General features: G+C 31.2%; 48 protein-coding genes, 1 tRNA gene and 2 pseudogenes (2 of these 51 running past the window's edge). 26 read left to right on the forward strand and 25 right to left on the reverse strand.

Annotation, left to right across the window (positions count from 1 at the left end):
• Positions 1-2511 carry the 5' portion of a glycosyltransferase gene (locus tag IPK06_11590; protein ID MBK7980613.1) on the reverse strand. 6117 nt of this gene lie to the left of the window's left edge, so only the first 2511 of its 8628 coding nucleotides appear in the window; its start codon is at positions 2509-2511; its stop codon lies beyond the left edge, outside the window.
• A 117-nt stretch (positions 2512-2628) separates the two neighbouring features.
• Entirely contained in the window at positions 2629-4485 is a 1857-nt protein-coding gene (locus IPK06_11595) for a hypothetical protein (GenBank protein MBK7980614.1), read from the reverse strand.
• A 281-nt stretch (positions 4486-4766) separates the two neighbouring features.
• Between IPK06_11595 and IPK06_11600 the strand changes: the two genes are divergently transcribed.
• The 3 genes from IPK06_11600 to IPK06_11610 all read left to right on the forward strand — a co-directional run bounded on the left by IPK06_11600 (position 4767) and on the right by IPK06_11610 (position 9902).
• Positions 4767-6665 carry a hypothetical protein gene (locus IPK06_11600; protein ID MBK7980615.1) on the forward strand — a complete coding sequence of 633 codons (1899 nt, stop codon included), beginning with the start codon at positions 4767-4769 and terminating at the stop codon, positions 6663-6665.
• 249 nt (positions 6666-6914) lie between these two features.
• A complete protein-coding gene (locus tag IPK06_11605; GenBank protein ID MBK7980616.1) occupies positions 6915-9080 on the forward strand; it encodes an RNA-binding transcriptional accessory protein in 2166 nt (721 codons plus the stop codon).
• A 63-nt stretch (positions 9081-9143) separates the two neighbouring features.
• Positions 9144-9902 (forward strand): geranylgeranylglyceryl/heptaprenylglyceryl phosphate synthase, encoded by a 759-nt coding sequence (locus IPK06_11610; GenBank protein MBK7980617.1) that lies wholly within the window; start codon positions 9144-9146, stop codon positions 9900-9902.
• Positions 9903-10060: 158 nt separating this feature from the next.
• Here IPK06_11610 and IPK06_11615 read toward each other — a convergent pair whose 3' ends face one another.
• Positions 10061-10948 carry a hypothetical protein gene (locus IPK06_11615; GenBank protein MBK7980618.1) on the reverse strand — a complete coding sequence of 296 codons (888 nt, stop codon included), beginning with the start codon at positions 10946-10948 and terminating at the stop codon, positions 10061-10063.
• Positions 10949-11109: 161 nt separating this feature from the next.
• Between IPK06_11615 and IPK06_11620 the strand changes: the two genes are divergently transcribed.
• Positions 11110-13371, forward strand: a complete 2262-nt coding sequence (locus IPK06_11620) for an aconitate hydratase (GenBank protein ID MBK7980619.1) — start codon at positions 11110-11112, stop codon at positions 13369-13371.
• Between the two features lie 57 nt (positions 13372-13428).
• Here the strand turns inward: IPK06_11620 and IPK06_11625 are convergent, their stop codons facing one another.
• Complete coding sequence (locus IPK06_11625) at positions 13429-13857, reverse strand: class IV adenylate cyclase (GenBank protein ID MBK7980620.1); 429 nt, start codon at positions 13855-13857, stop codon at positions 13429-13431.
• A 184-nt stretch (positions 13858-14041) separates the two neighbouring features.
• On the opposite strand from IPK06_11625, the gene IPK06_11630 reads away from it, so the two are divergent.
• Positions 14042-14686, forward strand: coding sequence for a hypothetical protein (locus IPK06_11630; protein MBK7980621.1), 645 nt, complete (start codon positions 14042-14044; stop codon positions 14684-14686).
• Between the two features lie 115 nt (positions 14687-14801).
• Positions 14802-15191, forward strand: a complete 390-nt coding sequence (locus IPK06_11635; GenBank protein ID MBK7980622.1) for an STAS domain-containing protein — start codon at positions 14802-14804, stop codon at positions 15189-15191.
• Here IPK06_11635 and IPK06_11640 read toward each other — a convergent pair.
• A complete protein-coding gene (locus tag IPK06_11640) occupies positions 15188-15964 on the reverse strand; it encodes a ParA family protein (GenBank protein ID MBK7980623.1) in 777 nt (258 codons plus the stop codon). The genes IPK06_11635 and IPK06_11640 overlap by 4 nt on opposite strands.
• 119 nt (positions 15965-16083) lie before the next feature.
• Between IPK06_11640 and IPK06_11645 the strand changes: the two genes are divergently transcribed.
• Together IPK06_11645 and rpsU are read left to right on the forward strand one after the other, a co-directional pair.
• Complete coding sequence (locus tag IPK06_11645; protein MBK7980624.1) at positions 16084-17538, forward strand: peptidase M14; 1455 nt, start codon at positions 16084-16086, stop codon at positions 17536-17538.
• A gap of 92 nt (positions 17539-17630) precedes the next feature.
• Positions 17631-17828, forward strand: coding sequence for a 30S ribosomal protein S21 (gene rpsU, locus IPK06_11650; GenBank protein ID MBK7980625.1), 198 nt, complete (start codon positions 17631-17633; stop codon positions 17826-17828).
• A 27-nt stretch (positions 17829-17855) separates the two neighbouring features.
• On the opposite strand, the gene IPK06_11655 is transcribed toward rpsU, so the two are convergent.
• The gene (locus tag IPK06_11655) at positions 17856-18677 is read right to left on the reverse strand and encodes a TIGR00730 family Rossman fold protein (GenBank protein ID MBK7980626.1); all 822 of its coding nucleotides are present in this window, start codon (positions 18675-18677) and stop codon (positions 17856-17858) included.
• Between the two features lie 139 nt (positions 18678-18816).
• Here IPK06_11655 and dacB point away from each other — a divergent pair, with 139 nt between their 5' ends.
• Positions 18817-20211, forward strand: coding sequence for a D-alanyl-D-alanine carboxypeptidase/D-alanyl-D-alanine-endopeptidase (dacB, locus tag IPK06_11660; GenBank protein ID MBK7980627.1), 1395 nt, complete (start codon positions 18817-18819; stop codon positions 20209-20211).
• A gap of 35 nt (positions 20212-20246) precedes the next feature.
• On the opposite strand, the gene secG is transcribed toward dacB, so the two are convergent.
• The 9 genes from secG to IPK06_11705 form a co-directional block, all read right to left on the reverse strand.
• Entirely contained in the window at positions 20247-20597 is a 351-nt protein-coding gene (gene secG / locus IPK06_11665; GenBank protein ID MBK7980628.1) for a preprotein translocase subunit SecG, read from the reverse strand.
• Positions 20598-20615: 18 nt separating this feature from the next.
• Positions 20616-20689, reverse strand: a tRNA-Met gene (locus IPK06_11670).
• Between the two features lie 61 nt (positions 20690-20750).
• Positions 20751-21758, reverse strand: coding sequence for an iron ABC transporter permease (locus tag IPK06_11675; protein MBK7980629.1), 1008 nt, complete (start codon positions 21756-21758; stop codon positions 20751-20753).
• Positions 21737-22723, reverse strand: a complete 987-nt coding sequence (gene obgE, locus IPK06_11680) for a GTPase ObgE (protein MBK7980630.1) — start codon at positions 22721-22723, stop codon at positions 21737-21739. The genes IPK06_11675 and obgE overlap by 22 nt, the downstream gene beginning before the upstream one ends.
• Before the next feature lie 7 nt (positions 22724-22730).
• The gene (locus IPK06_11685; GenBank protein ID MBK7980631.1) at positions 22731-24785 is read right to left on the reverse strand and encodes a hypothetical protein; all 2055 of its coding nucleotides are present in this window, start codon (positions 24783-24785) and stop codon (positions 22731-22733) included.
• Between the two features lie 191 nt (positions 24786-24976).
• Positions 24977-25402, reverse strand: coding sequence for an STAS domain-containing protein (locus IPK06_11690; protein MBK7980632.1), 426 nt, complete (start codon positions 25400-25402; stop codon positions 24977-24979).
• A gap of 19 nt (positions 25403-25421) precedes the next feature.
• Positions 25422-25850: a hypothetical protein gene (locus IPK06_11695; GenBank protein MBK7980633.1), complete on the reverse strand. Its 429-nt coding sequence runs from the start codon at positions 25848-25850 to the stop codon at positions 25422-25424.
• A gap of 153 nt (positions 25851-26003) precedes the next feature.
• The gene (locus tag IPK06_11700) at positions 26004-27428 is read right to left on the reverse strand and encodes an adenosylhomocysteinase (protein MBK7980634.1); all 1425 of its coding nucleotides are present in this window, start codon (positions 27426-27428) and stop codon (positions 26004-26006) included.
• Between the two features lie 2 nt (positions 27429-27430).
• Positions 27431-28573 (reverse strand): methionine adenosyltransferase, encoded by a 1143-nt coding sequence (locus IPK06_11705; GenBank protein MBK7980635.1) that lies wholly within the window; start codon positions 28571-28573, stop codon positions 27431-27433.
• A gap of 122 nt (positions 28574-28695) precedes the next feature.
• On the opposite strand from IPK06_11705, the gene IPK06_11710 reads away from it, so the two are divergent.
• The 5 genes from IPK06_11710 (at position 28696) to IPK06_11730 (ending at position 34826) form a co-directional block, all read left to right on the forward strand.
• A complete protein-coding gene (locus IPK06_11710) occupies positions 28696-29634 on the forward strand; it encodes a nitronate monooxygenase (protein MBK7980636.1) in 939 nt (312 codons plus the stop codon).
• A 12-nt stretch (positions 29635-29646) separates the two neighbouring features.
• Positions 29647-30120, forward strand: a complete 474-nt coding sequence (locus tag IPK06_11715) for a hypothetical protein (GenBank protein MBK7980637.1) — start codon at positions 29647-29649, stop codon at positions 30118-30120.
• Between the two features lie 64 nt (positions 30121-30184).
• Positions 30185-31318 (forward strand): 1-deoxy-D-xylulose-5-phosphate reductoisomerase, encoded by a 1134-nt coding sequence (locus IPK06_11720; GenBank protein MBK7980638.1) that lies wholly within the window; start codon positions 30185-30187, stop codon positions 31316-31318.
• 31 nt (positions 31319-31349) lie between these two features.
• Complete coding sequence (rseP, locus tag IPK06_11725) at positions 31350-32708, forward strand: RIP metalloprotease RseP (GenBank protein MBK7980639.1); 1359 nt, start codon at positions 31350-31352, stop codon at positions 32706-32708.
• A gap of 306 nt (positions 32709-33014) precedes the next feature.
• Positions 33015-34826, forward strand: coding sequence for a TonB-dependent receptor (locus tag IPK06_11730; GenBank protein MBK7980640.1), 1812 nt, complete (start codon positions 33015-33017; stop codon positions 34824-34826).
• Between the two features lie 118 nt (positions 34827-34944).
• On the opposite strand, the gene IPK06_11735 is transcribed toward IPK06_11730, so the two are convergent.
• The 5 genes and pseudogenes from IPK06_11735 to IPK06_11755 form a co-directional block, all read right to left on the reverse strand.
• Entirely contained in the window at positions 34945-35316 is a 372-nt protein-coding gene (locus tag IPK06_11735) for an energy transducer TonB (protein MBK7980641.1), read from the reverse strand.
• 11 nt (positions 35317-35327) lie between these two features.
• Positions 35328-36137, reverse strand: a complete 810-nt coding sequence (locus tag IPK06_11740; protein ID MBK7980642.1) for an energy transducer TonB — start codon at positions 36135-36137, stop codon at positions 35328-35330.
• 7 nt (positions 36138-36144) lie between these two features.
• On the reverse strand, positions 36145-36606 hold the full coding sequence (locus IPK06_11745; protein ID MBK7980643.1) for a hypothetical protein: 462 nt from the start codon (positions 36604-36606) through the stop codon (positions 36145-36147).
• Between the two features lie 102 nt (positions 36607-36708).
• Entirely contained in the window at positions 36709-37221 is a 513-nt protein-coding gene (locus IPK06_11750; protein ID MBK7980644.1) for an RNA polymerase sigma factor, read from the reverse strand.
• A 400-nt stretch (positions 37222-37621) separates the two neighbouring features.
• Positions 37622-38172, reverse strand: a pseudogene (locus IPK06_11755) (leucyl/phenylalanyl-tRNA--protein transferase).
• Between the two features lie 211 nt (positions 38173-38383).
• Between IPK06_11755 and IPK06_11760 the strand changes: the two are divergent.
• Positions 38384-39280, forward strand: a pseudogene (locus IPK06_11760) (DMT family transporter).
• Here IPK06_11760 and IPK06_11765 read toward each other — a convergent pair.
• Genes IPK06_11765 through IPK06_11775 form a run of 3 tightly spaced genes read right to left on the reverse strand, consistent with a single transcriptional unit; the run spans position 39267 to position 40669 of the window.
• Positions 39267-40196 carry an MBL fold metallo-hydrolase gene (locus IPK06_11765; GenBank protein ID MBK7980645.1) on the reverse strand — a complete coding sequence of 310 codons (930 nt, stop codon included), beginning with the start codon at positions 40194-40196 and terminating at the stop codon, positions 39267-39269. The pseudogene IPK06_11760 and the gene IPK06_11765 overlap by 14 nt on opposite strands.
• A gap of 15 nt (positions 40197-40211) precedes the next feature.
• Positions 40212-40457, reverse strand: a complete 246-nt coding sequence (locus tag IPK06_11770; GenBank protein MBK7980646.1) for a TPM domain-containing protein — start codon at positions 40455-40457, stop codon at positions 40212-40214.
• A complete protein-coding gene (locus tag IPK06_11775; protein MBK7980647.1) occupies positions 40388-40669 on the reverse strand; it encodes a hypothetical protein in 282 nt (93 codons plus the stop codon). Before IPK06_11775 ends, IPK06_11770 begins: the two co-directional genes overlap by 70 nt.
• A gap of 239 nt (positions 40670-40908) precedes the next feature.
• Between IPK06_11775 and IPK06_11780 the strand changes: the two genes are divergently transcribed.
• Positions 40909-42537 carry a 2,3-bisphosphoglycerate-independent phosphoglycerate mutase gene (locus IPK06_11780; GenBank protein ID MBK7980648.1) on the forward strand — a complete coding sequence of 543 codons (1629 nt, stop codon included), beginning with the start codon at positions 40909-40911 and terminating at the stop codon, positions 42535-42537.
• A 56-nt stretch (positions 42538-42593) separates the two neighbouring features.
• Here IPK06_11780 and IPK06_11785 read toward each other — a convergent pair whose 3' ends face one another.
• On the reverse strand, positions 42594-43313 hold the full coding sequence (locus IPK06_11785) for a DNA-binding protein (protein MBK7980649.1): 720 nt from the start codon (positions 43311-43313) through the stop codon (positions 42594-42596).
• 195 nt (positions 43314-43508) lie between these two features.
• Between IPK06_11785 and IPK06_11790 the strand changes: the two genes are divergently transcribed.
• Complete coding sequence (locus IPK06_11790) at positions 43509-43892, forward strand: hypothetical protein (protein ID MBK7980650.1); 384 nt, start codon at positions 43509-43511, stop codon at positions 43890-43892.
• A 219-nt stretch (positions 43893-44111) separates the two neighbouring features.
• On the opposite strand, the gene IPK06_11795 is transcribed toward IPK06_11790, so the two are convergent.
• Complete coding sequence (locus IPK06_11795; GenBank protein MBK7980651.1) at positions 44112-44885, reverse strand: SDR family oxidoreductase; 774 nt, start codon at positions 44883-44885, stop codon at positions 44112-44114.
• A gap of 144 nt (positions 44886-45029) precedes the next feature.
• On the opposite strand from IPK06_11795, the gene bglX reads away from it, so the two are divergent.
• The 9 genes from bglX to IPK06_11840 form a co-directional block, all read left to right on the forward strand.
• Positions 45030-47303 (forward strand): beta-glucosidase BglX, encoded by a 2274-nt coding sequence (bglX, locus tag IPK06_11800; GenBank protein ID MBK7980652.1) that lies wholly within the window; start codon positions 45030-45032, stop codon positions 47301-47303.
• Positions 47304-47747: 444 nt separating this feature from the next.
• Positions 47748-47936, forward strand: coding sequence for a hypothetical protein (locus IPK06_11805; protein MBK7980653.1), 189 nt, complete (start codon positions 47748-47750; stop codon positions 47934-47936).
• 550 nt (positions 47937-48486) lie between these two features.
• The gene (locus IPK06_11810) at positions 48487-49830 is read left to right on the forward strand and encodes a tail fiber domain-containing protein (GenBank protein MBK7980654.1); all 1344 of its coding nucleotides are present in this window, start codon (positions 48487-48489) and stop codon (positions 49828-49830) included.
• A gap of 340 nt (positions 49831-50170) precedes the next feature.
• On the forward strand, positions 50171-51775 hold the full coding sequence (locus tag IPK06_11815; GenBank protein ID MBK7980655.1) for a tail fiber domain-containing protein: 1605 nt from the start codon (positions 50171-50173) through the stop codon (positions 51773-51775).
• A gap of 291 nt (positions 51776-52066) precedes the next feature.
• Positions 52067-52966 (forward strand): hypothetical protein, encoded by a 900-nt coding sequence (locus tag IPK06_11820; GenBank protein ID MBK7980656.1) that lies wholly within the window; start codon positions 52067-52069, stop codon positions 52964-52966.
• Between the two features lie 304 nt (positions 52967-53270).
• A complete protein-coding gene (locus IPK06_11825; protein MBK7980657.1) occupies positions 53271-53708 on the forward strand; it encodes a hypothetical protein in 438 nt (145 codons plus the stop codon).
• Between the two features lie 655 nt (positions 53709-54363).
• Positions 54364-54831, forward strand: coding sequence for a T9SS type A sorting domain-containing protein (locus IPK06_11830; GenBank protein MBK7980658.1), 468 nt, complete (start codon positions 54364-54366; stop codon positions 54829-54831).
• 19 nt (positions 54832-54850) lie between these two features.
• A complete protein-coding gene (locus IPK06_11835) occupies positions 54851-55021 on the forward strand; it encodes a hypothetical protein (GenBank protein ID MBK7980659.1) in 171 nt (56 codons plus the stop codon).
• A 149-nt stretch (positions 55022-55170) separates the two neighbouring features.
• Positions 55171-57671, forward strand: partial view of a hypothetical protein gene (locus IPK06_11840; protein ID MBK7980660.1) — the 5' portion only. It continues 313 nt past the right edge of the window; only the first 2501 of its 2814 coding nucleotides appear in the window; the start codon lies at positions 55171-55173; its stop codon lies beyond the right edge, outside the window.

A 57671-nucleotide genomic window follows, 5' to 3' on the forward strand; every position in this document is an offset into this window, starting at 1 on the left:
AATTGTGTCATTATTAAGGAAAAGAATATTATCATATTTGGCTGATTTAATCCCAATATTATTTGCCTTCGCAAATCCTAAATTTGATGAATTTTGAACTATTTTTAATTCGTATTTAAGCGAATCTTTTACTTTATTTAATATTTCACTCGTGCCGTCAGTCGAATTATTATCAACAACAATTACTTCAAAAATATTTTGAGAATTTATTTCATTTAATGAATTTAAACATTGAAGTGTAAGCTCAATTTTGTTAAAAACGGGAATTATAATTGAAACTGAAGTGGAATTGTCAGAATTGAAATGTATTTGATCATGCATTTCGTTTTGTTGATTGTTTAAAATATCATTGATGAATTTCAAATTATCTAATGCAATTTCGTCATTGGGATTCTTTTCTAAAATTTGCGACAACAGATCAATCGCCTCTTCATATTTCTTTTGCATAAGCCAAGCAACAACCAAATTATTTGCGGCATCAATTGACTCGGAATCAATTTCGCTCAATATTTTGGTTAAAACTATTTCTGCATTTTCAAATTTTTCTTCAAGAATATAATTCTCCGATTCCGCCAATAGTTTTTCGAGATTATTTTCTTTATTGTTGTTATTATTTTTTCTTTCATTCATAACTTCATTATACCGTGTTGTTTCAATAACTGTGTTAAATATTGTTTCAGCAATATTTTTATTTAATCCATTAAGTTTTACTGCGTTATTATTTTTAATTGCATTGTTATAAATATTTATTAACTTATCGACATTAGTATGTCCAAAATTTTGTTTTGCAATTTCCAACAATTCTGCAATATCGTTCTTGTTATACTTTTCAATTTCTGAAATCAATTCTTGTGTGTTAAACATTTTATTATTTGTTCTTCCGGAAAAATTCTTAAGAATAAATGTCGCAATATTTTTAGAAGTAACTATCCCGTCACCGCCGTTTCGGTCAAATACTATCGGCACTCTCCCGCACATCATTGTTTCAACAATTCCTCTTCCCAACGAGAATACCAAATCAGATTGATTGATATAGTTTCCCATTTCCAAAGGTGAAACATCTTTAAATCTTCTTCCGATAAATTGAACTTCAATGTTTAACCATTTACATGCTTCTTTAATTGTTTGTTCAACTTCCAGGTTCATCTTATTTGTAATAACTAAAGCATTTTGCGGTTTAGTATTAATTTCGGATTTAGGATAAAATATTTCCGGGTCAATTATATTTCTTATTATCTCAACATTATCACTTGAAATTCCATTTGAAATTAAATTGTTTTTAACTTCTTCACTTACGGCAACAAATTTTGATATACCTAATTCGATAACAGGCGGCTGTTCTAAGAAAGGAATAACTCCATGAGAGAGAAATATGATGGGTAATTCGGGGAAGTGATATCTAATTTCAATTGCCATTATATTATGATGAACGTGAGCGACATCAAAATTAATGTTTTTTATTTCATCAATTTTTGTTGTTACCTTTACTCCGATGGACTCAAATAAAGTTAATATTTTATCGGCATATTTTGTATAAATTAAAACTTCATGACCTTTTTCAACTAATAGTTTTGCCAATGTGTATGTGTAAATTTCAGAACCGGTTAAATCCAAAAGCTGGTGGTTTGTTATCAATATTTTCAATTTGTTTTCCTTTATATAAAAACCCATTTCCTTTGAGCAGGCTTTGCACATTTTATATTTTGAATAATCTCCGTCAATGAATTGTGTTTCCAATTTTTTTATTTCGTTATAGACTTCAACTATGCTGGAATTATTTATATTAAGAAAATCTTTTTTTGACTCATGCATCCAGTCCATACAACACGCTATTGTACTGCCGTCAAATAAAATGTTAAAATTCTGAGAGGGCTGATTGCAGTAATTATCGGTTTTAAATCTGCTCCCTTTTTCTTCGTGAAAAAATTCCGGTAAAAGTCCGCCTCTTGAATTTGCCCAATAATCCAAATTGACTTTCACATCGGGGAAAATCTGTTTTAATGACGCTACGTCAAAACCTTCTATAACCGGACAATTAATTTCAATATCTATTATTCCTTTGGCTTTATCAATGAATTTTCTGCAATTTGTAATTGTAGTTTCATAATTCAAGCCTTTCATAGATGATTCGTATTCTTGTTTGTTTCCCGAGTTTATATTAAGGTGGATTTTTTGTGGTTTTGCTTCTATTAATTTGTTTACGTTCTCTTCCGTTAATAGTTGTCCGTTTGTGGAAAGAACAACATAAGCTTTTGTTTGTGAATTTATGTCTTTAATTTTTTCATAAAGTGTTTTATCAATTAATGGTTCGTGATGTAGATAAAAACCGACCTGACCCGAATAATTCATTTCAATGATATCGGAAAGAATTTTACGCCAAGTTGAATCATTCATTCTTCCATTTGTATGAATTGAGTTATATGTAAATTCGAAAGGACAATTAATACATTCTGAATTACAGTATGTGTGCAGTTGTATGAATATAGCTTCTGGATGCATGTTTTTAGTCATATTTTTAACAAGTTTATTAAGTTTATATAAACTTGCTAAAATCAAGCCAAACGAAATCTTTACTTTTTTGAATAATTTTGAGGTTTTTTTTGAATGAATTTAAATTTATGGCTATTATTAGCCAACGTTTTCAAGGGAGTTTAAAAGTTCATTTAAAGGTGTGATATATTGGTCAATTTCTTTTTTAGCAACGTTAAATTTGTATTTATAGTTTAATTCTCGTTCTTCTATAAAGCTATCGATTATCTTTTCTTGTGCACTTATACGCTCTCTAAATTTTTGCTCGTAAACTTTAGATTTCATTTGCGTATCAATTTCAAGGTTCTTTTTTTCACCGGATTGAGCGGATTTTAAATAATCTAATTGAGCAATAAGTTTTTTCTTATGCGTGCCCTTTTCCCAATAGGATGAAAACGCGGTAAAAACAGAAATTGCGATTCCAATAATGAAAGTTATTCCGCCCCATCTAAATCCGTTTACAATTAAAAGTGTTAAACCGCTTCTGCCGTCCTCGCCGGAACCAATAATAACTGACATGAAACCAACCACAATAAATATTAAAAACGATATTGCCGATGTAAATATCATTGAACTGTAAAATACTTTTATAGGATCAAACTTTGTTCCTTCATCAATATTTTTGATTTTTTCTTCAATGGCTTTCTGATGTTCCAAGGATGTTTCATCCAAAAGATTAAATGCTTCTTTTTCGGTAATTTTCACTTTTTTGAAAGCATCGTCTCTTTCATGTTTTATTAATTCCAATTGCCTTTTATTTTGTTCAATTTGCTTATCAAAAACAATAATATCATCTTTAATCTGATCGAAATAATGTGATTCGATTAAGTTTCTTATGTATTCAATTAAAGTGACTAATTTATCTCTGAATATTTGTTCAACTATTCTGATCAAACCGTTTCTTTTATTCTTATAATTAGCTAGAGCTTTTCTAAGAAATTCAATTTCTGAATATACTTCCTGATTAAAAAATTCTTTTATTCTCAAATTATCCAAGTTAATTAATTTGCCATAAGTAATATCCATGCTGTTTGAGTCGCTGGAAAATAATGACCTCAATAAAAAATCTATATCCGGAAGCATTTGGGCAAAACCCAACTCTGTAAATACGTTATAAAAGCAAGCGTTGTTATAGAAAAATGAAAACAATTTTAGGAAATTATAATTAATCGCGTATTGAAAACGCATTCTGTCAAACTCTAAAACGTTTTTAAGTCCGTCAAAAGCCGTATCAAAATCATCTAAGTATTTGCTGCACAACGCAATGTAGTAAAATGAATTTACTCCGTGAGAATTATAATCCAGAGCTTCATTAAACGTAATTCTTGCTTTTTTATAATTATATTCAAGCAAGTAAACAAAACCTTTGAAAACTTTTACGTAATAAAGTAAATTCTTCTTTAGAGAAGAATCCATATCGCAATTACTTACAATTGAAAATGCTTGATCATATAACTCAATTGCTCTATTGGGATTATAAGCGTTTTTATCAAATGTTAATATCACACCATAAATTATGAGATTGTAAAAACTTTGATACGAAATGTTTCTTTCAATTTGATTGCTAATACTGAACGCGTAATATTGTTTTTCTTTACTTGTCTTTAACGTTATCCATTGTGTATAATATTTTTTAATTTCCCTAAAATTCGCGACGTAATTAAACTTGCTGTTTTTGGTAGTTAAAATTTCTTCCATTTTTTTTATTAATGGAGATTCAGAAAGCCAGAAAAATGGAGCGGTATCCAATCTTAACAAATAATCTGAAATTTCATTCGGAAGGTTAATTGAATAAAATTTGGAAGTATTTTGAAAAAAATGATCAAAAGATATTTCATCATGCAAAAGATCCGAAAAATGTTCTCTTCCGTAATTTCGGAATTTTGCGATTTCAAGTTCTCTTGAAAGATTAACTTCATCTATATTTTCAAGTATATCCATTCGTTTAGCGAACATTCTTCATCCATGAAGTTATACAATTCCCTTATTAATTTAATTGTGAAAATCCTTTTCTCCGTATAATCGTATTTTGTGAGTATTTTTTTAATGTAAAATGATGATAAAAATTTGTAATTGTTGTTTTTTTACACAAAACATTATTAATTAGCAAATAACTATGTGGATTTTGATTATTGATAAGATTGGTATAAGTAAAAATTTACGTCAAAGATTTTCCAAAAAAAAATATATTTTCATAATGAGAATTCACAATATATTTATTATTAAAAGGAATTTGTATGGATTATAAAATTTCAATAAAAACCGGAAGCGTTAGTAATGCCGGAACCGACGCGGATGTAACAATTAAAATTTACGGAAGTTTATTTAATACACAAGATTTAACGCTGAACGAACATAAAAATAAAAATGTTTTTGAAAAAGATAATATCGATGCTTTTTTAATTGAATCTCAAAATATTGGCGAAATTGAAAAAATAGAAATTTGGCATAATAATAAGTGGCTTGGCGCCGATTGGTTTTTAGAATCTGTTACGATTGAAAATATTACGGATAATAAATCATATTTCTTTCAGGTTAAAAAATGGATTGAAGGAAATAAAAAATATGAATTTACTCCAATCGAAAATGTAAAATATGAAATAGAAATTGCTATTGGTACTTTGTCCGGTTCGGGAAGCAATTCAAATTTATATATTTCAATTATAGGTTCTAAAAGTCATACCTATTTCTTCAATGTAAAACCATATCTGCCAAATAAAGAATTTATAACTGGTCATTCCTATGTTTTTGAAACTCATAATGAAGATGTTGGACAAATTAATGAAATAAAACTAAAGTCCGATTCGGAAGGATTTAATTCAAATCTTTTTATAAACAGAATCAAAATTAAAAAAACGAGCGAAGATGAACCGCGAATTTTCCCCATTTTCCGCTGGCTTAAACCAAATAACGAATATTCTTTTTCTCCGAATAATGTGGAGTACTCATTTAAAATAAGCACCGGAAATGTATCGGCTGGCGGAACCGACGCTAATGTTTCCATGATATTATACGGAACAAACGGCAATTCCGATGAAATCAAATTAAATGATTACATAGCAAAAAATGCATTTGAAGCGGGACGATATGACTATTTTAAAATTTCATTAAGAGATTTAGGCGAGATAAATAAAATTAAAATTTGGCATGACGAACAATTTTTGGGAGACGGCTGGTATTTGAATAAAATTGAGATAAAAAATGAGAAATCCAGCTTGAAATTGGAATTTCCCTTTTACTCATGGTTAGATAAATCAGAAAATCCGCAAAGTATAAATGTTGAATTAACAACGTTACCGCTTATACCAAGACCATTTTACGCGATCGCGCATATGGTAAATACTCCGGCTTACGTAGAGGAAGCTTTGGATATGGGAAGCAACGCGATTGAGTTTGACATTACTCCTTCATTAGAAAAGGATGATAATTTTTCATTTACGGTTTTTCACGGATTTCGTCCCGATTTTGATCCCGACAAAGTAAATTTAATGGAGAGAAGTTTGGCAAAAACCGATCTGGCAATTTTCCTCAATAAACTAAGGGAATTTGAAAAACAATATCCAAAATTTTCACTTTGCATATTTGACTGTAAACTTGGCGGCGTTCCCAAAAGTAAATTAAATCAGTGCGGAATGCAGTTGGCTGAAGTTATTGAAAAAAGCTTTTGTAAAAACGATCCTAATAACAGAGTCAATTGCATTATGTCGGTTGGTAAGAAAAATTACACTGCTTTTTTTGATGGATTTTTTGAAACTCTTCCAAAAGAATTTAGACGGTATTTCGGCGCAGATCTAAGCGAAGAAAGTTTTCAAATAACTGAAAAAACATTTGAAAAAAGAAATGAAGGAAACTTTTGGTGGGGAAGCGGAATTGCTTCTCAAGCTCCTAAAGCTTTGAGAAATTATGTGCCTCAATTTTTAATTGCCGCTAAAAAAAGAACAATTCGGGGTATTATTAAAAAAATTTATTATTGGACTTTGGACGATCCTGATTCAATGGAAAAAATGCTGGTTACAAAATTAGACGGAATTATTGTTAATAATCCCCTGAAACTGCTTCGCGTATTGGAGAAGGAAGAGTTTAAGCATACGTATAAATTAGCCGAAAGAAACGATAATCCGTTTATTGTAATTTAGATATTCTCGAATTCAAATTATTTTGATACAACTGCTAATAATCAAAAAAATAGTTAACGAAAGAAAATATCAAATTGTAATACAGCTATAAAAAGTAGTAATTTATTTTTTGCGTTATTGATTTTACCCGGGCAATTTAATTATTCGTAAATATTTTTATTTATATCAAGGTTGAATTAAATTTTTATACTGCTAAATTTACCATCCTAATTTTCTAATTATTGAATAAAAATTTTCAAAAGGTATTTCATGAACATCCCACAAAATATTGCAAAAGTATTGAATATTAAACACAATCAAGTTGAAACCGTATTAAGTTTATTTTCCGAAGATGCGACTATTCCGTTTATCGCAAGATATCGTAAAGAAAAAACCGGCGGCTTAGATGAAGAACAATTACGCGAAATAGAAAATCTAAATAATTATTTAACTCTGCTTGAAGAAAGAAAATCGACTGTTATTAAAAGCATTGAAGAACAAGGAAAATTAACCGACGAATTAAAAGAGAAAATTTTGAACGCCGATAAATTGCAGGATGTTGAAGATCTTTATCTGCCATACAAACCAAAACGAAAAACAAGAGGAACTGTTGCAAAGGCAAAGGGATTGGAACCTTTGGCAAATTTTATTATTGATAATCCCAATTTTTCGGGTGATTTTAATAAAATTGCCGAACAATATCTAAATGATGAAAAAGAAGTGCTTACAATTGAAGATGCCGTTAACGGAGCGAAAGATATTATTGCCGAAATGATAAGCGAAAACGCCGAAGTAAGAAAATTGGTTAGAGAAAGTTTATTGAATTCCTCAAATGTCTGCTCAGCGAAAGTTAATAAAAAAGAAGAAAATACGAGCGGCAAAAAAACAGATGTATATGAAATTTATCATGAATTTAAGGCCGAAATTACAAGAATAAAGCCGTACCAGGTCTTGGCTTTAAATCGCGGTGAAAGTGAAGGATTCCTTAAAGTTTCATTTCAATTTGAAAAAGATGAGATTATTAAAAATATTTACCAATCTCACTTTAATTATAAAAAATCATTTTTTGAAGATTTATTAAACGAAACAACAACCGATTCTTTTAACAGATTGATACAGCCATCTATTGAAAGAGAAGTAAGGAATTATTTAACTGAAATTGCCGATGAGCATGCCGTAAAAATATTCGCATCAAATTTAAAACAGCTTTTGCTTCAGCCGCCGATAATGAATAAAATAATTATGGGAATTGATCCGGGATATGTTTCGGGTTCAAAAGTCGCGATAATTGATAAAACCGGAAAATACTTAGAAGGCGAAACCGTATATCCGCATCCTCCGCAAAATAAAAAAGATTCAGCGGTTCAAACAATTTTAAAATTCATAAAAAAATATAACGTAGAATTAATTGCAATAGGCAACGGAACTGCCAGCAGAGAAACAGAATTATTGGTTTCAACAATAATTAAAGATCATAAACTGAATTGTCATTACTTAATAGTTAATGAAGCCGGCGCGTCTGTATATTCGGCTTCACCAATCGCGAAGCAAGAATTTCCCGATTTGGAAGCGAGTCAAAGAGGAAATATTTCTATCGCTCGCAGAGTATTGGATCCGCTTGCCGAGCTTGTAAAAATTGATCCTAAATCTATTGGAGTTGGTTTATACCAGCACGATGTTGATCAAAAATTGTTAAATAAAAATTTGGATGATGTTGTAATAAGCTGCGTTAATTATGTTGGTGTTGATGTAAATACCGCCTCATCTTCTCTGTTAACTTACGTCTCCGGATTAAGTAAAAGGATAGCCAACAATATTGTAAAATACCGTGAAGAACACGGCAGATTTGAAAATCGAAATCAATTAAAAGAAGTAAGCGGAGTCGGTGATAAATTATTTGAGCAAGCCGCGGGATTTTTGAAAATAACTTCAGGAATAAATCCATTGGATTCGACATTTATTCATCCCGAATCATATGAAGCTACTGAGAAACTTTTAAAAATGTGCGAAATTTCTTCTACTCTAATAAATGAAAAAGGATTGCTTGTTAAACAATTTGTGGAAAAGCGCGGAGTAGAAAAAATCGCAAATCAGTTAAACGTTGGCGTGCCTACGCTCGAAGATATAATTCAGAATATTGTAAAACCGGGCAGAGATCCGCGCGAAGATATGCCTAAACCAATATTAAGAAGCGATGTTTTAAAAATTGAAGATTTGGAAATTGGAATGGCACTTAAAGGAACAGTAAGAAATGTTGTTGATTTTGGTGCTTTTGTGGATATTGGAGTTAAACAGGACGGATTGCTTCATATTTCCGAAATGGCAAATAAATTTGTTAAACATCCGATGGAAATTGTAAGTGTTGGTGATATTATAGATATAAAAATAAAATCTGTTGATGTACAGAAAAACCGAATTGCTTTAAGTATGAAATAATAAAGACATTTTGACCAAAGTTTATTATTTTATTTTAAATGTTTTTCCTATTTATTTGATAAAATGAAAATATATAATAAAGTTGAAAATATAATTCATCTAAAAGGTGCTGCATATTTTATCCTAATTGATCCGGATAAGCTTCCATTAGATAAAACAAAACCATTTGTTCAGCATTGTGAAAAAAGCGGGGTTGATGGTTTTTTGATTGGCGGAAGTTTAATGATTAACGGCAATTTGGATGAATCAATAATTGAAGTTAAAAAATATACAAATCTGCCCGTAATAATTTTTCCCGGAAGTGTAAATCAAGTTTCAAAATTTGCAGATGCAATTTTATTCTTATCTTTAATTAGTGGAAGAAATGCCGAACACTTAATTGGAAAGCACGTTCAAGCCGCGCCTTCAATAAAAAAACATAATATTGAAGCAATTTCAACGGGATATATTTTAATAGAATCCGGACAAACAACAACCGCAGAATACGTTAGTGGAAGCAAGCCAATCCCAAGAAACAAACCGGAAATTGCAACGGCAACCGCACTTGCCGGAGAATATTTAGGAATGAAATTAATTTATTTGGAAGGCGGTTCCGGCGCCGAAAAATCTGTCCCAAATGAAATGATAAAATTAGTTTCTTCGCAAGTTTCAATTCCGGTTATTGTCGGCGGCGGAATTAGAACTCCCGAAGAAGCGAGACAAAAAGTTGAAGCCGGAGCAAAAATTATTATTACCGGAAACTTTTTTGAAGATGAAAATAATTGGAAGCTGATTGGTGAATTTGCAAACGCAATACATAAAAATAATTCGATAGAAATTTAAACATGTTTTAAGAGATGCCATCTTTTTAGAAGATGGCATATTTTTTTGAATCAAATTTATTTAGTAAGAAAAAGTTTTATAACATTACTGTAACCGCTAGATTGAATTTTACAAAAATAAATAAAATTAGATATAAGATATAATTGTCAATCGCGTTTTTATTTACCCTTCCATACTATTGTTTTCTGTATTGATTGATCTAAATATAAACCAATTATTGTAGTCGAGGTTTTTGTCATAAATACCCCAGTATAGTGGAAATTATCATCATTTGGTATATCAATGCTTTGCCAATTACTGCCATTAAAGTGATATATCTCTCCAAAACTCCCTACAATAAGCATATTATTTTCATCCATTTCATAAAATCCTCTAAAATCCTTTTTATATTCAATCATATCCGTCCATTTACCAGTTTCTCTTTTCCAAAGTCCGAAACCCATCGTATAAAGATTATTATTTAATGACACAATCATTTTATTTGTACCAAATTTCTGAAACGTACTATTTTTATCGTATTTAAATGAATCAATAGTTCTCCAATTATTACCATCATTTTCAAAAAAATAATATGTGTATTTTAAACCATATTCCTCAGAAATATTTCCATATACATAAGTTTTACCATTCATACATCCGATTGAATAAAGACTATAATCCCCATCCTCTGGTATTTCAATTTTTACTGTATCAATTTCCCATTTATAATAAATATGGTTATAATGACCCACAATTCCATTACTTCCACAAATCCATACATCATACTTATCTTTTACATAAACTGAATATAAAAAAGATTTAATATTCGCTTCCAATCTGTATCTTTGCCATTTGATTCCGTCATACCTAATAATAAATGGATTATAAATTTTTTTTTCATAATTTTCTAATTGCCCTCCTACAACCCAAATATCTTTTTCTGATAAACCATGAACTGCATAATAAGAACCACCCTCTCCTAATAAATTAAATATATCCACTACTTTCCATTCTTTTCCGTCGAAATGCCACAAACCTCCTGGAGAACATGAAGAATGTCCACACATGTAAATATCATTTTCACTGGATTCACACTTTCGTGGGAATGACAAGAACTTATAATTTAATTTTTTAGAAGTTTCTATTAACTTATTTTACATTCTAAAGAAAAATATTTGGAAATTAGTTAACTTTGTAAAAATTATTAAAATAAGTTGGGAGAAAATAAATGACTGCAAACTTTGATATGATTCAAAAAGTTTACAATAATTTTGAAGCAAAAATTGATGCTGCAAGAAAAGTTTTGGGCAGACCAATGAGTTACGCAGAAAAAGTTTTATACGCTCATCTTTGGGAACCCGCAAATAAAGAATTTATTCGCGGAAAAGATTATGTTGATTTGGCTCCGGATAGAGTTGCGATGCAAGATGCAACGGCGCAAATGGCACTTTTGCAATTTATGCATTCTGGAAGAAAAAGCGTTGCGGTTCCATCAACTTCTCATTGCGATCATTTAATTCAAGCGCAAGTTGGAGCGGAAGCAGATTTAAACAGAGCTAAAAGTGAAAATGAGGAAGTTTACAATTTTATAGAAAGTATCTCAAAAAGATTTGGGGTTGGATTTTGGAAACCCGGCGCCGGAATTATTCATCAAGTAGTTTTGGAAAATTATGCTTTCCCGGGCGGAATGATGATTGGAACAGATTCTCACACTCCAAATGCCGGCGGATTGGGAATGATTGCAATCGGTGTTGGCGGCGCAGACGCGGTTGATGTTATGGCCGGAATGGCTTGGGAATTGAAATGGCCTAAGTTAATTGGAATTAAACTAACCGGAAAACTTTCGGGCTGGACTTCACCAAAAGATGTGATTTTAAAAGTTGCGGGAATTTTAACTGTAAAGGGTGGAACTGGCGCAATTGTAGAATATTTCGGCGAAGGAGCAAAATCAATTTCATGTACCGGAAAAGGAACAATATGCAATATGGGTGCGGAAATTGGAGCAACAACTTCTACATTTGCTTTCGATGAAAAAATGGCGGCATATTTAAAAGCTACAGGTCGTGAAGATGTTGCTGAATTAGCAACTCAGCATGCGCATTTGTTAAATGCTGATGATGGCGTTTATGAAAATCCGGAAAAATATTTTGATCAAATTATTGAAATTAATTTAAGCGAACTTGAACCTCATTTGAACGGACCTTATACTCCCGATAGAGCAATTCCAATTTCAAAAATGAAAGAAACCGCGAAAGAAAATGATTTTCCGGAAGAATTAAGCGTAGGATTAATAGGCAGCTGCACAAATTCAAGTTATGAAGATATTGACCGTGCGGCAAATATCGCAAAGCAAGCAATGTCAAAAGGATTGAAGGCAAAATCTCAATTCACAATTACTCCGGGATCTGAACAAGTTAGAGCAACTATTGAAAGAGACGGACAATTAAAAACTCTAACGGATTTTGGTGGAATTGTTCTTTCAAATGCTTGCGGTCCATGCATTGGAATGTGGCAAAGAATGGATAATCCCGAACAAAAAAGAAATAGTATTGTTACTTCATTCAATAGAAATTTTGCAAAGCGCCAAGACGGAAACCCGAATACCTTGGCATTTGTCGCTTCACCCGAAATTACAACCGCTTTAACAATTGCGGGAAAAATTACTTTTAATCCCGAAACAGATTTTTTGAAAAACGAAAATGGCGAAGAAATAAAACTAGATTCACCTTACGGCGATGAATTACCTAAAAATGGATTTAAGCCCGATTTGGAAGGCTTTATCGCTCCATCCGAAAAATATTTTGATACTGAAGTTATTATAAATCCCGAAAGTAAAAGATTGCAGTTCTTAGAAAGATTTACAGAGTGGGACGGAAATGATTTTATTGATTTGCCTCTTTTGTTAAAAGCAAAAGGCAAATGTACAACAGATCATATTTCTATGGCTGGTTCTTGGTTAAAATTCCGCGGACATTTAGATAATATTTCCGATAATTTATTTTTAGGCGCAATTAATGCTTTTACAGATAAAGCCGGCGAAGTGAAAAATGTTTTCACTCAGGAATATAAAAATGTAAGCAAAGTTGCCCGCGAATATAAAGCTCAAGGTTTGGGTTGGATTGTTGTCGGCGATGAAAATTACGGAGAAGGTTCTTCGCGCGAACACGCTGCAATGGAGCCCAGATTCTTAAATGGAAAAGCTATTATTGTTAGAAGTTTTGCGAGAATTCATGAAACAAATTTAAAGAAACAAGGAATGCTTCCGTTAACTTTTAATAATCCGGCTGATTATGATAAAGTAAAAGAAGATGATAAAATTAGTTTAGTTGGTGTAAAGGAATTAGCTCCGGGTTCTCAAATAAAAATGATTATGAAACACGCTGATGGAACAACAGACGAAGCAATGTTAAATCATACTTTTAATGCAAATCAAATTGAGTGGTTTAAAGCCGGAAGCGCATTAAATTTAATTGCGGCACAAAATAAATAATTAATCATAATTTTTATTTTAATTAAAATCCCAAATTCTATACAGAAATTGGGATTTTTAATTTTTTGCCAACATTAAATCCCTGTATGATTTTTTAATTTGATCTTCAAAATCCAATTTTAAAAATTTTACGACTTCATCAAATTCAATTTTTGCTTCCTGCTGAGAAATATTATTTACAACAGTTTCTAGCTCTAAAAAATTTCCCAAACAATTTACTTTATCCAAATGAATTCTTGTATTCTTGTAAATATACAATTCTCTAGTTTTTTCAACTATCGTTTCAATTTCGAAAAGATCGTCAAAATAATTTTCCACATTTTCTCCGGAAATATTTAACACAAAATAATTGCTCCATCTTTCTCCGTCTTTTTCATTACGTAAGTATTTTATCAATTCACAACCGTCATTATGTTTTCGCAATTTCAGCAAACCGTTTTTAACCTTATAATAAATATCCTTCTGTAAAATTTTTTTATTATGCATAATTTTTTTTCATTAAGAATTTTCAAAATTTTTTCGAACGATTCCAATTTAGTTTTTATTTCCAGATTTACTGCCATATTGTCCCCAAAATTTGCATGGATTTTTGATTTTCTATTGTATTATTATTGTATTGATTTTTCCAATTAATTATATATTTTAAAAAGTAAGCAATTTTGAGAAAACGATGAAAAAATATTTTTTGATTTTACTAATTATTCCATTTTTGACAAATTATTCGCAAAAAATCGGTCAGCTTAACGATGAAAAACCAAATATTGAATTTCCCGTCAACGCTGTGGGAATGGATTTAATGATTGGCGAAGGCGGTTTTGGTTTTGGCGGATTTTACAGATATAACTTAACCAACGTTTTAACGGTTTTTACTGATTTTTCGGTTTCCGAATCAAAAGATGAAAGAGAAATTGAACGCTATGATATTTTTGGGTATCCGCTACCAATATACGGTAAAAAAAACAGATTGTACCTTCTTCCTTTAAATTTTGGACTGCAGTACAGACTTTTTCCTAAATCTCTTACGGATAATTTGCGTCCTTACGTTTCAATTGCTTTTGGTCCCACAATGTTTATTACTTCGCCGGCGGAAAAGGAATTTTTCAAGTCGTTAGCCTATGCTCATGCAAAATATGGAATTGGCGGTTACGTTGGATTCGGCGCTAATTTCGGCACAAACGTAAATAATCTTACCGGTATTAATATTCGCTATTATATCAATCAATTATTTGGCGAAGGAATTGAACAATATTATGACAAATTCAAGAAAAATGTTCAACAGGTTTCCTTAACCATAAATATTGGGATAATGTATTAAAAACGCAATTCGTAAAAATTTAGGTACATATTCATCCGCATCTTATGATTTTAATCACAGCTCGTATCTTTTTATTCAATAAATTGGTGTATAGATCTTTAGGAAAGGAGACAAAATGGAAACCAATTTATTCGAAAGAAAAGAATTTTTAAGTCAACCGTGGATTTCACAAAATTCAACAAATATGTTCACAAAAACCGAAATAAATCAAAATACAATTGTTCATGTAAATTTACTTAGAGCAACGGCAAACGAATCGGAATTCTTTAAAGATTTTCTCAAAGTTTTTGAAAATAATTATGGAAATAAAGTAATATTCGATTTAAGCGTTTGTTCATTTATTGATTCTACATTTTTAAGCGCAATTATAGCATTCAATAAAACTTACAAATCAAAAGTAGATATTGTTGTTAAAGACATGAGGCAATTGACAATTTTCAAAATTACCAAGCTCGATAAGATATTTGATATTCATTCTGATATAGAAGCTGCAACAATTTCTTAAATCGCAAATACGGAATTTCTGCTGATAAGTTCATCGGCTAAATTTTTATAAGCTAATGAAGCTTTTGCTTCAGGATTGAAAATTAAAATTGGTTTATTATGAAATGTTGATTCGGAAACTTCAACATTTTTTGGAATTACGTAATGAAACAAATAGTTGGGAAATTCCTTCATTAAAACTTTTTTCGTGTAAAATCCAGCCCTTGTATGCGGCTCGTACATTGTCAATAAAATACCTTCAATTTTCAATTTGGAATTGTATTTGCTTTTTACCAATTCTATATGCCGCATAACTCTAACTACTTCATTTAGGGAATAACGCGCGGTTCTAACGGGAATAATAACTGAATCGGCAATCATTAAAATATTTGTTGTTGTTCCAATTAAAGATGGTGGACAATCAAAAATTATATAATTATAAGAATAAATTTCCGAATCCAATATATTTTTAAGAATTAATTCATCCGAAGTAATTTTAGAAAGTTTAACTTCCGAAGCATAATCAAGCTGCCGCATTGGAACAAAATCCAAATTATTCTCAAATGTTTTATGGATTACACTTTTAAATGCCTTGTTAAAAGTAAATACATCAAATAAATCACCGGTTATTTGCGATAACTTAATTCCTAAAGTAGGAGCACATTGTCCCGAAGGATCAAGATCAATTAATAACGTACGTTTCCCTTTTTGGGCGAATGCAACCGCCAAATTAACAGCGGTAGTGGTTTTTCCTTCACCGCCTTTAGGTGTCGTTATAGAAATTATTTTTCCCATATATCAAAAATTTATTTTCTAATTTAAAGAAAAATTTCAAGTAATTTAAAAAATAATATTTCTATTATTTATATAATCTAAATTCGATTATAATTGAAACTTTATTAGGGAATATTTTTATGAAACTGATTTTAACTTTAATTATTTTATTTGTAATTTTAATTGATTCAGGAATAGCTCAAATGAACAATGATCAAATCGTTTTCGAAAATTACTCTAAATATAAATCACCTTATTTTGATAAGAAAAATTTTTCACATCAAACATTGCGGTCTGCAATTGAAAAATTAAAATCAAACAAAAAGCTTAAAATCAAAATTGCCGGGAAATCAACGGAGGGTAAAAACATTTATTTAGTTTCCGTTGGAAAAGGAAAAACTAAAGTTTTGCTTTGGTCACAAATGCACGGCGATGAATCAACAGCAACAATGGCATTATTCGATATTTTTAATTTTTTCGGGGCGGATGATGATTTAAATAATATTCGAAAGCAAGTTTTAGATAATTTAACTGTTTATTTTATTCCTATGTTAAACCCGGACGGCGCTGAAAAATTTAAACGAAGAAACGCATTGGATATTGACATTAATAGAGACGCGCTTCGACTTCAATTTCCGGAATCGCAAATTTTGAAAACTGTTAGAGACAGCATTTGCCCAAAATTTGCATTTAATTTACATGATCAAAATACAAGATATTCTTCAGGAAGAAGCTATAATTCGGCTACACTTTCATTTCTTGCACCGGCATTTAATTATGAAAAAGACGTTAATGAAGTTAGAGCAAATACTATGAAACTGATTGTTTGTATAACGGAAACGCTAAATAAATTTATACCCGGACATATAGCAAAATATAACGATGATTTTGAACCTCGCGCGTTTGGTGATAATTTTGTAAAATGGGGAACGGGCTCAGTTTTAATTGAATCAGGCGGCTGGAAAAATGATCCGGAAAAACAATTCATTAGGAAATTAAATTATATTTCAATATTAAGCGGCTTGTTTTCAATTGCTGATAAAAATTTTGAAAATGCCGATATAGAAAAATATCACCTAATCCCTTTTAACGACAAATTACTTTTCGATGTTTTGCTTAAAAATCTTACGGTTGCTAACAATGGGAATAATTATTTGATTGATGTAGGCATTAATAACGAAGAGCAGTTTGATAAATCAAGATCAGGTTTTTATAAAAGTTCAATTGAAGATTGGGGCGACCTTTCTATTTTCCATGGATATGAGGAATTGAATCTTTCCGGTTTCGAAATCAAAAGTTCTCAAGTATTTTCCTCGGCAGATCAGGATTTAGAAAAGCTTAATTTTACTGAATTGATTAAAAACGGTGTGGGTTTTATAAAAGTCAACAGCCTACCCAAGAATTTAGATATTACAAAATTGCCTTTAAATATTTTTATTGATGAAAAAAATATCGACCTTAAACCGGGTTATTTAAAAAATGCGACTTTCACCATTTGGAAAGACGGAAAATTATCTTTTAACGTTATAAACGGGTTTGTTTACAATTTAGAGAGCGGAATTAAAACTTTAGGGAACGGAATAATTTTCGATTAATATTATTTGAAAAAACTAATTTTCTACTTATTTTAAGGTTCACATTTTTTTAAACTTAAAAAAATACCAAAAACGAAGGCAGGTGAATTTACTTGGTTGGAATTAATATTTCGGAAAACGAAAACATCGATAGAGCATTAAAGAGATTTAAGAAAAAATATGAAAGATCCGGTGTGTTAAAAGAATTCAAAAAAAGAACTTTCTTTACAAAGCCTTCGATTGAAAAAAGAATGGAAAGAATTAAAGCAAAAAGACGCGCTTACAAAGAGAACTTGAAGAATCAAGCTTAAATATAAATCCAGCAAATGCTGGATTTTTTATTTATTCAAATAATATTTCTCAAAATAAATTACAATTTTATTAAAAGCTTCATCCACAGAATTACAAAAATCGAATAATTTCAAATCTTTTTCCTCTATCATTCCATGTTCGATAAACGCTTCAAAATTTATCATTTTTTTCCAATAATTTTCGTCGTAGACAATTACTTTCATATCTTTTTTAATTTTTCCTGTTTGCACTAAAGTTAAAATTTCCATAAACTCATCAACCGTTCCAAAACCTCCGGGAAAAACAATTAAAGCTTTTGCTAAATACGCAAACCAGAATTTTCTCATAAAAAAGTAATGAAATTCAAAAGCCAATTCCTTTTTTACATATTTATTTACAAACTGCTCATAAGGAATGCTGATATTCAATCCGATTGATTCGCCTCCGGCAATTTTGGCGCCTTTGTTTGCTGCTTCCATTATTCCCGGTCCGCCGCCCGAACAAATAATAAATCTTTTTTTATTTGTTGTTAAACCCATAGACCATTTTGTCAACTTTTCGGAAAGTAGAACCGCATCTTCATAATATTTCGACATTTTAACGAGATTTTCCAATTTGGCAAGTTTTTTTGCATAATCTTTACTTTCCTTTTTTGTATTTTTAACAAAATCACGAAGCAAGGTTTTTGATTCTCTCGCGGATTTTAGTCTTGCCGAACCAAAAAACACAACTGTATCAACAATATTTAATTTATTAAATCTCGATTTTGGTTCTAAAAATTCCGATAATATTCTAATACTTCTGGCATCTTTGGAAGTTAGAAAATCAATATTTCTGTAAGCTTTGGTTGGGAGATTGTTTTTACTCATATACGGTTCCACATTTTCAGATATTTAAGACAAATATAAAAATATATTTACTAATTAAAGAACTTTTAATTTTTCTTAATGTAAAAAAATAATAATGTAAATGAATTTTACTATTTTTCCGAACACTTTTTTGAGCGACATGAAAAAATTTTTTACTGTTCTTTTACTTCTAGTAACAACTTCTTGTTTTAGTCAATCACTGAAAAAAATTCAGCAGATAATTTCAGAAATTCCGGCTTCAACAAAACTATCAATAAACATTACAAATGCAAATACCGGTAAAATATTATATAGTAAAAATGATTCGGTTCCAATGATACCGGCATCAAACACCAAATTATTTACAACTGCAACAGCTCTTTATTTAATGGGAAATGATCACATTTTTGAGACAAAGTTTTTAACAGAAGATTTGGATATTTACGATTCAAGAATTGACGGCAATCTTTATGTAAAAGGATACGGTAACTCTGTATTTACTGAAAATGATCTTGATACAATGATATTAAAACTTAAAGACTTGGGAATTAACGAAATTACCGGAGATATTCTTGCCGATGGTTTCTATTACGACAGCCTATATCATCGAGACGAATGGATTGAAGATGAAAAAGCAAATGTTAAACTTCCACCTATTTCTGCACTTGTTATAAATAAAAATCAAATAATTGTTTCGTTAAATTCCAACGGTAAAGTTGGAAGTAAATTAAATTATTCAATAAGACCTGAAGCACCATTTATTAATGTGAATATGAAAGCTAAGGTTACAAAATTGCGCACGAATCCTTCTTTTAAAATTCAAAGCAATGATGATAATTTCGAACTAACAATTTCAGGCGGCTTAAGAAAAAAGAAGTCGCAGAGCAGTTTTGTAATTGATATTGATAATCCAACATTATTTTTTGCTCTTCTGCTGAAAGAAAAGCTGATGAAAAATGGGATTGAAGTTAAAGGGAAAGCTAAAATAGGTCGTTCCCAATTAAACTTAAATGAAATAGCTTCAAACGGAATTCCAATAAATGAACTTATTTCACTTATAAACAAGCATAGCAATAACTATCTTGCCGAATGTTTATTTAAGGCGGTCGGCGCATTTTTCAGCGGCGAGCAGGGAAATTCCTTTTACGCGACTCAAGCAGTATTAACTACATTTGCCGCCGATAATGTAATTGACAATCAGACAGCAGTTGTTGATGGATCAGGCATATCCAGATTTAATACAATTACAACCGGATCTATTTCTAGACTGCTTTATAAAATTTACAAGGATAAAACTTATTTTAATAATTTTTACGGTTCTCTTTCAATTTATGGAATTGACGGAACTTTAAGATCCAGAAGTAATTTTCAATATTTGGAAAACAATTTTAGAGGCAAGACCGGAACTTTAAATGGAGTTACCGCGCTTTCCGGTTATTTAAAAAGTATTGACAATACTGATTATATTGTGAGTATAATAATGGAATACAAAGATAAAAGTTCTTTTTATTATAAAAATGTAGAAGATAGAATTATATTTGAGCTGTCAAAATAAAAAGGGGAAAATAAATTTTCCCCATAAAAAAAATTTTATTTAGATTCAGGAGTTTTATTTGTACTTGCAGGTGGTAAAGTTGTTGTTGCTGGAACATTTTTAGCTCCCGAACTTTGAATTATACTTTCTCTTTCGCTTGATGTTGATTGTCCAGGAAGAAAAAACAAATTTATAACAATCGATAAAACAATTAAAGCGCCGCCTAACCACCAAGTAGCTTTACTTAAAAAATCTGCGGTTCTTCTAGCGCCGAAAACAGTTCCAAATCCACCTGCGGCACCGCCAATTGTACCCGATAGACCATCACCCTTACTTGCTTGTAAAAGAACGACAATAACCAAAATAATTGAAATAATTATTGATAGTGTAATTAATAACGTATACATATTTTCCTCAAATTTTTGTAGCGAGGGAGGGATTCGAACCCCCGACACGTGGATTATGATTCCACTGCTCTAACCTACTGAGCTACCTCGCCACATTGTTTTTAACAGAACATTAAAAATATTGAAATAAACTTCATTTTTCAAGTAAACAAATTATAAAATATGCGGACTTCGTTTTAATAAAAAAATAAAAATCGGTGCTCCAATTAATGCAGTAATTGCACCAACCGGTAGTTCGGATGGAGTAATCACTGTTCTGGCAATTGTATCCGATATTGTTAAATAAATTGCGCCAATAAAAAATGAAAGTGGAATTATTATTCGATTATCGTAACCCCAAATTAAACGGCAAATGTGTGGAATTGTAAGTCCTACAAACCCAATTATCCCGCTGACGGAAACAACTGTCCCAATCAAAATACTTGATATAAAGTAGGCTAATGTTTTTTGACGTTTTGCGTTAATTCCCAAACTTTTTGCGGTTTCATCACCTAAAGAAAGAATATTAAATACGTTGGAATTTATTGAAAGGTAAATTGAAGAAACTGATACAACAAAAATAACAATAGTTAAATTTCCGGAATTTGCGAAAGAAAGACTTCCAATCATCCAAAAAACTGCGGTTCTAAGCGAATTATCCAAAAGTATTACAAAAAGTAAAATAGCCGCAGAAAAAAATGCTCCAATCATAACACCGGAAAGAAGAAGTGTATTGCCGCTAATTTCGCCGAACCTTCTGCCTAAAAAAAATACTAGGAACATTACTAATATGGCACCGCAAAACGCAAGAATTTGTGTCCCAATAAATGCTGCACCAATTAAAATTGCCAAAACTGCTCCAAAAGTTCCGCCGCTTGAAATTCCTAAAATATACGGTTCAGCTAAAGGATTCATCAAAATAGATTGAAAAACAGCACCGGAAATAGACAGTCCGCCGCCGACAAATATCGCGAATAAAATTCTCGGCAGTCTGATTTGAAAAATGATTTGACTTAATTTATCGTCAGTTGAACTTCCAAAAATTATTTTAAATGCTTCAGTAATACCTATATCCACTGATCCGATTGTTAAACTTATAAATCCCACAACAACGGTTACAGCGGCAAAAAATAAAATTTGAATGAAAAGTGAAAATTTATTTAGCGGTTTAAATTTGACCATAATACGTCAATCAATTGCGTAATATTTATATTTGCGGCTGATGAGAAAAAAAATATCTCTTCAGTAAACTTTTTCTTTAGTTTCTTTTTCAAACTATCAATTTTCTTCTCATCCAACAAATCTATTTTGGATATTCCAATAATTTTCTTTTTCTCAGCTAAAATTTTACTGTAACTGTTTAATTCGCTTAATAAAATTTTATAATCTTTAGGAATATTTTCAGATGTTGAATCGATCAAAATAAAAAGTATTGCGGTTCGTTCTATGTGCTTTAAAAACTCATGACCAAGACCTTTACCAAGATGAGCGCCTTCAATTATTCCGGGAATATCTGCAACCGTAAAACTTTTAAAATCTTTGTATTTAACAATTCCTAAATTGGGTTTTAAAGTTGTAAATGGATAATCCGCTATTTTAGGTCGTGCCGAAGAAATTGTAGAAATAAGAGTAGATTTTCCGGCGTTTGGAAATCCAACAAGACCAACATCGGCTACAAGTTTCAGTTCAAGAGCAATACTTAGTTCTTCTCCGGGTTTCCCTTTTTCCGCGTAACGCGGAGCCTGGTTGGTTGAAGTTGCAAAATTACTGTTTCCTTTTCCGCCTTTTCCGCCTTTTGCAATTCTAATTTCAGAATTATCTTCGTTTAGATCGGCAATTATTCTATCATCAGTTTTATCAATTATTAAAGTTCCTTTTGGTACCTTAATTATTAAATCAATACCGCTTTTCCCATCCTTTAGAGAATTTTCACCATTATTGCCGTCTTCGGCGTTATATTTCTTTTTATACCTTAAATCTAACAAAGTGTGTAAATTGTTATCGACCTTAATAATTACATCGCCGCCTTTTCCGCCGTTCCCGCCGCTAGGACCGCCTTTAGGGACATACTTTTCCCTTCTAAATGATACGGAACCGTTTCCGCCGTTTCCGGCTTTAACTAATATTTCGGCGTAATCTATAAACATGATCTTATTAGGATTGGGAAAAATACTCGGTTATATAAGTTTTAAACACAATTACATCATTATGAAATATATCCACATGATTATTTTTACAGTAATCATTGGTCAATTCCAAAGCCTCTTTTTCATTAAACGCATTGGAAATTTTACCCGCAATTCCATAGAAATCTTCCATGTCGTAATCAAAAATAGTTTCAATAATATTTGACATATTTCTTGAAGAAATCAGTTCGTTGAACGTAGAGTAAATAACTTTTACCTCATCTTCAGTATTATCCATTTCTTCTCTGTAATTAATATTTCCGATTAAATCGGATTGTTCAATTTTATTTATAATTTCCAAATTCTTTTCGTCATTTTCCGAATTTTCTAAATAATTCAAGTCGGAAAAAACTTCGGTAATTTCATCATTATCACTTAGTTTTAATTTTTTTTCATCCAATAAATTTTCCAGTTTTTGCTTTTCGTCGTTGTCCAGTTCATTTATACTTATATTTGTATTATACTCTTGAAACTCCTCTTCATTCTGACTATCATTTATAATTTCATCAATTGAGTTGTTTAAATCAAAATTTTCTTCGGCAATTTCATTTTCAATTTCGTCAATAACTTTTTCATTTATATCATTTTCAATTACAGGCTGCTGTTCCGAATTAAGCAATTCTACTTCTTCATCATTATATTCTACTAAATCAATATGTCTATCATTAATAATTCCGATATATTCTTCTTCAGATGGGATATCAACAATAATTTCTTCGCTTATATTTGATACATCAATTTGAAGATTTATTGCATTTACATTTTCAGTTAAGCTGATATTATCTTGAATTTTAAAATTTTCAAATGGTAAGTTTTTTTTAATCAAAGAATCGTAAATATTATTCACATCGATTAAATTCTTTATAAGTTTTTTTACATCCGGTTTTTCATCAATACTTAGTATATCAATTGAAGTTTCTTCTTCATTCTGAATTTCAATTTCAGATACACTGCCGGTTGCAGTATTCTTTTCAACTTTAACATTTTCATTTTCTTCAGATTTTTGCGAATTCAAGATGCCGCTTACTTCAGGTTTTTCCTCTATTACATTTAAATTTTCAGCGCTCTCAGGTTTAGGAATTTCAGCTTCTTCAGATATATTGTATTCATCATATGTTTCAACTTCACTTTCAGCTACTATGGGATTTTGGTTTTTCAAAGTAAATCTGTCAAAACTACTTTCTTGATTTTCAGAAAAATTAATTTCATCGAGACGAATTTTATCATCAGCTAATTTTCTTGTTTCAGATACTGAAATTTCAATTCCGTCAAAATCCGACTTAAATAAATTTTCAATATCGGTAAAGTTCAATGTGTCAGGTTTCTCAAGTTCATATTTGAGTTGAAGCCTTTGCGAAAAATTGCTTAATTCTTTATCTTCCAAAAACATTTGAACTGCGTCAAAAGGCAAATGAGATTGTTCTGAATTTGTCTGATCAAAGAAATTCACTATCGAATTTAACGAGCTATTTATCAAATTTTGAAGATGATTTTTTTTAGTAACTTGTTCTATCTTGTTCAGCAAATGCGCAAATTCTTTTCGTGAAATTGTTTTAACTTTTTTCTTCTCTAAAAATAACAGAACTAATTTTACAATGTATTTATAGTAATAAACAAATTTAAGTTTCGAAAATATTTCGTCATAAGGAAGTTCCTTATTATCTTCAAAAACAAAATTAGTTAAAGTACTATTCGGTTTTGTTAAATAACCAACGTTAAACTTCACAGCTTCTTCGATGAGAACTTTTATAAATGCAGATGAAAATTCTTTTTCCTTTTTTACTTCTTTTGAAATTAACTTAAAAAGTTTTTCAATTTTTTCACCGGAGTAATCAAATTTCGAATTTTTCTGAATAAATTTTTTTTCTTTCTGAATCTGGTAATCTATTGTACTCAAAATATATTTTACAATTGCAGGATGCACTTTGGCATTTTGTAAATCATATAATTGAAATCTATCGTTAAGATCTTTAATCTTTGCAAAATTAAAAGAAATAATATTTTGAATTTCTTTTTGAAGCATAACACTCTTCCAAAGTTATAATTTGGCAAAAAAAGTAAAACTGCAGAATTTGAATTGTAATATATGATAATTATAAAAATAGAACAAATGATTTGATTTTTGCGACTTGATATGAGAAAAAAATCGAGGATCGGACAAAATGATCTTTAGGAGAGAGCATTATGGCTTTGCCCGACCCGAAAAAGAAACTTTTAATTGTAGGAAGTATTTAAAGCATCAAATAAATTTGGATATATTTCAAAAATTCCTTCAAACGTACTTAATGACAACAATTGTGGTTTGCTCTTAAAATCAACTATAAGTTTAATATAGCCGCTTTTTTTGTTAACAATTTTAAGATACTTAACCAATGTCCCGAAAAATATTGAATCCATGAAATAGACGTTTTCAAAATCGATAATTATTTTCGTTTTGCCTTCGTCAATTATTTTAGAAATATAATCCGAAAAATCGGTTACTTCGTTTACAGTCGCGCGCTCATTATTTACCATAATAATCGCATTCTGGGTTTTAACATCAAATATATTTCTATAATGATTTCTTTTATTTGAAATAAAGAAATCTTTGCCAAGAATTACATTATTTTTATTCAAAGTCTTTAATGTTTCATTATTCATTTTTATTTCCTTTTGATAATTATTTTAAAGCTAACTGACTATTTGGAACTTTTTTATTCTTTGGTTCTGATTTTTTATCATCATCTTTTTCTTTAAATCTTCTCTTAAAAATTTTTTCATTTTTGATTAAATTCCAAATTGCGCCGTTATCAACATTTATTACTTCATTTCCGACCATTATATACTTTACTTCGGCAAAAATTTTAACGTTATTAACTACTGTAGGACTATCAGCCGAATAGAATTGAACTGTTTTTCTAACATTATCCGGCATTTCTTCATAAAGTCCGGAATAAACAAAATTACTGTCCATTCTCATCGTCATAAGTAACGAGCCTAAACTATTTTTTGATTTTTTATAACCGGTTTCATAGCTTGCAAAAATTAAAAAGGCAATTCCCACAACAATAAAAAACAAAACAATATATGCACTTTTTTTTGATTCCACCATTTCCCCCTTGCGAGATAAAGTTTGTATATTTTTGATACTAATTAGGTGGATAAAATTTAGACTGCTGTGTTCTGTGTCAAACATCAATGTGGGGAAATAAAAAACCCGCTCAAATGAACGGGTTCAAAGAATAATTATTTGGAATAAATATTAATATCTATAATGATCAGATTTAAATGGACCTTCTTTGGAAACTCCAAGATAAGCAGCTTGATCATCAGTAAGTTTTGTAAGATTCACTCCTAATTTTGATAAGTGCAATCTTGCCACTTCTTCATCCAAATGTTTAGGTAATCGATAAACATCAATTTCATATTTATTTTTCCAAAGTTCCATTTGGGCTAAAGTTTGATTTGTAAATGAATTGCTCATTACAAATGACGGATGTCCCGTTGCGTTGCCTAAGTTTACCAATCTGCCGTCGGAAAGTAAAATAATTGAATGACCATCAGGAAAAACATATTGATCAACTTGCGGTTTAATATTAATTCGTTTTATGCCAGGATATTTTTTTAATTTATCGACTTGTATTTCATTATCAAAATGTCCGATATTGCAAACAATTGTTCCATCTTTCATTTTTTCCATATGCTCAATTGTTATAATATCTTTGTTTCCGGTCGTTGTAACAAAAATATCTCCTTTTGATAAAAATTCCTCAACGGTTTTAACTTCAAAACCTTCCATTGCTGCTTGAAGAGCGCAAATCGGATCAATTTCGGTTATATGAATTCTTGCTCCAAAACCTTTTAAAGATTGCGCCGAACCTTTACCTACATCACCGTAACCGCAAACTACAACATTTTTGCCCGCAACCATAATATCAGTTCCGCGTTTTATTCCATCCGCCAATGATTCTCTGCAACCGTAAAGATTATCAAATTTTGATTTTGTAACTGAGTCGTTTACATTAATTGCGGGAAATAAAAGTTTACCTGCTTCTTTCATTTGGTATAATCTGTGAACACCGGTTGTTGTTTCTTCGGAAACGCCTTTAATATTTTTAGCAATTAGTGTCCATCTATTAGGATTTTCTTTGTAAGATAATTTTAATTTTTTGAATAATTCAATTTCATCTTCGGTAGTTTTTACTTCGTCTAAAATTGAAGGATTTTCTTCTGCGTCTTTTCCAATATGGATCATTAAAGTTGCATCTCCTCCATCATCAACAATAAGATCCGGTCCGCTTCCATCAGGAAACACTAACGCTTGTTCGGTACACCACCAATAATCTTCCAAAGTTTCACCTTTCCAAGCATAAACAGAAATTCCATTTTGTGCAATTGCCGCTGCCGCATGATCTTGGGTAGAATAAATATTACAGCTAGCCCATCTAACATCAGCTCCAAGTTCAACCAATGTTTCAATCAGTACCGCGGTTTGAATTGTCATATGAAGAGAACCTGAAATCTTTGCGCCTTTCAGCGGTTTAATCTTTCCATATTTTTCTCGTAATGCCATTAGTCCGGGCATTTCTTTCTCTGCCAAAACAATTTCTTTTCTTCCCCAATCGGCTAAAGAAATATCCTTAACTTTATAGGGTAATAATTCAATTTCATTCGTTGTAATGCTCATTTTTAACCTTTCTTATACTTTTTAAATTTTTCTACTAAATCCAAATTTTCCCAAGAAAATCCTTCTCTACCAAAATGACCGTAAGCCGTTGTATTCTGATAAATCGGAGTTCTTAAATTTAATCTGTTAATAATTCCGCTGGGAGTTAGATCAACTTCTTTTTTGATCATTTCGGAAATTTCATTATCGGAAATAACTCCGGTTCCTTTAGTATCTACAAAAATTGAAACAGGTTCTGCAACGCCAATTGCATAAGCCAACTGTACTAAACATTCTTTTGCTAATTTAGCACCAACTACGTTTTTTGCAATATGACGTGCAGCATAGGTTGCGCTTCTATCCACTTTGGATGGATCTTTTCCGGAAAACGCGCCGCCTCCATGAGGAGCCCAGCCGCCGTAGGTATCTACAATAATTTTTCTACCGGTTAATCCGCTGTCTCCGTGCGGTCCGCCAATTTCAAATCTGCCTGTTGGATTTACAAAGTATTTGGTATTTTTATCCAAAAGTTTTGACGGTATTACTTTTTTAATTACATGCTTTATAACGTCATCTTTTATTCTTTTTTGACTTACTTTGGCATCATGCTGTGTTGAAACAACTACTGCATCAACTCTTAAAGGTTTATTATTTTCACCATATTCAACCGTAACTTGTGATTTTGCGTCCGGCCGCAGATATGGCATTAGTTTTTTATTTTTCTTTCTTATATCTGCAAGTTTTTTTACTAATTTGTGAGCGTAAATAATCGGCATCGGCATTAATTCGGGAGTTTGATCGCAGGCATATCCGAACATTATACCTTGATCGCCGGCACCGCCGGTATCTACACCCATTGCAATATCCGGAGATTGAGAATGAATTGCGTTTAATACCGAACAAGATTCCGAATCAAATTTATATTCAGCTTGAGTATAGCCGATTTTTTTAACTGTATTTCTAACAACTTCCTGAATATCAACATATGCTGTAGTAGTTATTTCTCCGCCCACGAGAACCAAGCCCGTTGTAACGAATGTTTCGCACGCAACTCTTGCATTTGGATCTTGCGAAAGAATTGCATCAAGCACGCCATCCGAAATTGCATCCGAAACTTTATCGGGATGACCTTCACTTACTGATTCCGAAGTAAAAAAGTAGGACATTTAAACCTCTTTTATTATTTTTCTAAAGAAACTGATTAATTTAATTTTATTTAAGTTCAAAATTAGAGAAAACTCGTCTTTATTCAAAGTTTGAAAAATAGTTGCATTTTTTTAGGATATTCATCAATAGAATTACTCAAATATTACAAATTAAATATCCAATTATACAAGGCGGAATGGTTTGGGTATCCGGATGGAAATTGGCTTCCGCCGTTTCAAATAATGGCGGCTTGGGTTTAATCGGCTCTGGATCTATGAAGCCCGAATTATTGCGGGAGCATATTCAAAAATGTAAAGATGCGACACAAAATAAATTTGGGGTGAATTTACCTTTACTCAGAGGTGATGCCGAAGATTTGGTAAATGTAATTATCAGTGAAGATGTAAAAATTGTTTTCACTTCCGCGGGTCATCCGGGAAAATTTATTGATAAATTTAAGAGTCAAAATATTACCGTTGTTCATGTTGTTCCAAACATAAAATATGCTTTGAAAGCTGAAAGTGTTGGATGCGACGCAATTGTCGGTGAAGGAGTTGAAGCCGGAGGTCATAATGGTATTGACGAATTAACAACATTTTCTTTAATTCCACAGCTATTACAAGCTGTAAAAATTCCGGTAATTGCAGCGGGCGGAATTTCAAACGGAAACGGAATTCTTGCCGCATTAGCTCTTGGTGCTGAAGGTGTTCAAATTGGAACTCGTTTTGCGATAACTCAAGAATCTTCTGCTCACGAGTTTTATAAATCAGCGGTTATAAACGCTAAAGATTGTGATACACATTTAATTCTTAAAAAAATTGGATTAGCCCGAGTAATAAAAAATAAGTTCAGCGAGGAAATTTTAAGTTTAGAACAAAATTGCGCTGATCCGGAAACACAAATGGAATTTTTAGGTAAAAAACGTGAAATGAAGGGAATTTTTGAGGGAAACATAAATGAAGGTATGTTGGAAGCAAGTCAAAGTTCCGGATTAATTGAAGGTATTCCAACAGTTGAACAACTTATGAATGCATTAATTTTTGAATATAACAATTCATTACAAAAACTAAGAAATTTATAGAAAGGAAAACATATGCAGCATTATCAAACATTTGTTGCTTTACATATAATTTTTGCCGGTATGTGGCTTATTTTTTTTGCGGCTGACATTATAATTAAAAATAAAATTACAAAAGCTGTTAATCATGAAGTAAAAAATGAATTAATTTCACTTTATTTGCAATTAACAAATTTATTCGGAATTGTAGGAGCAATAGGAATCGCTGTTACCGGAATTATTCTTGTTATGCAAAATCCAGGTTACGGTTTTTTTGATATGAGTCACGCGCATTGGCTTGCAACAAAGCAAATAATTTTAGTTATAATTTTAATTTTGACTTTTGCAAAACTTATCCCTGATTCCAAAAAATTAAGAGTTTCGTTAACCGGCTCAAATTCTGAACTGATTTCAGTCAATTTAAAAAAAGTGTTTAATACAAATATGATTATAAATTCTCTTGTATTACTTAATTTTCTTTTTGCTATTACTCACAGATTCTATTCATAATTATGTTTATAATAGCAACTTTTAATGGTATTTTTTGACAATGAATTTTCAAATTTACTTTTAAATGAAAAAAATCCTTATTCTTGGTTCCACCGGTTCAATTGGCGTTAGTACTCTGGATGTAATCAGAAACTTTAAAGATCAGTTTGAAGTTTTTGGTTTGACCGTAAATTCAAACATCAAACTGCTAAAAAGGCAAATTGAAGAATTTAAACCAAAATTCGTAGTTGTAAAAAATGGGAATTTTGAAGAATTAAAGAATGAAGTTAATGATTGTAAAGTATTAAATGGCGAAGACGGTCTGATTGAAATAACAAGAAACGGTGATTATGATATTTTAGTTTCTTCTTTAGTTGGTTTTGCCGGACTCGCGCCAACTCTTGAAAGCATAAAACGAGGAAAAAGAATTGCACTCGCGAATAAAGAAACTTTAGTTGCCGCAGGAGAAATAGTAATAAAATCGGCTGAAAAATTTAATGCGGAAATTATACCGGTAGATTCTGAACACAGTGCAATTTTTCAGTGTTTGGTAGGCGAAAAAAAACAGAATATTGAAAAATTATTGGTAACCGCTTCTGGCGGTCCGTTTCTGAAAAAATCGATAATGGATTTGGAAAAGGTTACTGTTGGAGAAGCTCTGAATCACCCAAATTGGAATATGGGAAACAAAGTTACAATTGATTCTTCAACAATGATGAATAAAGGCTTAGAAGTTATTGAAGCTCATTGGCTTTTTGGATTACCGAAAAGAAAAATTGATGTTGTGGTTCATCCGCAGTCAATCGTTCATTCAATGGTGGAATTTATTGACGGCAGTATAAAAGCTCAGTTAAGTTTGCCGGATATGAAACTGCCTATTCAATATGCGTTGACATATCCGGAAAGATTTGGAAGTAAATTTGTAAATACGCATTTTCCGTCATTAAAGGAATTGACCTTTTTTGAACCCGATTTAAATAAGTTCAAATGTTTGAAATTGGCATTTGACGCAATGGAACAAGGCGGAACTGCGCCTTGTATACTAAATGCCGCAAACGAAATTGCGGTTGAAAAGTTCTTTACGGGAAAAATTAAATTTACACAAATTCCTGAATTGATCGAATATGGGTTAAATAATATTGTAATAAATCATAATATTGATTTTGAATCAATTTTGGAATGTGATAAAGCAACAAGAGACTTAATTAGTAAAGTATAATTTTTAGAATTTTTAATAAAGGGAGAGATTTTTGGTTAACTCGATTATTTATTTCATTATAACAATTGCGATTTTGGTTTTTGTGCATGAATTGGGTCATTTTTTGGCTGCAAGAATTTGCAAAATGAGAACTGATGCGTTTGCGATTGGATTTGGTCAAAGATTATTAGGCTGGAATAAAATTAACAGCTTTACTTTTGGAAATCTTCCAAAAGATTTTGATCTTCAAGGACATACCGATTATAAAATTTGTCTGCTTCCGCTTGGCGGATATGTTAAAATTGCTGGAATGGTTGATGAAAGTTTTGACACAAAATTTGCAAATGAAGTACCTCAGCCTTATGAATTTAGAGCAAAGCCAACATATCAAAAATTATTTGTAATTACCGCCGGAGTTTTAATGAATTTGATTCTTGCGATTGTGATTTTTTGGGGCGTAAATTTTATCCAAGGAAAGCAGATAATGAAAACTACTTCCCTTGGAGAAGTTGCCGACACAACGCTTGCATATGAAGCAGGTTTCAGATCATTTGATAAAATTATTTCTGTGAACGGAACAAAAGTAGATAATTGGGAAGGATTGTTGAATTCTTTGCTTATCGAAAATCTTGGTAAAAATGTAAATGTTGTTGTAGAAAGAAACGGAAGCGAATTTACATTTACCGCGCCCAGAGAAATTTTATCAAAGGCATCGCAACAAGCTGATTTCTTTCCAATCGGTGATACAAAACCTTTAATTAGCAATGTTATGAAAGATTCACCGGCTGAAAAATCCGGAATTAAATCTGGTGATGTATTTTTAGAAATAAATAATGTTAAAATTAAATCTACTCAGCAAGTAATTTCAATAATTTCCTCTCACAAAGAAGTTGAATTACCGGTTAAAGTGCTTCGTGAAAAAGATACGGTTTTAGCAAACGTAACACCTAGCTCAAGCGGATTGATAGGAATAAATATTGGCGATGCTTATTTGGGAGTTGTAGAAACTAAAGATTATTCATTAGGTGAATCATTAGTTAAAAGCGTTTCAAACATTGGCAGCTATACCGCGCTAACTTTTAAAATGTTCGGAAATGTAATTCGCGGCGATATCGCGTTTGAAAATTCATTCGGCGGACCGGTAAAAATTGCGAAATTCGCTTCTCAATCTGCAGATGCCGGAATTATTCCTTTCTTAATGTTTTTGGCATTGTTAAGCTTAAGTTTGGCGATTATTAATATTATGCCTTTTCCTGTTTTAGACGGCGGACATTTTGTAATAATTTTGATTGAAGGAATTATTAGAAGAGAGCTTCCGATTAAAGTTAAATTAGCAATTCAAAATTTTGGTTTTGTAATTTTATTAATGTTTATGGCGTATATTATTTATTCAGATATCGCAAGTTTATAAAAATAATTTCGTTCTTTGTTTTTATCCCTAGAATTTAATTCTAGAATTTTTTCGAGACAGCTCTAAAAGGTTTTGAACTGTCATTGCGATGAAGTATGACGAAGCAATCTTTATTCAAAAAAAAGATTACTTCGCTTCATTCGTGATGACAGAAATCTTTCTGCATATAACATTTTATATTACTTATAATCTTCACTAATTTTTTCCAAACTCATTTTTTTACACAATAAAAAAACAATTCTAAACCTGCAAAATCATTTTAACATTTTTACTCAATTTATTTTTCAATTTTTAAACAAGGTAATAATGAAACAATATTTTTACATTACATTTTTTCTGCTAATTGCTGAAATATTATTTGCACAAAATATTACGGAATATAAAATAGATTCGGTCGTTATTTCTTCAAACCGTATTCCATTATCTTTTTCAGAAATTGGAAGAAGCGTTAAAATAATTTCAGATTATGAAATTCAAAATCTACCGGTAGCAAATATTCCGGAATTGATAGATCAGATTAGCGGAATTGATGTAAAACAGCGCGGACCCGAAAACGTTCAAGCGGATGTTTCAATCCGCGGCGGAAGTTTTGAACAAACTCTTATTCTAATTGACGGTATTAAAATAATCGATCCGCAAACCGGACATCATAATTTAAACTTGCCAATAAATTTTTCTCAAATAGAACGCGTGGAAATTTTAAAAGGACAAGGCTCGCAAATATACGGCGCTAATGCTTTCAGCGGTGTTATTAATTTTATAACAAAAAAAAGCGGAGAAAATAATTTAGGAATTGAACTTAACGGCGGAGAAAATAATTTTTACAATTTAGGTATTAATACATCGCAAAAAATTGGCAGTACATTTCATAATTTGTCTTTCAGCAAATCAAAATCTGACGGATACCGCAAAAATACCGAGTTTGAAAATTATATTTTTTCTATGAACAACTCATTTAAATTTACAAATACAATCATTAACACGCTTTACGGATATTCAGATAAGGATTTTGGAGCGAACAGTTTTTATACAATTCGATTTCCGAATCAAGCGGAAAAAGTAAAAACAAATTTTGCTTCAGTCTCCGCTGATGCAGATATTTCAAGTATTAGATTTAAACCGAATTTATTCTGGCGTCTGAATAAAGATGAATTTGTATTGAATAAATTCGATGAATCGTTTTATAAAAATATCCACTCTACAAATTCATTCGGCGGTGAAATTCAAGCTTCCATAAATCAATTTGGTCAAGCAACAAGTTTTGGAATTGAATTTTCAAAAGATTTAATTGAAAGCAATAATCTTGGAAATCATAAACGAGAAAAGAAAGGATTTTTCATCGAGCAAATTATCAAACCAATTGATAAAATAAATATAAGCATTGCCGGGTTTGCTTATAAATATTCATCACTTAATTTTAAGTTTTGGCCGGGCGCTGATGTTTCTTATACTCCAAACAATAATTTAAAATTATTCGCAAATTTCGGAAAAGCATTCCGCATACCAACATACACAGAATTGTTTTATAAAGATCCTGTTACAATTGGGAATGAAAATTTAAAACCGGAAGAATCAATCAATTATGAAATTGGTATGAATTATACATCAGATTTTTGGGAAACTAATTTCTCTGTTTTCAGAAAGGAAGGGAAAAATTTAATCGATTACATTTTGAATGAAGATACAAATTTTTGGAAAGCTGAAAATCTTACTAAAATTAATACAAACGGTTTTGAAATAGGATTTGTATTTAATCTTACAAATTTCACCAATAGTATTTTATCTAAATTGAAAATCGATTACACTTATTTAAATTCCGATAAAATTAATTTGGGAATTCAATCCCGTTATAATTTAGAACATTTAAGAAATGATTTGACAATACAGTTTTTCAACAATCTTCCGTTTGATATTCAACAAAGCTGGGCTGTAAATTATGAAGAAAGAGTAAGTTTAAAAGATCACTTATCAATTGATACAAAACTTAAGAAAAACTTTACTCGCTTAGAAATATTTATTGAAGCATCAAATTTATTGAATAAATCTTTTCAGGAAATTCCCGGAGTTCCATTACCGGGAAGATGGATCATTGGCGGCATTTGCGTAAAATTATTCTAAAATTTATTCACAAGATCACATCTCTAAAACAATTTTGCTTCGCTGAGATGGGATCTTTTAGATTTGCTAAAAAAAATAAAGATGTAATCTCATAAAGAGATCCCATCTTTTTAAGAAATTATTTTTTTTCTTTTTTATCATCCAACTTAAAATGTATGGGAATTACAACTTCAGCTATAACAAATTTTCCGTTTTTTTCACCGGGTATAAATTTTGTTGATTTTATTGCAGATATTGCGGCTTCATCCAAATCTTTACTTACACTTTTTACAACTTCGGCAGATTCAACATTTCCAGCTTCATCAACATTTGCTTTTACAAAAACTTTTCCTTCAATTCCCTCTTGTTTTGCTGACTCTGGATATTTAATATTTTTAACAAGTTCTTGAATTCCGCCCTTAATTTCCGGCATTTTATCAATTTCATCTTGCGCAAAAATTATTAATGATGATAACAATAAAATGATAAATATTTTATTTAGATTTTCCATTTTTCGTCCTTTTATTTTTTTACTTCTTCATTACTTAATTTGAATAAAATTGGAACAGTAACTTGAACACCAACCGGTTTGTCTTTTAAATAACCAGGAATAAATTTTGTTTGTTTAACTGCTAAAATTGCCGCATTATCACACTCAGAATCAAGTCCTCTAATAATTTCAGTCGCTGAAACATTCCCAAGAGAATCAATAAATGCCTTAATATACACTCTCCCTTCTATTCCATTTTGTTTTGCATTTTTAGGATAAATAATTTTTTGCTGAATTCCGGCGACGCCGCCAATAGGTTCAGGCATTTTATCAACCATTACAAAATATTCACCGCCATAATAATTTTCTATTAAAGGAAAATTTGAAGAAATTCCCGAACCATTTAACTTTTTATTTTCATTTGATTTTGAAATTGTTACGACCCATTTTATTTTATATTTTAAAAATTTATCATCTTCTATGTACTTGTTCATTATCCAACTTTCCATATTTTGTGCAACCAATTTATCAATTTCTTTAGACCCACTAATTTCGGGTCTTATTTTGTCAATTTTCCCATTCTCATTAATAAAAATAGAATATATAAATTCACCATCTTTCTTATAATTCTCTTTAATTTTATTTGCAGTGGTACTCATTAATTTAATTTGATTATATGAAAATGATAAAACTGATGGTTTGTCTGGTCGCCAATATTCTGTTTGAATATTTTTATAGTCAGATTCATAATTTGGTAAAATTTCTATACCTTCATTTTTATTGCATTTTGTAAATACAATAAAAGATATTAAAATTATTATTATACCAGTTGCTTTTTTCATTTTCCCCTCACATTTTTGATGTTACTACAATTTGACTTTCGACATTTGCTTTTACTTCTGCTTGCGGCAATGTGTTAAATAAAACTTGTATCATTTGGTTTTGCTGATTTATCTGCTGAAACGACAATTCCAATTTATTTCTATACTGCAATGATTCGTTGTAAAAGAAAAATGAAATTATGAGAAGCAAAACCGCAAAAGCATATGTCATATAACTAAAAATTTTATTCTGATTTTTAACAGGAATTTCATCAGTTGTTTTCAAATTAGAAAATATCTTTTCATCAAGCTTTTGGGGATATTCTTCCGCACTTTCCTCAATTATTGTTTTAAGCAAATTCATTTCCTTAAAATAACTCCGAGCTTCTTCGTTCCCCGACAGTTCCGTAAATAAAAATATTTCCTCACCTTTACTAAGCTCATTATCAAAATATTGATTAATAATATTTTTAATGTCTTCAGTATTCATTTCAGTTCCTTAAATTTTTGCAATGCCGAATTTATTTCCGCGACATTGAACAGCATTGATTATTTTTTTTCATTCCGGAGCAAGTCAGGAATGATATTTCTATTAAACTATTTTTGAAATTTTGCTAATTAATTTTTGTCTTACTTTGTAAAGTCTGCTTTTAACCAAATCAATATTAATATTCATAGTTTCTGAAATTTCTTTGTAGCTCAAACCGCCGTATTCTTTTAGCAAATAAACTTCTTTTTGTTCGTTTTCCATTTTATCTAATTCTTCAAAAATTATTTTTTTCATTTCCTTAATTTCAACATAATATTCCAATTCGAATTCATCCTTTTTCCTTTCTGTAAATTCTTCGTCAAATTTTTCAATTCGCTTATTACGTTTATGTAAATTGTAATATTCATTTCTCGCCGTTTTGAAAATCCAAAAATTTACGCTTTCGGAATTTTTAATTAAATCAAAATTCTCATAATATTTTAAGAAAACAGACTGTACAATATCTTCGGCAATCATTTTATCACCGGATAATTTTAGAAGAAAATTGTACAGGTTCTTTCTATATCTATTATAGATAATTGTAAACCGGATAATTTTACTGTTCTCTTTTTCCAAACTGATTTATTTTTGTTTATATAAAGACAAATGAGATTATAAAATGTTGCTTTTGATTATTTATTGGAAAATAAATAATTTATAAAAAGAATACCTGCGCAATTTATTATTCCGGGATTTATACTAATAAGATCACATCTCTAAAACAATGTTTGCTTCGCCGAGATGGGATCTTTTTCATTTGTGTGAAAATACAAAGATGTGATCTCCTAAAGAGATCCTATCTTTTGGCTAAATTCATGAAATTTCCGTCAAAAGGTTCAGGCATTTCTTCAACCGTAAAAAAATTTTCTCAATTGGTATTGATTGCTGTAGTGCTTTTATTATTCTGTATTTTTTTTCAGCATTACTAAACAACCATTAATTAGTTGAAACAACTTTAATAGTTGATTGAATTCAATTATAGAAAATTTATATCTTTTTGATAAGCGATTTCCAATAGATCATTATATTCGTCAAAATCGATTTCTGTTGTTCCGAACATTTTTAAGTGTGGCGTGGGAAATTGTACATCGAGAAAAATAAATTCTTTATTATGAAGATGAACAAGTAATTTTGCGAGGGCAGATTTACTTGCCTGCGAAACTTTTGAGAACATTGATTCGCCAAAAAATACTCCGCCGATCGCGATTCCATATAATCCGCCGACCAATAAATTACCTTGATAAACTTCAACGGAATGCAAATAACCGAGTTTTGCAAGATCTTTATAAGCCATAATTAATTCTTCGGAAATCCAAGTAGTATCTCTATCGGCACAATTTCTAATAACTTCAATAGTTTTTTCGTCCACTCGATACTCAAAATCGGCAGACGACATAAATTTTTTAAGTGATTTTGGAATATTGAAATTTTCCATCAAAATAACGCATCTTTCTTTCGGCTGATACCAGCTAATCTCACCTTTTCATCAGCCATTGGAAACGCGCCTTGCGAATATAAATTTATCATATTGACAGGTTTAAGTACATCTTTTGAATTCAATTTTAATATTTCTTTTTATATTAACAGCGTAAATATTTGAAAAAGATAATAACAAATTATTCAGTCTTTATCATACTTTATTTGAAATTAATATTTAAAGTAACATTTAAAATTGATCAATAATATTTTTAATTATTAGTTTATCAAATTTCTTAAATAATAAAACGATTTGGATCAGCAGAAAAAATCTATTTTATATACAATCAGCGCTGTGCTGTTTTGGTCAACAGCCGCGACTGCTTTTAAAATTACGCTTTCCGGAATGAATTATATTCAGCTTTTGTTTTACTCCTCCTTAGCAAGCACAATTATACTTTTTATTATTCTATGTTATGACAAAAATTCTAAAATTATAGAAGTGTTTAACCCAAAATATTTTTTAACCAATTTAATTCGCGGTTTCGTAAATCCATTTTTCTTTTATATGGTTATATTTAAAGCATATTCAATTTTATCAGCTCAAGAAGCAATGACGTTAAATTATATTTGGCCGATTACCATTTCTTTTTTTTCCGTAATATTTTTAAAAACAAAACTAACATTTAAAATATTTCTTGGACTAGTAATTGCTTTTTTGGGGGTTTTCATAATTGCCACAAGAGGTGATTTTCTATCGTTAGAATTCCATAATATTTATGGAGTTTTTTTAGCCGTCGGAAGCTCAATTATTTGGTCAACATATTGGATATTAAATTTGAAGGATGAGAGAAATGAATTAACAAAATTATTCGGCGCGTTTTTCTACGGAACAATTTTAATTTTTATTTACATTTTATTTTTTGACGAAATTATTCTGCAAAATTACAAGTATTTATTCGGCGCAATTTATATCGGCCTGTTCGAGATGGGAATTACTTTTTATTTGTGGCTAAAAGGATTGAAACTCAGCGCCAACAAAGCTAAAACCGCCACGTTCGTTTACCTTTCACCATTTTTATCAATTATATTTATCGCAATAATTTTGAAGGAAAAACTTTTCGCCTATTCAATTATTGGATTGATTTTTATACTTTCAGGAATTTTTATACAGTATTTGTATTTTGAAAATGGAAAGGTCAAAATCAAACTAAAGTAAAAGTTTGTCCAATTGAATTTAATCCCAATTCAATTTTATAATTTTCCGAAGATTTAATAAGCCAGTCAATTGGTTCCTCAAAGGATTCGGCGCCAAGTTTAAAAGTTTTTGTATGAATTGGAATAAAATATTTGGCTCCAATATTTTCCGCCATAATTAAAGCTTCTTCCGGATTACAATGTGCGTAAGTCCAAGGATTATATGCGCCGATCGGCATAATTGCGATATCAGGATTTTTATTTTTTAATAATTCCAACTTTGTTGTTTTTCTTGTGTCTCCGCCGAATAAAATAGATTTGCCGTTCTTCTCAATTAAATATGCGTTATAACTTCTTCCGTCTTTAAGATATCCGCGCGATCTGTCTTTTTCCCATGGATATCTCCAGCCAAAATGTTCAACTTCCAATGCGGTAATTTTTAAGTCATTAATTTCGGTTTGTTCATTCCAATCAATTATTTTGACAGATTTCCATTTGAGGTCTTCAACAACATCAATTGTTAAATAAGCGACAACCACATCAATTTGATCGGGAAATTTTTCCGTTAACTTTTTTAACGATTTATAATCAGTATGATCAAAATGTGCGTGAGAAAGAAGAACCAAATCGGGTTTTGGAATTTCATCAAAACTTAATGCGGGCGGTGTTAATCGCGAAGGACCGAAACTTAAGCCGAGAAAATTCATTCCAATTCTATCAAATAAAATTGGGTCGGTTAATATAATTGTTCCGTAAAAATTTATTAAAATTGTTGAATGACCGATCCATGCTAAATTTATTTGATCATTTTGCCAATTTTTCGGTTCGGGTTTGAAATCCAAAATATTTTCATTTTCTTCGGCAACTAAGAGTTTTGGAAAAAAGATTGTACCTATTGCCGCAAAAAAACTTTTTCCTATAAAATTTCTTCTGTTCAACATTAAGAAAGCTTTCTAATTTGGCAGGATAATTTTGTTGGTCAATTCGTTTATGTCGTCGGGTTTAATTGGAAAATGTTCGTTTAATATTTTTCCAACCTTTTCAATTCCGGAAATTATTCCTTCGGCAAAATATCCGTTCTTAAAATTTTGCTCAATTTCCATACTTACATCTTTCCACACATTCTGCTCTACTTTTTCATTAATGCCTTTATCGGCAAGAATGTAAAATTTTCTTCCCCCAATAAAAAGAACAGCAATATTCCCGTTTTATCTTTTGTTTGATGCATATTAAGTTTATAAAATTCTTTTTCACATAAAGCTCTTAGAGTAGAATTTCGTTCACTTAATTTTCTTTCCTCTTTTATACTCACACGTATTTCACCCGAAGTTATTAATTCAACTTCGGAAATTTTTCCTGAAATTCTTAAAAAATCATCATCATCAAAAAAGTGATATATTATTTCGTTCATATATTTTCAAAGGTTTATTCAAATATATAATCATTTGGAAAATTAAAAAAGGTAAAGAATGCTGATGCGGTTTAAAATCTGCATTATAGTTTTTGTATGTAAAAGATAAAATTTAAAATTTTTATCAATCTAAGTTTACTATAATGTTGATTTAATTTTTATCTCATTTAGTATCAAATTGTTAAATGAACTCAGTAATGGTATATTTACACAGCAAATAAAATATTTTAGGAAAAAAAATGGACTTAAAGTTAGAAAAATTAAAAAATTTCAAACCAAGAAAAGGTACCGTTTTATTAGTTGTAATGGACGGAGTCGGTTTTGGAAAACAAGATGAAAGTGACGCGGTTTATTTGGCAAAAACTCCAAACTTAGATAAATTATTAACTCTTCCAAATCAAGTAAGATTAAAAGCGCACGGAACGGCTGTTGGATTACCAAGCGACGATGATATGGGAAATAGCGAAGTTGGACATAACGCGCTCGGCGCGGGTCGCATTTTTGCTCAAGGCGCAAAACTTGTAAATAATTCAATTACATCGGGTGAATTCTTTAAATCAGAAAATTGGAATAAAATTTTAGAAATAGGTAAATCCGGAAAAACAGTTCACTTTTTAGGATTACTATCTGATGGAAATGTTCATTCAAATATTAAACAGCTTTTTATTTTGATAAATAAATGCGCGGAAGCCGGCGTTTCTAAAGTAAGAATTCATGCTTTGCTAGACGGCAGAGATGTTCCAGGCAGATCTGCTTTAAATTATGTGAATCCAACCGAAGAATTATTAAATAAAATTTCCAATGAAAAAGGTTACGACTATAACTTCGGATCAGGCGGCGGCAGAATGATTACCACAATGGATAGATATAACGCTGATTGGGATATTGTTAAACGCGGTTGGAATGCTCATGTTTTAGGTATAGGAAGAAAATTTAAAAGCGCAAGTGAAGCCGTTAACACTTATTATGCCGAAGATCCAAATAAAATAGATCAATATTGGGATCCGTTTGTTATTGTTGATAACAATGAAAAACCCATTGGAACAATTGAAGACGGCGACGCGGTTGTAATGTTCAATTTCCGCGGTGATAGAGCCATAGAAATTTCACGAGCATTTGAAGAAGAAAATTTTAATATATTCAATAGAGTCCGCGTGCCTAAAGTCTTTTACGTTGGAATGATGGAATATGACGGTGATCTGCACATTCCAAGAAATTATTTGGTTAATCCTCCCAAAATTGATAGAAGCATTAGCGAATATATGTGCGGGGAAGGTTTAAATACATTTGCGATTTCAGAAACTCAAAAGTTTGGACACGTGACATATTTTTGGAATGGAAACAAATCCGGTTACGTTTGCGAAGAAAAGGAAACTTATATTGAAATTCCTTCAGATAAAATTGAATTCGACAAAGCGCCAAGAATGAAAGCCGACGAAATTACAGATAAAACAATTGAACTTTTAAGATCGGGAAAATATCAATTCGGCAGAATAAATTATCCGAATGGAGATATGGTTGGACATACCGGCGTAATAGACGCAGTTATAAAAGCTGTTGAAGCGGTGGATGAAGGATTAGGTAAACTTCTTCCGGTTATTGATGAAATCGGCGGAATTGCGTTGATAACAGCTGATCATGGAAACGCAGATGAAATGTTTACCGAAAGCAAAGGAGTTAGAACTCCAAAAACCGCTCATACTTTGAATCCTGTACCATTTATAATTTATGATCCAAACTTTAAGGGCGAATATAAAATGGCAACTTTAACAACACCGGGATTGACAAATATTGCAGGAACAATCTTAAATCTTCTTGGTTATGAAAATGTACAGGATTATGACAAGTCATTAGTAGAAATGTCATAAATATTAATTATTGTAGAGATTTGGTTTTCCAAATCTCTACAAGTTAAAACTAAAAATTAACTTCCTTTTTCAACAACAACAGAAGCATCTTCAATTATCATATCATAAAAATAACCGGCGCCGAAATCTTTATCTAATGCTAAAAATCCTTCAACAGTTATTGTGTTTCCAACATTCGCTTCTTGGTTAGATGTAACGGTTATATCTACTGTTTCGCCAAGCTTTGTTCCATCTTGAATATGTATCCAATTTCTACCCATTATTCCGCCGTTGTATTTTGTTACAACACCTCTAATTTTAACTTTTTTACCGGAAAGGGCTTTTTTCTCTTTAGCAATTTGTTCAACTGTTTTTCCGTCTGATAGATGACTAACAGAAACATTAGTAACTTCTACTTTTGGTTTGGTATGATCTCCTGAAACTGCCATTTCTGCCGGAGGCATAGTTTCTTTTTCCGAAGTTAATGTTTTGGAAATATCATTTACAAATAAAATACTGGCAAAAGTTCTATTAAGAGATTTGCTTTCAAAATTTTTCATTTCCATTGCGTCTGTAAAATAATATGTATCACCGTTTTCAACTGGCATTTGTCTAACTGCAATCCATAATTCCTTACCGTTTTCTTCACCTTTTAAGAATGTATAGCCACCGCCATTCAAATGTTCGGCAACGGTAATTTTTTGCGTGCCTGCAGGAAGATTTTCATTGCTTTCCTTTTTTTCGCCGCATGAATATATGAAAATTAATAAAATCGATAATTTGAATAATAACTTCATTTTTTCCCTTTCAATAATTATAATATTTTAGAGGTAAATTTATAAAATTATTCCATCACTCGGTTATTTAAATAAATATCATTTTAGAGAAATATTTTTGCCACAATTTGATTGAATATTAAAAAAAAATTGCTTTATATTTGTTAAAAGAGATAAATAATCTTGTTAATAACTTACTTTAATTAGGGAGAAAAAATGCAACAAATAAAAATTCTTTTTACCGCCGTACTATTCATATTTTTAGCTTCATCTGTTTTCGCGCAATCGGAGAATACAGCTTCTAAAAGTAAAGCAGCATGCTCAACTTCAGCAACAAGTTCGTGCAACACAAAAGAAACTAGTCCTACAGGAGTTTCAACAATTTCTAACAATACACAGCAATACAGCAAAGCAGTAGATATTCCGGCACCCGCAAAAAGCGAAGCAGGCTGTTGTGGTTCTGAAAATAAAGCTGAATGCTCAAAAATGTCTGAAGCAAAAAAAGAAAGCTGCAATTCATCTGTAACTAAAACTGCTTCAGTGGAAACCCATAAAGATCATAGTAAAGATTGCAAATGCGCGGATTGTGCAAAATCATAAATTATTTTTAATAAATTATTCCGGAAGATTTTACAATTTTCCGGAATTTAATTTTTCATTTTTATTTCTCAATTATAAATTTTTCTAAAATAAGTTTTATATTTAGATCATTTCCATAACACAACAACGATAGATTCTTTTGCTTTTTATCTTTTTTCTTTCACGTTTTCAATTCTAAACGTCTTACGTTTCACATCTTTCGTTTACTATTCCCCTTGCTCATTCAGTTCTATGAAAAACAATTGCGCTTGCCTGTTGAGTCGGCATCATAATAATTTCAGCAATGTTTGCGTGCGGCGGTCTTGTTGCACAAAATAAAACAGCTTCGGCAACGTCTTCCGCCACTAATGGAATAATTCCTTTATACATATTTTTTGCTTTTTCTTTGTCGCCAAAAAAACGGACATTACTAAAGTTAGTTTCAACAGCTCCGGGATCAACTGTACTGACTCTAATATTTTTATCAACAACATCCATTCTAAGAGCTTTAGTGATTCCATTTACCGCATGTTTTGTTGCGCAATAAACATGACCTTTGGGATATGCTTCATGTCCGGCTGTTGAACCGATATTAATTACGTGACCTTTTTCTCTTTCTACCATTCCCGGAACAACCGCACGTGTTACATAAAGTAATCCTTTTACGTTTGTATCTATCATGTTATCCCAATTTTCAACATCATCTTCATAAATTTTAGCCATACCTTGTGCTAATCCCGCGTTGTTTATTAGTATGTCAATTTTCTTCCATTCTTCCGGTAAAGAATTTATCATCCATTCTACTTCCTTTTTATTTTTAACATCAAGTCTTTGCGCAAAAACCTCAACTTTGAATTTTTTTCTTATTTCTTCAGCAATGTTTTCAATAATGTTTGCTCTTCTGGCTGAAATAATTAATTTTGCTCCTTCCTTTGCAAAAGCTTCGGCGCAAGCTTTCCCAATTCCTGATGAAGCCCCTGTAATGTAAACGATTTTGTCTTTTAATTTTTTCATGAAAAACCCTAAAATAAATGAACAAATTTCTTATCATTATAATAATCAATTATTACAAAAATGATAAGAATATTTTTTTGCCGCTTCATATTCGTAACATTTTACTTCAAAATCAGATTTAATCCAATGGTATAAATATTGACCATAATAAATAAGTTTAATAATGGAGAAAGGAAATTGAAGAAAATTTTTTCAATTGTTATCATTTTAATTTCAACAACTATAGTTTTTAGTCAAACTTATAAAAACCCAAAAGCTAATATTGAAGACAGAATCAATGATTTATTAAACCGTATGACTTTGGATGAAAAAATAGGGCAAATGCAGCAAAATACTTTTTGGAATGTTACCGACGAAGTACTTGAAGACGTAAAAAAAGGAAATGCCGGCTCTTTTTTAAATACCGGCGGAATTGAAGAAAAAACCAAATTGCAAAAAGCCGCATTGGAATCCAGATTAGGAATACCGTTGATTTTCGGCAGAGATGTTATTCATGGATATAAAACTATGCTGCCTATTCCATTAGGACAAGCCGCTTCATGGAATCCGGAGCTTGTAGAAAAGGGAGCGAAAATGGCAGCTCGTGAAGCAGCCGAAGATTTCGTTCATTGGACTTTCGCACCAATGCTTGATATTTCGCGCGATCCACGCTGGGGAAGAATTGCAGAATCATGCGGCGAAGATCCTTATTTAACTAGTAAAATAGGTATCGCAATGGTAAATGGTTTTCAAGGGAAAGACATAAGTGATCCAAACTCAATTGCCGCTTGCGCTAAACATTATGTCGGTTACGGCGCCGCTGAAGGCGGAAAAGATTATAATACTACTTTAATTCCCGAAGGAGAACTTCGCAATATTTATCTTAAACCTTTTCAAGCAGTAGTAAATAATGGAATCGCGACTGTAATGAGCGCGTTTAATGATCTTAACGGTGTGCCAACTTCTGGTAATAGTTTTACGTTGAAAAAAGTTTTAAGAGACGAATGGAAATTCGACGGATTTGTTGTTAGTGATTGGGGTTCAATTGATGAATTAATTCCTCATGGTTACGCAAAAGACGGCTATGAAGCCGCGTTAAAAGCCGCAAGCGCGGGCGTAAATATGGAAATGGTTTCGAAAAATTATGTTACAAATTTAAAGGATATTGTTGAATCAGGTAAAATAAGCGAAATGTGGATTGATGAATTAGTAAAAGGAATTTTAAGAATTAAATTTAAAATGGGACTTTTTGAACAGCCTTTCCGTAAAATTACAAAAGATTTAACAACATTAAGCGAGCAGAATAAGGAAATTGCCAAACAAATAACTTTAGAAAGTATTGTACTTCTTCAAAATGAAAATAATTTTTTACCTTTAGATAAAAGTAAAATCAAAAAACTTGCTATTGTTGGTCCTTTAGCAGACGCGCCTTGGGATCAATTAGGATGCTGGACAGTTGACGGTAAACCCGAAAATACAATTACACCACTTACGGCTATAAAAAATGAATATGGAAATTCCATTGAAATAAATTATTGCAAAGGATTAGAAACAACGCGCAGTAATTCGAACGAACTTTTTAATAAATCCATAGAAACTGTAAATAAATCTGATGCCGCCATTTTATTCCTTGGAGAAGACCAATTACTTTCGGGCGAAACTCATTCAAGAGCTTTTATAACCTTACCCGGCATTCAAGAGCAATTAATAAAAGAATTGGCAAAAACCGGCAAACCTTTGGTTTTAGTAATTATGGCTGGAAGAAGTTTAACATTCGGTGATCTTACAGGCGACGTAAAATCCATACTTTATGCTTGGCATCCCGGAACAATGGGCGGACCGGCTTTGGCAGATATAATTTTCGGTAAAGTTTCACCTTCAGGAAAATTACCGGTTACAATGCCAAGAACAGTTGGACAAATTCCGCTTTATTACAATCATAAAAATACCGGAAGACCGCCGGCTCCAAACCAATTGGGAAGAGTATTGGGAACTCCTGAAAATCCCGAAGGATATGCAAGTTATTATTTGGATGTTGATTTCACACCGGCTTATTATTTTGGTTATGGGTTAAGCTATGCCGAATTTGATTATTCCGATTTAAAACTTTCATCAGATAAAATAGACATGAACGATAAATTGGAAATATCCGTTAATGTAAAAAATACCGGCGATGTTGAAGCAAAAGAAACAGTGCAGCTTTATATCCATGATCTTTTCGGCAGTATAACCAGACCGGTAAAAGAACTAAAAGGTTTTGAAAAAATATCTTTAAAACCGGGTGAAGTTAAAAATGTTAAATTCACAATTACCGCGGAAGATTTAAAATTCTATGATATCAATATGAACTATACCGCTGAAGCCGGAGATTTTGATTTATTTGTCGGTAGCTCAGCGAATAATAATGATCTGCTGAAAGCCAAATTCACATTGAATTAATCTATACCAATTCTGCCTTCTATACCTCCAAAGTAATATTACAATTTTTGATATTTTGGAGGTTTTTAATTTTAAAACTCTACTCATTCACTTTGCCGCCGCTTTGATACTATATTCAAAGACCGCAAGTCAATTCTTTTTTTTTGCTTTTTAATATATACGTTTAAAATTTCATTAGTTAAAATCTTTTAGTCAGCCACTCTCACTTAAAAACATAACTGTTTAGGTAGTGATCCAATACCTACTGCAAGTAATCAAGTAAGATTAATATTACAGTAACTAGTATTGAAGGATATGCGCGTTTGTCAAATATATCAGATGGTTGATTTATGTATAATACTAAAGAAAATATTTTTGGAATTGATTTTAATTTGGGACTCAGACCTCTCAGCTATAGTATGGATTTAAAAGCTGCTTCAGAAAAAATAGGTGAAAACAAATTAATTGAAATTTAAAATAGAAATAGAACTGGCGGTTTGGCCTCCGCTTCTTCTGAAACCGAAAAATGAACAGAGTATGTACAGATTGCGCAATAGTGAGTTTGTTGTTCCGTTGGTTAAAGCTGTTCAAGAACAACAAAATATTATTGAAAAATTAACTAAACTTATTGAAGATTTGGAAAGCAGAAAATAAAAAAGTTAACATTATTTCAGATATTTCAATAGAAAATTTTGATAAAATAAATATTATCAAAACTGCGAAATAAAAAAAAACAATTTTGTTAAAATGGATGAAGTCAAACGAAATCCTGGATTCTAAAAAATAATTTTCAGATACAACGATAACTTTTCTTGAAATGGAAATAGCGCAGGAAATTTAGATGCTGAAAGTATCATTTCATCACGACTAAAAATGTAATTTGTCATTTATGTTATTTTGACGAAAATTATATAAAATTTTATTAGTAATATAAAATTTTTGGGTTTGGTAAATTATTTTTTTATTGTATTTCCTAAAAAAAAGATAGGTTCATTTTTTTAAAAATGTAAATGTAATTACTTAAATAATAATAAATATCATTTCAACAATTATTCTTAAATGTAAAAAATTAATTATTGAACTATTCTTTAAAACTTTTCGTTTTTTATTTCTTTCTACCCTTTTGTGTAGTTGTTTTCTTTAGGTATAATGACTTAATTTCTTAAGAAGACAATTTGGCTTATTTAAATTATACGGAGTAAAAATGATAACAAAAATAAAATTCCAAAATCATACGGTAAAAATTAAAACCTTAAAACTTAATTTGAAACTAATCATATTTTTATTTGGCGGCTTTACAATTTTTATAAATTCAAATTCATTCGCACAAGTTGAATCTGTTTCTCAATCTAAAACTGATGATAAAATAATAAGTCATCCAAATTCCACAGAAGCAGTTGGAAATCAAATAAATTTTAAAAATGAAACAGGAAATTCTATAATTACAATTACAGACGAAGGAAGCAACAAAGGATCTTTAACTTTACCGCAAATGACTTCTTCACCAACTTCTACATCAAACAAACTATATAATTTAAATGGTTCTCTATACTTCAGCGGTTCTTCGCTCAGCAGTACTTCGTCAATAGACGGACTTTCAGATGGAATTAGTACTTCCGGAAGCAACAGCGTTTATCTTGGATTAAATTCCGGAATAAACGATGATAGTCGAATTGGATCTGAAACCGAGATTTCTTATAACACGGCTGTAGGTGTAAGTGCTTTAAGAAAAAATGGTCAATCTGCTTCACCGTTTGGAGTTAAAAATACAGCTGTAGGATTTGAAGCATTAAGATATTTAGATAATAATGCCGCAGATGAAAATACGGCTGTTGGCTATCAATCGCATTTAAATAATGAAAGTGGATATCAAAATTCTGCCTATGGCGCACAAGCAATGTTAAATTATGTTGGCGGCTATGGAAATATAGGTATTGGTTACCAAGCCTTAAAAGGCGGATCTGGAGCAAATGGTCAATATAATGTTGCAGTTGGCTACAACGCATTAAATGATAATGTAACTGGAAATAAAAATGTTGCTATTGGTTACAAAGCAGGCGAAACGCATACGGGAAGCAATGAACTTTTTATTCAAAATAATAATAACGGAGTTGCAACTCCACCACTTATTTGGGGAAGATTTGCACCGGGAACAATAAGAGTTCAAATAAATGCAGAAGATGTAATAACAACTGATATGTTTTATGTTAATGGTTCGGCTGGCGGAACCTCAAATTGGAGCAGTTCGAGTGATATAAGATTAAAAAAGAACATTGTTACAATTCAAAATGCTCTTGAAAAAGTAAAAAATCTGCGGGGTGTTAATTTTGAATGGAAAGATCCTCAAAATCACAAATCCGGATTACAAATGGGATTTATTGCCCAAGAAGCTAATAAAGTTATTCCAGAAGTAGTTGATGACGTTTCGGAATATATGTCAATTGAGTATGGTTCAATAACTGCCTTATTAGTTGAGGCAATTAAAGATCAGCAAAAAATGATTGAAGAACTTAAAAAAGAAATTGATGTACAAAAAAGCAGAAAGTGAAGAAATAATATTTTGTCAATTATAAATATTAAAATTAGTATAACAGAATTTTAGGTCTTGATAAAATTTTCATTTTATTATTTTATCTTTCTCACTTAATATTAGGTTTTTCTTGTTCATTGACATATTAAAATAGATATTAAATCGTATTATATAAGTTTTTGTTATTTGTGATTTAGCATATTGAAATTATAATATTAAATTTATATTTTTTTCTCCGAGAGTTTTTCTCCACCTTGTGAAACTTATTTTTTTTCTATTCCTCTTTCCTCCAAGGCGTTTCTGTTTTTTGTTTGAAATTTATTTTTTATTTCAAATATATATTAAATAGGAGTGCGCCATGTTTGCTTACATTAGAAGTATTATTTTTATTTTTATTTTATTAAGCACTATAATAGTTGCCCAAAGTGAAAAAAGTATTAAACATAAAACTGATGATAAGGAAAAAATCAATTCAAACAATAGTTCTAATTCAAAAGAAGCTATTGGAGAAACAATTTCATTTAAAAATGAAACTGGTAATTCAATTTTAACAATCACTGATGAAGGCAATAATGCTGCATCATTAACTATTCCTTCTGTTGGAATTCCGTTTTCAATGACTTCGACTCAAAATAAATTATATAATGTTGGAGGCATATTAAATTTTAATGGTATTGCACTGGGCTCAATTGGAGCGACTTCGATAGATGATTTAAGTGATGCAAAATTTGATGGAAATAATCTATTTTTAGGTTTGGATGCCGGAAATAATAATACTGGAGTTAATAATACCGCTGTTGGTTTTGAAGCGCTCTTAAACAATACATCTGGAATGGATAATACGGCAATTGGTTATCAAGCTCTTAAAGAAAATGTATATGCAAGTCACAATGTAGCAGTGGGTGCCCATACTCTAAGCTCTAATATTTCAGGAGAAGAAATGATAGCAATCGGAAATTACGCCCTTACATATAATACAACTGGTAACAACAACATTTCTCTAGGAGACAATTCGTTAATGAAAAATACAACTGGAAGTAGTAATGTTGCAATTGGTTCTAGTGCAATGAGGGAAAATATTTCAGGGCGTGATAATACCGCAGTGGGTTTGTTTGGTCTTTTTGCAAATACAATTGGAGAAAGAAATTGCGCGTTTGGTTATAAAGCACTGGATAGAAATTCAACTGGAAATAATAATGTAGCAACCGGATCCGATGCACTTTATTATAATAATGATGGCAATAATAATACTTCAAGCGGATTTGAATCACTTTACAATAATACAATAGGAGATGGCAATACTGGTATGGGTTATCATTCACTTTATTTTAATGTAACTGGAAATTATAACACAGCATTTGGTTACAATTCAGGAACATCATCATCAACAACAAATTTAGAAAATACAACTTGTTTAGGTTATAACGCTAAATCATTTTCAGATAATACAGTAAGAATTGGCAATATCTCGGTTACAAGTATTGGCGGTTATGTTGAATGGTCAAATTTATCAGATGGAAGATTTAAGAGAAATATTCAAGAAAATATTTCCGGGTTAGATTTTATTATGGGACTTAGACCCGTTAGCTATAATATGGATTATAACGCTGTTTCGGAAAAACTTGGAGAAAACAAACGTATTGAAAATAAAGATATTAAAGGAACAGACGGTTTAGCTTCCACACCAATTGAAGCCGAACTTGCGGCAGAAAGATACATGAAAGAAGTAAGAGATAAAAAATCAGCGGTAAGGGAAGTTGGTTTTATTGCTCAAGAAGTAGAAGAATTAGTAAACAAACTTGGTATAGATTTCAATGCAGTAGAAAGACCGGAAAATGAACAAAGTATGTACAGATTAAAGTATTCAGAATTTGTGGTTCCATTAGTTAAAGCTGTTCAAGAACAGCAAGCTATTATTCAAAATTTAACAAAAAGAATTGAAGAATTGGAAAGCAGAAAATAAAAAGAACTAAGAATTCTGAATGAAGTAGAGATAATTGATTCTGGCAATTTCATATTTAAGATAAAAATGTTGGAAATTTCCCGATTGAGAGTTTGGGGTTTGCAAAAATCTTGAACATTTAGAAAGCTCCGAGGTTTGAGAACCTCTTCTATTACTAAACCTCAGAGGTTTGATCTTTTATCGTTTCACTTTTATTTTTTTTACTACCCTTATAGGTAGTTGTATTATTGACAATTATTTGGTTAACTTTTAAAGAAGATAAATAGACTTATTTAAACTCGTGAGGTAATTATGAAAACTATTTACACAATTATTTTATTTCTATTGGTAACAATTTTATTACAAGCGCAAATAGATTTAGAAATAAACAACAACATGCTTGTGGAAACCTCAGGGGGAATTTACTTAGAAGTTTCAGGAGATGTTATTGAAAATGGAACCGGTTATTTAAAAGGAGTTGTTTCTTCAGGCGCAAGAACAGGCGAAACTGAATTTGCCGGTTTAACTTTAGGAAACGGTTTTACCGGAACAATTAAAAGAACTACCGGAACAGCCCTTTCAAATGCTTCGCCAAAAACTTTTTTAAGAAGTTATAATTTTAATAATACCGGATCAGCTTTAAATACAAACGTACAATCGGAATTTATTTCTTCAGGAACAAATGATGAGGAAAATGCAATTACAACTGCATTTATTTATAAAAAAGTCGGCACAAATTGGACCGGACACAATAATACATCCACAACACCAAATACAATTGTAAGCGCCGCGAATGTTAGTATTCCGGCAGGAAGTTCTGATATTACAATTGCCGAAGGTATTGGAGTTGCCGCAAAAATTTATTTGCAGGGTCCTTATTCAGTTTCAAACAATAATATGTCCAATTCTATTCACGGTTCGCTGCCTGCTGTTTCACCTTATTCCGAAGATCCCAGAACAGCGCAAAGTATTCCTGCAAACGCGGTAGATTGGGTATTGGTCAATTTAAGAAATCCGTCTTCGCCATTTGCCGTGATTGCTTCAAGATCAGTATTTGTAAATAGCGACGGATATATTATTGATGATTTTGGTAATCTTCATACCGGCATTCCGGCTTCAGTTGCGGGAAGTTATAATATTTCCGTAAAACACAGAAATCATTTACAGATTATGACTAATTCCGCACAAAATCTTAACTGGGAAAGTAATTAAAATAAATTCTTATAAAATGGAAGGATGTTTATAACTACATTTATTTAAAGGAAAGGATTAAATTTTTAATATAATTTAAAACTAAAAGTATGATTTAAAGCACAATTTTCTCTAAAGTGGTTTTTTATATTGATACATCTTATCCTAATAAATGTTAACCAATTATTCTTAATTTTTGCATTTGAATTTGAGCTGGATAGTATCAAAAAATTACATGATTTCGCCTACTTAATAATTATAAGTGACAGGAATCACCAAGGTAAAATTTTAATAAACTATATTTGAAATATCTTTTGAGGAGGATATGAAAAACATAATTTTACAATTTGTCTTATTTATTATTTCAGTATGTGTGATAAACGCGCAAACTGATAAAATAACAAAAATCAATTCAAATAAAATTGAAAACGCCGCTGAACGGACCCAAACTTCCGCAGGTAAAGTAAACGGATCAAATTCAACTCAAGCTACAAATACCGTACTATATGATTTTACAACCGGATCTGATAAATATTACGGCGGTGCTGCTGCCGCTGTTGAAGTTGAACCGGGTGTTTGGGCTATGATTGCCGGGGATGCAAATGGAGATGGTGGAATTTATGCCCAAGATTATTCAAATTATAAAACTAATCAAGGAAATGAAGGATATTATAATGCTGACTTTAATATGGATGGCGGTGTTTATGCTCAAGACTATACACTTTATAAAGCCAATCAAGGTAAAGAAACATTAGTTCCATAAAATTGATATTTTAATACAAAGGAAAATATATATGAAAAGATTATACTTGTTTTTTTAATAATTGGATTAAGTAATATTTTTGGTGCCGTTGATATAAGATTGACTCAAATTAGCAACACAGGAGGCACTCTCATATTTGATGTAAAGCTATGTCAAATGCAGGAGATGTTACAATCAATTCTTTCCAGGATGCTATTCAATTGAATGCAGCATTTTTAGCACAAAATCTGTAGCATCGTTTTCCAATCAATTATTTCCCTCTCCAAATTATAATACAACTCAGGATTTAAGATTATCAGACGGAAGATTAAGATTTGTATATACTTATGATTCTGGTTCTAAAGGCCAAATTAGTGGTTCTTCTTGGACAAAAGTTTTAAGAATTACTATTACTTATACTCAATCTGCATCATCTGGATCTATTGGTTGGTATTCAGGAATTCCTGATTATTATGTTACAAATACCAGCGATCAAGAAATAACTGGGAGTGAAGGTTCTACTTTATCAGATGTTCCTCTTCCCGTTGAACTTTCATCTTTCAACGTAAATGCTGTTGAAGGTACAAAAGCTCAATTAAATTGGGAAACAGCTACTGAAGTAAATAATTACGGTTTCGATATTGAACGATCTCTTAAAACCGAAACTGTTAAAGATATGCCGGAAACAGAATCAAAATGGGAAAAAGTAGGTTTTGTTAAAGGCAACGGAAACAGCAACTCCACAAAAGTTTATTCATTTACTGATAAAAACTTGGTAGGCGGCAGCAAATTCTTATACAGATTAAAACAAATTGATATTGACGGAAAATTTGAATATTCGGAAGAAGTTGAAATTGAAGTTTTGCCTACTAAATATGAATTAATGCAAAATTATCCAAATCCATTTAACCCAAATACAAATATTAAATTCTCTTTGCCTGAAGACGCGAAAGTAAGCATCAATGTTTACAATGTTTTGGGTGAAAAAGTAGCTTCTGTATTAAATGGAGAATTAAAAGCCGGATTCCATGAAGTAAATTTCGGTGCTGATTCTTTTGGTTATCAATTATCCAGCGGTGTTTACTTATACACAATCGAATCAAAGAATTTCACTCAAGTGAAAAAAATGATTCTTATGAAATAATAATTAGAGGACTATTAAAATGGAATTTACAAATATGTACTCGGAAAATTACTTAAAAGAAGATTTTGTTGCAGAAACTGATGAATACATAAATGTTTTAAAATTACAAAAAAAGAAAGATTTGTATTTAAAAATTGGGATGGCATCAGTTTATGTTTTACTTATAATAGTTTCCGTTATTGTAGTATAAAAAGAAAATCATTAAGACCTGCATTAGTGCAGGTTTTTTTTATTATTAAATAAGACAAGATGGATTATTAATTATTTTGAATATTTCGTATTCCAACTTTTCTACTTATAACTTTATAAATCTCACATCAAAAACTATTTTGAGGTTTCATGAAAACTTTTTACAATTTACGAATGTGTTTTTTTAATGGAATTTTTTTATTTTCCACGATAATTATTGCACAACCGGTTTTTCCTCCACCACCTCAATCAACTTTTGTTAGTCAACAAATATTAATTGAGCCGAGTTCACCTTCTGAAAAAATATCGCGCTGGGATAATGTTCCTGAAGCATTAAGAAATAAAAATTCTTTTAAAAGATTAGAGTGGTTTTACAGAACAAGAGAAAATGAAGCCGGAATATTTCCAAAAGAAGAAATTGAAATTCAGAAAAAGTTGGAAATGACGAAAATTAATGGAATTATACAAAAAGGAAATAAATTACAATTAACTTCGGATCAATGGACTAGTATTGGTCCAAAAGCAATAGATATGTCTTCAAGTTTTATTCCACATTGGGGAAAAGTTAGCGGTAGAGTTAAAGGTGTGGCTGTTCATCCAACTAATCCGAATATTGTTTATATTGGAGCTGCAGCAGGAGGGATTTGGAAAACAGAAAATGGTGGAAATAATTGGTCAGATATGAGCGGTGATTTGAATCTTCTTACGTTTGGCGCAATTGCAATTGATCCAAATAATCCTAATACAGTTTATGCAGGAACAGGTGAAGCTATGGCTGGACTTAATAATGTTACTTTTGAAGGAGATGGGTTATATAAATCCACCGATGGAGGGATCAGCTGGACAAAAATCACTAATGGATTTGGTGTACAAACTCAATTTTCTGATATTGTTGTAAGTCCGCATAATTCAAATATTATCTTAGCCTCAATTGGATCGGGAAATTGGAATAACTCAGCTCCAACAAACGAAGGTGTTTGGAGAAGCAGCGATGCAGGAATTACATGGACAAGAGTGGTAAATCTTGGTGATGCTTTTGATGTTGCATTTCACCCAACGGATGTAAATAAGGCATATGCAGGAATTGGCGGGAAAAATGCTAGCGGTGGATTTTTAGTCTCAAATGATGCAGGAATTAATTGGACTCAAAGCAATACAGGTTTACCAGCCCCAAACACAATTACTAGAATACAGTTTTCAGTCTCACCCTCATTATCTTCAACAATTTATGCTTTATTATATAACAATGTTGCGTTTTCAAGCGGACATAATACGGTTGTATTTAAATCAACAGATTCCGGTTTAAATTGGAGTCAAATTTCCTCTGGAGTACTGATCTCCGGAACTTATAACGGATCAACAATTAGTGATCAAGGGAGTTATGACTTATGTTTGGATGTAAACCCAACTAATGTAGATAACGTGTTTTTTGGAAATGTTGAATTAAGCAAAACTATAGACGGAGCAACAATATCATTTGTTAGAAAAACTCCCTCAACATTTGCAAATCCTGGTGCTTGGGATGCTCCAATTCATGTTGATATTCATAAAATTGCTTTTGCTCCTTCAAATCCTAATATAATTTATATTGGTTGTGATGGCGGTATCTATAAATCAATTGATGGTGGACTTAATTTTACTGATATTAATAATAACTTAAATACAGTTCAATTTTATAATATTGCCTCAGATCCAAATAATGAAAATATACTTTATGGCGGTGCTCAAGATAATGGAAATTTCAGCACTTCAAACAAAGGGGCAACTGATTGGGAATTTGAAACAAGCGGTGATGGAATGCATTGCTTTGTTGATTACAACAATTCAAATAACATTTTTATGAGTACACAAGTTGGCAATCTTTTAAAAAGCTCAGATGGTGGAATTAATTGGGTACAAGCTGATAATTATTATAATAGTGCAGCATGGAATGCACCGTATTGGCAACACCCTACAACCTCTACTACTATTTATGCCGCTATAAATGGTAGACTTCGAAGATCAACAGCTTCTGGTGCTTTAACAACATGGTCATTTCTTTCAGGACTAATAAGTGGATATCATATTTCATCTGTAGCTCAATCACCTATAACACCAGATAATTTAATTGCTATTTCAAGTTATTATAAATCTGATCCTCCAATACATAAATCAATAGATGGCGGTTTTAGTTGGACAGATATTACCTCAAATTTATTAGCTTCATTTACACACAAAAGTATAAATAAGGTGGTTGCAAGTCCAACAGATGCTAACACATTTTATTTATGTAGAGTTTCTTATAATGATGGACAAGTTTTAAAAACAACAGACTTTGGAGCTACTTGGATAGATATTAGTGGAAATCTACCAAAAATATCTCATAATGATCTTTTTGTTGATCCGCTAAATACAAACCATTTGTATGTTGCAAATGATTTTGGTGTTTATTGGACAAATAATGGCGGAAATGATTGGCACAAATTAAGTAATGGGATGCCATTTGTTCCGGTATTAGATTTCGACTTTTATGAAAATGGTTCAAAAAGGTTATTAAGGGCTGCATCTCATGGAAGAGGTATTTTTGAAATGCAAATTGATTCACCCTTAGAAAAAGTCTATGTCGATTTGAGAGTTTTTCTAGAAGGAGCATATGATAATCAAAATATGAA

The sequence above is a fragment of the Ignavibacteriota bacterium genome, from assembly GCA_016713565.1.
GTDB lineage: Bacteria > Bacteroidota > Ignavibacteria > Ignavibacteriales > Melioribacteraceae.

Coding starts and splice junctions, on each gene's coding strand:
- IPK06_11625 (MBK7980620.1), bottom strand. CDS start 13,857: ATGCATAATAAAAAAATTTTACAGAAGGATATTTATTATAAGGTTAAA.
- IPK06_11700 (MBK7980634.1), bottom strand. CDS start 27,428: ATGAGCATTACAACGAATGAAATTGAATTATTACCCTATAAAGTTAAG.
- IPK06_11720 (MBK7980638.1), top strand. CDS start 30,185: ATGAAAAAAATCCTTATTCTTGGTTCCACCGGTTCAATTGGCGTTAGT.
- IPK06_11820 (MBK7980656.1), top strand. CDS start 52,067: ATGAAAACTATTTACACAATTATTTTATTTCTATTGGTAACAATTTTA.
- IPK06_11620 (MBK7980619.1), top strand. CDS start 11,110: ATGACTGCAAACTTTGATATGATTCAAAAAGTTTACAATAATTTTGAA.
- dacB (MBK7980627.1), top strand. CDS start 18,817: ATGAAAAAATTTTTTACTGTTCTTTTACTTCTAGTAACAACTTCTTGT.
- IPK06_11795 (MBK7980651.1), bottom strand. CDS start 44,885: ATGAAAAAATTAAAAGACAAAATCGTTTACATTACAGGGGCTTCATCA.
- IPK06_11635 (MBK7980622.1), top strand. CDS start 14,802: ATGGAAACCAATTTATTCGAAAGAAAAGAATTTTTAAGTCAACCGTGG.
- IPK06_11835 (MBK7980659.1), top strand. CDS start 54,851: ATGGAATTTACAAATATGTACTCGGAAAATTACTTAAAAGAAGATTTT.
- IPK06_11645 (MBK7980624.1), top strand. CDS start 16,084: ATGAAACTGATTTTAACTTTAATTATTTTATTTGTAATTTTAATTGAT.
- IPK06_11785 (MBK7980649.1), bottom strand. CDS start 43,313: ATGAAGTTATTATTCAAATTATCGATTTTATTAATTTTCATATATTCA.
- IPK06_11685 (MBK7980631.1), bottom strand. CDS start 24,785: ATGCTTCAAAAAGAAATTCAAAATATTATTTCTTTTAATTTTGCAAAG.
- IPK06_11615 (MBK7980618.1), bottom strand. CDS start 10,948: ATGTGTGGACATTCTTCATGTTCTCCAGGAGGTTTGTGGCATTTCGAC.
- IPK06_11735 (MBK7980641.1), bottom strand. CDS start 35,316: ATGGAAAATCTAAATAAAATATTTATCATTTTATTGTTATCATCATTA.
- IPK06_11655 (MBK7980626.1), bottom strand. CDS start 18,677: ATGAGTAAAAACAATCTCCCAACCAAAGCTTACAGAAATATTGATTTT.
- IPK06_11730 (MBK7980640.1), top strand. CDS start 33,015: ATGAAACAATATTTTTACATTACATTTTTTCTGCTAATTGCTGAAATA.
- IPK06_11810 (MBK7980654.1), top strand. CDS start 48,487: ATGATAACAAAAATAAAATTCCAAAATCATACGGTAAAAATTAAAACC.
- IPK06_11775 (MBK7980647.1), bottom strand. CDS start 40,669: ATGAACGAAATAATATATCACTTTTTTGATGATGATGATTTTTTAAGA.
- IPK06_11825 (MBK7980657.1), top strand. CDS start 53,271: ATGAAAAACATAATTTTACAATTTGTCTTATTTATTATTTCAGTATGT.
- IPK06_11640 (MBK7980623.1), bottom strand. CDS start 15,964: ATGGGAAAAATAATTTCTATAACGACACCTAAAGGCGGTGAAGGAAAA.
- IPK06_11610 (MBK7980617.1), top strand. CDS start 9,144: ATGAAAATATATAATAAAGTTGAAAATATAATTCATCTAAAAGGTGCT.
- IPK06_11780 (MBK7980648.1), top strand. CDS start 40,909: ATGGACTTAAAGTTAGAAAAATTAAAAAATTTCAAACCAAGAAAAGGT.
- obgE (MBK7980630.1), bottom strand. CDS start 22,723: ATGTTTATAGATTACGCCGAAATATTAGTTAAAGCCGGAAACGGCGGA.
- IPK06_11790 (MBK7980650.1), top strand. CDS start 43,509: ATGCAACAAATAAAAATTCTTTTTACCGCCGTACTATTCATATTTTTA.
- IPK06_11740 (MBK7980642.1), bottom strand. CDS start 36,137: ATGAAAAAAGCAACTGGTATAATAATAATTTTAATATCTTTTATTGTA.
- IPK06_11745 (MBK7980643.1), bottom strand. CDS start 36,606: ATGAATACTGAAGACATTAAAAATATTATTAATCAATATTTTGATAAT.
- IPK06_11605 (MBK7980616.1), top strand. CDS start 6,915: ATGAACATCCCACAAAATATTGCAAAAGTATTGAATATTAAACACAAT.
- IPK06_11715 (MBK7980637.1), top strand. CDS start 29,647: ATGCAGCATTATCAAACATTTGTTGCTTTACATATAATTTTTGCCGGT.
- IPK06_11595 (MBK7980614.1), bottom strand. CDS start 4,485: ATGTTCGCTAAACGAATGGATATACTTGAAAATATAGATGAAGTTAAT.
- secG (MBK7980628.1), bottom strand. CDS start 20,597: ATGTATACGTTATTAATTACACTATCAATAATTATTTCAATTATTTTG.
- IPK06_11830 (MBK7980658.1), top strand. CDS start 54,364: ATGCCGGAAACAGAATCAAAATGGGAAAAAGTAGGTTTTGTTAAAGGC.
- IPK06_11600 (MBK7980615.1), top strand. CDS start 4,767: ATGGATTATAAAATTTCAATAAAAACCGGAAGCGTTAGTAATGCCGGA.
- IPK06_11690 (MBK7980632.1), bottom strand. CDS start 25,402: ATGAATAATGAAACATTAAAGACTTTGAATAAAAATAATGTAATTCTT.
- IPK06_11630 (MBK7980621.1), top strand. CDS start 14,042: ATGAAAAAATATTTTTTGATTTTACTAATTATTCCATTTTTGACAAAT.
- IPK06_11705 (MBK7980635.1), bottom strand. CDS start 28,573: ATGTCCTACTTTTTTACTTCGGAATCAGTAAGTGAAGGTCATCCCGAT.
- IPK06_11815 (MBK7980655.1), top strand. CDS start 50,171: ATGTTTGCTTACATTAGAAGTATTATTTTTATTTTTATTTTATTAAGC.
- IPK06_11675 (MBK7980629.1), bottom strand. CDS start 21,758: ATGGTCAAATTTAAACCGCTAAATAAATTTTCACTTTTCATTCAAATT.